This is a genomic window from Pseudomonas vranovensis DSM 16006, from assembly GCF_000425805.1.
GTDB lineage: Bacteria > Pseudomonadota > Gammaproteobacteria > Pseudomonadales > Pseudomonadaceae > Aquipseudomonas > Aquipseudomonas vranovensis.
On the sequence record NZ_AUED01000023.1, the window covers coordinates 54,967 to 110,312 of the forward strand.

Genomic DNA, 55,346 nt, shown 5'->3' on the forward strand with positions numbered 1-55,346 from the left:
TACGGCCCTCACCAAAGGTGCCTACGCCGGTGGTGCCGAGCTCCATTCGCTTGTCCATCCAAACCTCCCAAGCGCCAGCCTGCTTCTGCAGTGCTGGCGCTTTTGCTGTGGGTCTCTCAATGCGTGGGCTGCACCTTGCTCAAGGCCATTTCGACCAGGCTTCGGGCACGTTCGATTTCATGCATGGTCGCCAAGGTCATGACCTGGCCGGGCGGTTTGGTGTGCAGCAGGACGGTTTGCTGGGCGATGGTGAGGGCGCAGACCAGGTATTCGGAGGTCTGGATGAGGAGGTCTTCGAGGGATTGGTTGGGGTTGTGCGGTGGGTCTGGAACGATCTTTAACATGGTGTCTCCCGGTGAGTGGAGTCGCCACGAATCTGCTGTCAAACAAATAGGTGGCAACTGTACGCGGGTTGACAGACCGAACACCGGAGAACTCGGCGCACACGAAGGTGCCCCACGTACAGTCGCCATAACGGCTTGCACATGCTCACGGTCGATTCGGTCTGTCAAAACCGGTCGTTGCAATTGGCAACGACCGAGCGAGACTAGATTCCTTGAACGAGCACGGCAATGGCTTGAAAGCCAGATAAGTATGTTTGGGAAATGGACTACAGGGAATCAGGAAATTCTGATCGTTGTGGCTGGGAGTGCTGCGTGTAAGTCCCGACTAAAGGGGGGGCATCGCGGGCCAGGTTCAGGGGATGATCTACTGGCGGGAGGCGCCTGCCAGGCAAGCCTTGCTGCAGGCAGCGTTCGAACACTAATAAAAAAGAGCAACTGTACGCAGGTTGATAGACCGATCACCAGAGAACTCGGCGCACCCAGAGGTGCCCCACGTACAATTGCCAAAAATCGAGCGAGGCTAGTCGCCCGTCAGAACCCCTGCAATGGATCTTGACGAGGCTAAGTATCTTTGGGAAATGGACTGCATGAAATCAGGAAATTCCGAAATTCCCTGAGTAAAACTGCCACCCATCAGGTGACCCTGCCTACACCTGGGCCATCCTACTGGCTCTCCGAAACCTGACCTGCTCAGGTGCTGTGCTACATACGAAGGGCAATCGATGCCCTCATTTCTTTGCTGGGGCGATGGATGAAACAAGGGCGAGTGTGGGCGCTGATGCTGTTGTTGGTGCTGATATCGGGATGCGCCACGGCGCCACCGAGGGACCAGAACAACCTCTGCAATATCTTCCGCGAATACCCCGACTGGTATGAGGATTCGCTGGAGATGCAACAACAGTTCGGCACGCCGCAGCATGTGGCGATGGCGATCATGAAGCAGGAAAGCAGCTATGTTTCCGATGCGCTGCCGCCGCGTGACTACCTGCTGTGGGTGATTCCATGGGGGCGGGTGAGCTCGGCCTACGGCTATGCGCAGGCCCAGGACCCGGTCTGGGGCGAGTACAAGAGCGGCACCGGCAACGGCGGCTCGCGGGACAATTTCGACGACGCAATCATGTTCATCGGCTGGTACACGGCCGGTACGCAAAGCCAGTTGGGGATTTCCAAATGGGATGCCTATAACCAGTACCTGGCGTACCACGAGGGGCGCGGCGGCTTCAAGCGCGGCACCTATCGCAGCAAGCCCTGGCTGATGCAGGTGGCGCGCAAGGTAGAGCAGCAGTCGCGCACTTATGGCGCGCAGCTCAAGCAGTGCCGGGCAGAGCTTGAGGATGACCGGGGCTGGTGGTGATCTCCACCCGCCCTGTGCAAATCCGTAGCCGCTGCCGCAGGCTGCGATCGGCCGCGAAGCGGTCGTAAGCAACCCTTGGCGACTGCTGCGCAGTCGATCGCAGCCTGGCGGCAGCGACTACGGATCACGATGGCTCGCGCAGTCCAGCCATGATGCGCTGGGCATTTTCTTCGCAGTCGACGCTGTCCGGCTTGCTTTCGATACCCGCGATGATCTCCAGCAGCTTGGCGCGGTTCTGCGCCAGGCGCTGTTGCATGGCCTCGATCTCGACCACCTTGCGCCGCAGGCTTTCAAGCAACTGCTCGTGTTTGCTCTCGCCCTGGGCGGGGTCGGGCATCAGTTTGAGCATTTCATCCAGGGTAAAGCCTGCCTGCTGGCCGCAGCTGATGATTTCCAGGGTATGCAGGGTGTGTTCGCTGTAGTCGCGGTAGCCATTGCCCAGGCGCCGGGCGCTGATCAGGCCGCTGGCTTCGTAGAAGCGGATACGTGAGGTGGCCATGCCGCTGCGCCGGGCGAGTTCGCTGATTTTCATTTATTTCGGGCTCCGCTATTGACCTTAAAGTTGACTTTAACCTTAGGCTTTGCCGAGTTAAAGCCCCCGTCGTCGCACGGTGTTCAACATTTCGGAGAGTGCCCATGTCACCGTTCCAGTCTTTGTCGCTGCCCAATGGCGCCGTTATCCCCAACCGCATTGCCAAGGCGGCGATGGAAGAGAACCTCGCCAACCCCGACCAAACGCCCTCTGACGAATTGTTCCGCCTGTATCAGGCGTGGGCCGACGGCGGGGCGGGGTTGCTGCTGACCGGCAATGTGATGGTCGATGCCCGCGCCATGACCGGGCCCGGTGGGGTGGTGCTGGAGCAGGGGCAGTCGTTGCAGCGTTTTGAAGAATGGGCGCGCATCGGGCGCTCCCAGGGTGCGCAGTTCTGGATGCAGATCAACCACCCTGGCCGGCAGATGCAGGCCAATCTGGGCCAGCCCACCGTGGCACCGTCGGCGGTGGCGCTGGACATGGGCGGGCTGTCGAAGATGTTCCCGGTCCCCCAGCCATTGGACGAGGCGCAGATCGCCGAGCTTATCCAGCGCTTCGCCCGCACGGCGGCGTTGGCCGAGCAGGCAGGGTTCAGCGGGGTGCAGGTGCATGCCGCCCACGGTTATTTATTGAGCCAGTTTCTTTCGCCGCTGAGCAACCAGCGCACGGATCGCTGGGGCGGTGCGCTGGAGAACCGCGCGCGGTTGTTGCTGGGGGTGGTCAAGGCGGTGCGCGCACACGTGTCGCCAGGTTTTTGCGTGGCGGTGAAGCTGAACTCGGCTGACTTCCAGCGCGGCGGTTTCGAGCCCAGTGACGCCCGTCAGGTGGTGCTCTGGCTCAATGAACTGGAGGTCGATCTGGTGGAGCTGTCGGGTGGCAGTTACGAGGCACCCGCGATGCAGGGCAGTGCCCGTGATGGTCGCACCTTGGCGCGCGAGGCGTACTTTCTCGAGTTTGCCGAGGAGATTGCCGCTAGTGCACACATGCCGGTGATGGTCACCGGGGGCATTCGCCGCTTGCCGGTGGTGGAGCAGGTGCTGGCGGGTGGCGTGGCCATGGCCGGGATCGCTACGGCGCTGGCGGTCGATCCGGCGCTGCCGCGGCGCTGGCAGGCCGGGCAGGTACAGGCCAGCGCAGCGCTGGCGCCGATCGAGTGGAAGCGCAAGGCCTTTGCGGCGATGGCGTACATGGCGGTGGTCAAGGCGCATATGCGCAGGCTCGCAGAGGGCAAGCGACCGCCTGCCAGCGTTTCGCCGTTGTGGGCCTTGGTGCAGGAGCAGTGCGGGACGCTGCTTCGCGCCCGGCGCTATCGTCGGTTGATGAGTCGCCGGGCTGCGCTGGCAGGGCAATGAACGGGCGGGCATTCCATCCGGTGGGCATGTCTTGATCCACGACCGCTGCGGGGCCAGCGGCTACTCCGACAGTCTGTAGCCGCTGCCGGGGAACGAGGCTGCGATCGACTGCGCAGCGGTCGCCGGGTGGGAGCGGTGGGGCAACGTCTCGACTTGCCCCACAATCAGCGAACCCTCAATAACCGATCCACCGACCAGGCCCCGCCACCCCGCGCCACAAGCATCAACAACAACCCCGCCCACGACAGGTGCGTAGGCCAGGCATCCGGATAAACAAACACCTGGATCACCAGCGTCATGCCGAGCAATGCCGCCGCCGAAAGCCGGGTACACAGCCCGAGTACCAGCAGCAGCGGGAACAGGTGCTCGGCGTAGGTGGCCAGGTGCGCAGCCAGGTGCGGCGATACCAGCGGCAAGGCGTATTCCGTCTCGAACAGTTCATAGGTGCTCGGGGTAATGCCGAGCAGCCCTTCAACCTTGGTGCGCCCGGACAGGAAGAACACCGCAGCAATACCCATGCGTGCCACCAGGCACACCAACGACTCGCCAAGCAAACGCTGCAGGCCATCGGCCACGCGGTTCCAGTGCTCGCGCACGCTGTGCTTGGCAGTGGAGGGATGATAAAGGTCCATGGTGGGCTCCTTCAGGCGGGCAGGATGAGGGGGGCGAATACCTGGGCGGCCAGCAGGCGGCCGAGCAGGGTGTTGAAGTCCAGCTCGGCTTGCACATGCAGGGCATGATCCGAGGCGTGTTCCAGGTCCTGGCCCGCGGCGCAGGCATCGAGGAAGGCGCACTCGCCAATCTGCAGCGGTTGCCAGGCGACGCCGTCGGCATTCCCCACCAGCAAGGCGCCTTCACCGTGCCACGGCAATGGCTCGGGCAGCGCTTGTGCCTGGCGGTTGCAGTGCCACAGGCTGTAGATGGGTTGGCCGGCGAACCAGCGCCAGCGCACGTTTTCCCGGGGGCGCAGGCTGCAGCGGGCCAGGTCGGAGGCGGTCATGCCGGTCAGTTCATCCAGCCTCAGGCCCGGCTCGAGAGGCGCCGCGAAGGTTTCCAGCCACAACCGATCCAGGCGCGCCACGTCGGGCAGGTAGGTCAGTTGCCGGACGGGTTCGAAGGCTTCGAGAAAGTCGGCAAAATCGCCGCCGTAGAACATCATGCGCGCGTCGGTGGGCGGCGCATGGCAGGCGTAGATGGCGGCTACGGCGGCGAGCCAGTCGTGGCCGACCAGGCGTTCGACCGCAGGGAAGTTGTCGCAGATGGCATCCACGCAGCCCTTGAGCACTGTGTTGCGGTACACCTCGAAGCCGGGCTGTGCCACAAGCGATGCCAATTGCGGTGCCGGGCGCTGGTAGAGGGCGTCGGTGAAGGCGTCCTGGAACTGGGCAAGGGACATTTTCATGTGCGCACCTTCAGTAGATTGAGAAGGGACTGGGCGATCTCACGCTCACCCAGCAACGTGTCGAATGCCGGAACGTGGTCATCGCGCTCAATCAGTGTCGGGCGTGGGCCGATGCGCTGGATCAGACGCTGGTACAGGGCCCACACCGGCTCGGCAACGCTGGCATCGTGGGAGTCGATGAGCAGTTCGCCGCCAACATCGAGGCTGTGTCCGGCCAGATGGATTTGCGCAATCGCCGCGGCCGGAAAGCGGTCGATAAAGGCGCCTGCGTCGAACCCGAGGTTGTGGGCGCTGACGTGTACGTTGTTGACGTCGAGCAGCAGGGCACAGCCACTGCGCTGGGTGAGTTCGGTCAGGAAGTCGATTTCGTCCCAGTCGTGGCCCTCCAGGCGCAGGTAATGGCTGGGATTCTCGATGGCGATCTGTCGGCCAATGGCGTCCTGGCTGCGCTGGATGTTGTCGATGATGCGCGCCAGCGCCTCGTCGTTGCGCGGGAACGGCAGCAGGTCGGGTTGGTAGTGGCTGCGCCAGGTCGACCAGGCCAGATGTTCGGACACCAGCACCGGCTGCACCCGCTCGATCAGCGTGCGCAAGCGCTGCAGGTGCGCCGGGTCTGGCGGGGCGGCCGCTGCCAGGGACAACGACACCCCATGCAGCGACACCGGGTGGCGCGCCGCCACCCGTTCCAGCCAGGCGAGGCGGGCGCCGCCGACCATGTAGTTTTCCGGATGGACTTCAAACCACAGGCCATCGGCAGTGCAGGCCAGGGCCTGGGCGTAATGTTCGGCCTTCAGGCTCAGCCCTGCGCCAAGGTCAAGGGAAGTCGTCATGGTCGGCGGCCTTTGGTCAGGACTTGAGCGGGGTCAGCGAACCCATGCCGTTGGGCGTCTTGATCGAGGTGCAGGTGCCGGCCGGCACGTTCTTCCAGGCCATGGCGTCGTAGTCTTTCTTCGAGCTGCCGGCACAGGTGGTGCCAGCCCCGGCCTTGCAGTCGTTCTTGCCGGCCATGGCGACGCCGTAGCATTTCTCCAGGGTGGCGCCACTGGCTTTCATGTCGTCGGCCTGGGCAGTCCCGACGATGGAGGCCAGGGTAAGGGCAGCGGTAGCGAGTGCGAAGGTTTTCATGGTGTCTCTCCAAAAAGTGGGGTGGCCGCAGCGTCACACTGGCGGCTCGTGAAGTAGTTCGTTGGGTTTCAGCGTTCGGTTACAGCGCCGTGGATTTTTTTGAGATTTTTCTTACGGGGCCCTAGCCTGTTGAGGTAGGGTCGACGGCTTGACTGGCTGAAGGCGCGCTCGCGGCAGGGGCGGGACCCGAGAAAATTTCATCCGGGATGTAACCAAGGCGGGCGATGCAACGAACTACCTCTCAGGACATGTTGAGCACGCGTGAAGCGCTGTTGCAGGCGCTGTTGCTGCGCGGCATGGACGGTGATGCGGCGGCCTACCGTGAATTTCTCACGGCCCTTGGGACGCACCTGCGCAGCTACCTGCTCCGACGCCTGGCGCAGCGTCCCAGCGAGGTCGAGGACCTGTTGCAGGAGGTGTTGCTGGCGGTACACAACGCCCGTCACACCTACCGCGCCGACCAACCGCTGACCGCCTGGGTGCAGGCCATTGCGCGCTACAAGCTGGCCGATCATTTTCGCGCCTACGCCCGTCGCGAGGCGTTGCAGCAACCGCTGGAAGACGACGATGAACTGTTCGCCGCTGAAGACCACGAGCCGGGCCAGGCCGGGCGCGATCTCGCCCGTTTGTTGCAGCTGCTGCCCGAGCGGCAGCGCCTGCCGATTGTTCACGTGAAACTTGAGGGCATGTCGGTGGAAGAGACCGCGCAACTGACCGGGCTGTCGGCGTCGGCAGTAAAGGTGGGCATCCACCGTGGGCTCAAGGCCCTGGCGAGCATTATTCGAGGAAAGCGAAGCGATGAAGACCGATGAACTGATTTCGCTGCTGGCCAACGCCGAAACGGCGGTGGACCGGCATGCCCTGGCCCGGCGCTTTGCCGCGGCGTTGCTGGGCGGCGGGCTGGCTGGGCTGTTGCTGGTGATGGTGGTGTACGGCGTGCGCGCGGACCTTGCCGAAGTGGCCGCCACGCCGCTGTTCTGGGCCAAGCTGGCACTGCCGGGCAGCCTGGCGCCGCTGGCGCTGTGGCTGTCGACACGCTTGGCGCGGCCGGGGGTGGCCGGTGGGGCGGCCTGGGTGGCATTGGGCTTGCCGTTGCTGCTGGTGTGGCTGGGTGGCGCGCTGGCGCTGGTGGGCGTGCCGGTGGATGCCCGGGTCGACATGGTCCTTGGTCGCACCTGGCGCACCTGTGCGTTGAACATTGGCCTGTTGTCGATACCAACCTTTATCGGCGTGTTCTGGGCGGTGCGCGGGCTGGCCCCGACCCGCCTGCGCCAGGCGGGGGCCGCCGCAGGCCTGCTCGCAGGGGCGACAGCAACGGTTGCCTACTCGTTGCATTGCCCGGAAATGGAAGTGCCGTTCTGGGGGGTGTGGTACGTGCTGGGAATGCTGGTTCCAACCTTGCTGGGTGCAGCCCTGGGTCCGAAGCTACTGCGCTGGTGATACAGCCTCAAGCCCCGGCAACTGCGCCAGCAGCCCCGCCGCAATGTTGATGGCCATGAACTGCCCGACCTGCGCCGGGGTAAAGCCCAGCTGCGTGGCGAAGATCGGCGTGAGTCCATACAGACAGCCGTTCAACAACCCGCAGGCGTCATGGCTGAATACCCCGCAACAAGATGCCTTATCGCGCGGCCCCCTGTCTCGGAAACTTCCTAAATACGTCCCTGTCTAGCACTGTTACGATCGTGAACACCCTGATCAACACCCGGTGCCACTGTTCTAACGTATTGGCTGACGCGTTTATAGGTCGGCAGGCCGTTCGAGTAGGGCGTTGGCGGACTCAGGAGATTGCAGTTGCAGTTGCAGTTAACACTATTCAATGGGGCGTTCAGCGATGCATACAGTAGAAGACTTCATGGAGGCGACCAGTTTTGTCGAGCGACGGGGCAACCGCGAGCTGACACAAATTGACCAGTTACTCCTGAACTACCATCGAACATCCTACCGTTCGGTAAGAAAAGAAATTCAGAGCTTGATGGACATCGTCAACGCGTGCTTGGGGTTTTTATATAAAAAACCTCAAAACCATAAGGTGTCCGCGGTTATAGAGTTACATTATGAGGCGATCATCCGGGTAGAGCACCTTGTCAACCAACGCGTAACCTGGGACAGCCCGTATGCTACAAAGAGAGGTTGGGGGCGCGTCAAGGAGGCCATTCCCATCCTCTTCAAGGGCGCAAATAGTCAGACACGTACCCTGCGTCCCGACTATTGGCAGGAGGCGCTGATCAAGGATCATTTTGCCTTACGACGTGACCCGAGTGACCCCTTCGAGTGTTGGAAGAAGACCGATGCCGTCCAAGAGAATCATAACGACTGGGATTATATTGAATGGGTGCGTAACCACTACCTCCCCAAACTTATATCAGATGGCAAGACCCAGGAACTGTTCTTGCGCTTTTTCAATAATGTGAAATACCTCGATCGGCATAAAAGAGGCGAAAAGCAACTGCATATAAAAAACGGTGTCTTCTACAATTCGCTCGGCGAACTGTTTCATACCGGTACTATGCAAACAAATGCCGAGGGCCCTGGCTGGGGAATTTACGTTCGCGACCCCGCCAATAACATCTACGCTCATTCGCACAAAGTGCATGCCTTCCACCACTCTTCTTTTCTTTTTGGTGCGCCTGTCAACAGTGCCGGCGAAATCGCCATCCGCCTTGGACAACTCATCGGGGTCACTAACAAAAGCGGTCACTATCAGCCCGAGTTCTCTCATTTCTTAGGGATGCTGGACTACCTTCACTCGCAAGGCGTGGTGCTTAGTGGTGTCGCAGCCTGCGCCTCCCCCAGCCGCCATGATCAAGAATTTTATGACGCTGACGAGGTACGTCGCACAAGAGGGATTCTTGGTACCCGAAAACTGAAAAAGGTGAGAGCTCTCTAACAGTATGGCCCTGCGCTTTCCATGCTGATGCTGTCAGCTGGAGAGTCATTCAGGGCGTCCTGCTGCACTGTAAGTGATCCAGTAACGCGTTTCGCCCAACTTTCGCAGTGTCAGGCCCCGCCCCTGAAGCAGGACACCCCCCAGGCCGTCAACTTGAACGGCAGGTGATAATGCTGTGCCGTATCCCCCACCCCAAACCGGTACACCAGCTCATCCAGAAACGGCACGGCCGGCAGGGCCAAACCCTGAGCGCGATAAAACGCCGCTACCTGCAAGCTCGCTTCGTAGACGCCAGCCGAGCACTGCGCTTTACACGCATCAAGCCCCGGCAATAGTCCATTTCCCCCAACCCGGCCTTCACACACAAGCTCCCGCCGACTACCGTCCAGTCGCTCCAGGCGAACCTGCAACCCTTCGGCTACCCGCCCACTGGCTACATCCACCACATGGATGGAAATGCCGCCGTTCATGACCAGAACCCCTGGTGCGATTCAGCCGCCTCATTCTCCAGCATCGGCCCTTCCACGCTGACTTTGCGCTGGCCCTTGGCGAACACTTCGCGGCACGGCAACGAGAAGGTCGGGTTCTCCGGGTGATCCCCCGTCAGCCCCAGCAGCGCATGCTCCGACAACGCGTAGACCACGCGGCCAATGCCGGTCCAGTACACCGCCCCGGCGCACATGCAGCAAGGCTCGGCGCTGGTGTACAGGGTGCAGTCGGCCAAGGCCTCGGGCGACCGTTTTTTCGCCGCCATTGCCGCCGCTACCAATTCGGCGTGCTGGGTCGGATCACCCTCAGGCGGCATGGAGTTGTTGCCGGCCTCGGCGATGATATTGCCGTCACGATCGGCGACCAGCGCGGCAAACGGGTGGCGCCCCCGCTCCCGGGAGGCAGTGGACAGGGCAATGCTGCGGCGCAGCAACAGCAGGTCGAGCTCGGATACGCCGGCAGGGGTGAGTTGAGTGAATTGGGTCATGGGTAACTCCTGGGCAGTCAAAAGGGGGTACTTCACTCAGCCAGTTCGGCGGCGATGCCGTCGCTGGCGTTCTTTTCGTTATTGAGCAAAACGTTGAGCACGATGGCGGTGATCGCACCGAGGAAAATGCCGCTTTCAAGAATCAGCTTGAGCGCGCCATGGGCGTGTTCGAACAGGGCAGGGAACGACATCGGCAGCACGCCGACGCTGACCGACACTGCCACGATGATGCCGTTGCGGGTGCCCTCGAACTTCACCCGTGACAGCTCCTGGATACCGGCCACGGTGGTCATGCCGAACATCACGATGGCGCACCCGCCCAGCACCGGGGTGGGCACGGCGGCGATCAGGGCTCCGAGCTTGGGGAACAGGCCCATCAGCACCATGATCGCGCCCGCAGCAGCGACCACGAACCGGCTCCTCACGTTGGAAAGCGCGATCAGGCCGGTGTTCTGGGTAAAGGCGTTGTACGGGAAACTGTTGAACACACCGCCCAGCATGGTCGACAAACCATCGGCACGGAACGCATTGCCCAGGGTTTGCTGGGTGGTCGGTTTGCCGGTCAGCTTGCCGATGGCCAGGCAGTTGCCGGTGGTCTCGGCCATGATCACCAGCATCGCCAGGGTCATGATCATGATCGGCACCAGCGAGAACTCAGGCACACCAAAGGCCATTGGCGGGCTCAGTTCGAACCAGGCCGCATCGCCCACGCGGCTGAAGTTGGTCATGCCGAAGGCTGCGGCAATCAGGCTTCCTGCGAACAGGCCGATGAGCACGCTGAGGTTGCCGATAAAGCCCGAAAACTTGGCGTAGATCACCAGCGTCACGCTGACCGTCGCCAGCCCCAGCAGCAAGTTGGCGGGCTTGCCGAAGTCTTCGGCGCCCGGGTTACCGCCGCCCAGCCAGATGGCCGCCGCCGGCATCAGCGAGATGCCGATGATGGTAATCAGGCTGCCGATGACCACTGGGGGAAAGAAGCGCAGCAAGCGGCTGAACACCGGCGCCAGGGCAATGGTGATGGCGCCTGCCGCAATCACCGCACCAAATATCTGGCTGAGCCCGAACTCCTTGCCGATCATGATCATCGGCGCCAGGGCGATGAACGAGCAGCCCTGGATCAACGGCAAGCGGGCACCGAATTTCCAGAAGCCCAGGGTCTGGATCAACGTCGCTATACCCGAGGTCAGCAGGTTGGCGTTGATCAGGGTGACGATCTGGGCAGATGTCAGTCCCAACGCACTGCCCAGAATCAGCGGCACCGCCACGGCACCGGCGTACATCACCAGCACGTGCTGCAGGCCGAAGGTGAACAACTGTCGCAGGGGCAAAACCTCGTCCACCGGATGAACCCGTTTAGTGCTCATGTCGTGTGTCTCCTGAAGGTGCGGCTTTTTTGTTGTTGACAGGAACTGCTGACGTCGGGGCTATAGTTGAACGTCGTGAGCGATGAAACAAGTTAGTAACTATCGGCCTGGTCGATGGGTGGCGTACTTGCACATCGCTCCGATTGCGTTGCAGGATTCGCACCGAAGGGTTCACCCAAGGCTCAGGAGCAGGCACGTTGCGCTTTTCACTGGATCAATTGCTGATGTTCACCCAGGCAGTAAAAAGCGGCTCGTTCTCTGCGGCCGGGCGCAAGCTGGGCAAGACGCAATCAACGATCAGCGCGGCCATTGCCAACCTGGAGGCAGACCTTGGGGTCGAGTTGTTCGACCGCGCCAGCCGCAGCCCGACACTGACGGCCAGCGGGCAGAAGCTGCTGATCCAGGCCGAGGCGGTACTGGAGCGTTGCCTGGCCCTGGAGGCGCATGCCGATTGCCTGTCGGAAACGGTGGAGCCGAGCCTGACGCTTGCGATTGAAACGCCGTATGGCCCGGTCATGCCGGTGCTCAAGGATTTCGAACAGGCCTTCCCCTTTGTCGACCTGATCATCCGCCACCCGGTGCATGGCGATGTCAGCGAATTGGTGGCCCGAGGCGAGGCCGTGCTGGGCATTGCCTTCTCGCAGCCGGGGTACCCGAAGGAACTGGCGTTCCAGCAACTGGGCAAGTTGATCATGCTACACGTCTGCCACCCGGCGCACCCGCTGGCGCAGATGGCTACGGTGACCTTTGACGACTTGCACGTGCACCGGCGCCTGGCGTTCAGCGCCCATGCCAGCAAACTGCCCAGCAGCGAGTACCTGCGCTCGACCCAACTGTGGCAGGCGGAAAGTTACCTGGCGTTGCTTGAAATGGTCCGTGCCGGCCTTGGCTGGACAACCCTGCCGCGCCAATTGATACAGCGCGAGCTGGCGCGGGGTGAGTTGGTGGAGCTGCAACTGACGGCCTACCCATATACCGACTGGCACGTGGGTGTAGACATGCTCTGGGCCCGCCAGCGGCCGCTGGACAAGGCCCAGCGCTGGCTCAAGGAGCGCTTGCAGCACAACAAGGTGTTCGAACTCGACCGTAACGGCCAACCCACCACCCTCTGATTGATGGGGCCACGCTACAGCGCATCGCGGGGCAAGCTCGCGCCTACGGCCACCCAGCGGCTTTGCAGGGCAAACCACAAGGTGGCGACATCGCCCGTGTTGTCCATTGAGCGTCCACTGATCGCTTCGATGCGGCGTATGCGGTACACCAGGGTTTGTTTGTGTACATGCAGGCGCTTTGCAGCCTGCAGCCACGAGCGATTCTCTTCCAGGAACACTTGCAAGGTGTGCAGCAGTGAAGTGCCTTGTGCCTGGTCATAGGCATGGAGGGCACCCAGCACCGAGCGGAAAGCGCGAAGAGCTTCATCCGGGGTGCGGGGAAGCCAGGGCGTGTCGGTTTCAAGCTCTGCATAGCGGCATACCCTACGCTGCGCGTGGGTGTGGGCGCAGGCCAGCAGAGCTTCGCGCAACGCCTCGGCACTGCGCTGTACGGTGTGGAGGGGGGCGCTTGAACCAAGGCTCAGGTCAAGCTGTTCGACCAGTGTCGATTGCAGGCCATCGGCATGCAGCAGGATGAGTTCGTCACCCTGGCTGCGCGCCAGCAAGCGATCGTTGAGCAGCCGCAAGAGCGTTTCGGGACTGCTGCGCAACCCCGGCCCCCGGGCAATGCTGAATACCGCCTGCTCAAGGGCCAGGCCAGGTAGTTGATCCTGCAAGCGTTGGGTGACTTGTTCGAGACTCAGGCGCTGTTGCAGCAAGTCATCGATCAATTCCGACCCAAGGCGCAAGCGTCGTTCGCGCTCTGCCTGGCGCCGCTGAACTTCCAGGCCGAGCACCGCAGTCAGATGGTGCAGCAGCCCATAGTCGGGCAAACCCTCACCGGTCACCACCAGCAGGCAGTCCTGCTCGGTATGCAGTTCAATGGTCAGTGCCTCACCGTCTGGCAGGGTGTGGCGACGCAGCATGGGTTGTTGCTCCCCCTGCCTGCGTCGGCTGGCGAGCAGCGCTGTTCGCACCGTGTCGGGCAATGGGGCCAGTTGCTCATCCCAAGGCTGCAGCGTTACAGACAGCAGTACATGCAGACGGCATTGAATGTCCGATTCCAGGCGCTGTACCAATGCCGCCAGGCTCAGTCCGGAAATGCTCAGGCGGGCACTCTCGTACACCCGTGCCAGCGCGCTGCGGCGCTGGTATTCCTCTTTCTGATTGGCGTCGATGATGGCGCGCGTCACCGCCGCGAAGGGGACGCCGTATTCGGTGAGGATGACGGCGAAACCAAGCTGTTGTGCACGATCAGTGAGCGCATCGAGGTTGTCGGGTGCCTGCATATGCTCACCGATCATCATGCCGGCCAGGCCAGCGTCGGCAAGCCGCTGCACATACTCGCGCTGCGCCTGCGGGTCGGTGGGGACCCCCAGGCCGGTTGTCATCAGCACATCGCCCTCGCCCAGCCATTCGGTGGGGTCGGGCAGTTCGCACACATGCGCCCAGCGCACCTCACGTTCGAGACCATCGGTGCCGCTCAGCAAGTGTGAGCGAAGTTCGGGAAGAGCGATCAAGTCACGAATGTGCAGTGACATGCGCGGGCGACTCCATTGGGTCAGGCGGGTGTCCGGGCTCATCCTGGCCTGTTGTCGTGTCATCACCAACTGGCGGGTAGCATGCCCATGGCTGACAACACGGCGTATACGCCACTGGAGGCAAATATCAGGATGATGCCGATCTGGATCAATGGATGAGCATACCAGCCACAGGTGAACGCGGGCGTCTTGTCGCCGTGTTTGCGGGCCGCATTGAGTAGCAACACCGGGATGATGCCCATCAGCACGCCACCGAAGGTGCCGGCAAAATACAGTGCATTGACGAAGCCGCTGATGCCCGAGTACGCGAGAATGAACGGTGGTATCGCCACCACTGCCAATACCAGCAGACGCTTGCCGCGCTGGCTCTCATCACCGAGGCGGAAGTGGTCGAAGATATTGGTGAACAGGCATCCACCCAGGCCCCAGTACGACGTCAGCATGGCCAGCAGGGCGAAAGTGTTGGCTACATAGTAGGCCCATTGGCCCAGCGAACGTCCCCAACTGAGGGTGGCTACTTCGCTGAGGTTTTCGGTGCCCACCAGGGCAATTACCGAAGCCGGAATCGCAGCCACCAGCACGAAGGTCAACACCATGCCGCCGATGATCAGGCGCGGCAGGCGCTGGGGTGTATCAAGGTTGCCGCGCACCAGTTCCGGCACCAGGAACTGCGCACCAAACACGAAGACCGCCAGGTTGAACACCGGCACCACGTACTGCCACTGGCTCTGCCACAGGTGTACCAGTTGGGAGTCTTCATGGATGACCGTAGCGCCGATCAGCAGGCAGACGATCATCACCATTCCGGCACTGATCAGTTTTTCCGCCACACCCAGTGCCTTGAGGCCCAGGTACAGCACCAGCGCCGAGGGCACGAAGAAGATCAGGCTGCCCATCTGCCGGCTCAACCCGAACTGGCCGAAGAAATCGGTGAGGATGTTGCCGCTGCCGGTCATGTAGGCCACCAGCGCGCCATAGCTGTTGGCGGCTACGGCAATAAAGATCAGCCAGCCGCCGAAGGGCCCCAGGTATTTGCGCGACAGGCCGCTGAGCTGTTTGTTTTCACGGGTGCGCAGGCAGGTTTCGGCGACGTACAACATGGTGATGATGCAGAACAGGCATGTGATCGCCAGGCAGGCCAGCAGGGGGATGTAGCCCACTTTGCGCGCGGCGAAGGCCATGCTGAGCACACCGGCGCCAATGTTGGTGCCGATGATGATACCGATGGTTTCCATTCGCCCAAGTGCATGGGCCTTCAATCCCGAAGGCGCTTCTATTTGTTGTTGTATACCCACTGGTTGTTACCTCGTCTTGTTATGTGGGGGCAGTGGCCGGCTGGCGGCTCACTCGAGAATCACGTAGGTCTTGCGAACACTTTCCTGGAGGGTCCAGGTGCCGTGGGTATTGGCCGGAAAATACAGCGCATCGCCAGCGGCAAACGCCACCGGCTCACCGTTATCCGGCGTAAAGGTACCGGCGCCGCTGACGATGTAGCTGTATTCGGCCTGGGCGACCTGGCGACGAAAACTGCCAGGGCTGCATTCCCAGATACCGGTAGCGCCGCGTGCATCAGGCAGGGGTTGATGTGCCGCTGTGCGGGCCTTTGCCAGCGGTTCCTGTTGCGTATTACCGAGCGTGACGGCTTCACCAAAGGTGAGCGGGGCAGTGGCAGCGATATGAACGATCGACATGGCTGAACTCCTCAGGCTTTGTCTTCGAGACCGGCCGGCGCAAGGCGGGCCAGAAACAGATCCAGCGCCGCGGGTGCAGTGCCGGCTAACTCCGAGCGCTCTTTGCGCATCACGGCATTGCGTACCAGAGAGCCGCCCCAGTAGCGGAGAGGTTCGGGCGGGAAAGTGCGACAGGTGCGCTCCACCAACGGGCAGGTGCTCCAGGCGTCGTTGCGGCCCAGGGTCAAGCTGGCCAGGATGCGCCCGCCAAGCCGGCTTGGGCCGACCCCATTGCCGCTCCAGCCGATGCCGTAATGAATGTTGTCCTGGGCGCACAGCCGCCCGAACACGGGCAGGCTGTCGTAGGTGCGGTCGATGGGGCCGGACCACTGTGCGGCGATACGCGTGTTGCCGAGCATGGGGTAGGTTCGGCGCAGGTCCGCTTCGGTCAATGCCACGCTTGCAGCGTCTTCGCTGAAAACCGCACCGATCTTCGAGGCAAAACTCAAGGCGCCGGTCCCTTTGCCAAAGGCAATGCGACCGTCGTGGGTGGTGCGGTAGTAGTCCACCATCAACTGCGAATCAGTGATGGCTTCGCCGCCGATCCAGCCGATCTGGGCCAGGCGCTGCGGTATGGCATCGGTGGCCACGATCGAGCTGTTGACCGGCACGATCAGCTTCGCCAGCGCCGGCAGGGTTGCAGCCCAGGCATTGACGGCCAGTACAACCGAGCGCGCGCGCAGGCTTGCCTGGGCGGTTTTGACCTGCACCGGTTGCCCAGGCTCAATTGCACTCACACCAGTGCCTTCATGTATCTGCACGCCCATTTTCAGCGCTACGCGGCGCATGCCCTGCACCAGCAACGCGGGCTGCACAGTGGCATTGCTACGCTCGAATACGCCTGCCAGGTGTACGGCTGAACCGGTGCGTCGAGCCAACTCGCGAGGGTCGACACGCTCGAACGGCCGTACTCCCAGTCGCTCGCAGGCGGCCAGGGTACCGTTCCAGGTATCGATGTGCTGCGCGGTCGTGGCGGTCCACAGCCAGCCACTTTGGCGGAAATGGGCGTCGATGCCATGGCGCTGGCAGAACTCACCGAGTTCGGTGATGGCATGCTCGGCACTGTTGCCCAGGAACAAGGCTTGGTCTTCGTTGCAAAAGCCGCGCAGGGTGCCGATTTTGGGCCACCAGGACATGACAAAACCGCCGTTGCGTCCAGAGGCGCCGCCGCCGCACACGTGCTGTTCAAGCACCATGACGCGGGCATCCGGTTCAAGCTCCTTGACTGTCATGGCGGTCCATAGCCCGACAAAACCGCCACCAATGATGACTACATCAGCTTCGTGGTCGCCATTGAGCGGCACGGTCGGGTTATCGAGCAGATTGGTTGCCGTCATCCAGTGACTGGCTTTCAACGGAGGGGTAAGCGTTAGTTTCATTGTGAGCCCCTGGCAAGTGGATGCCGGCCAGTTTCAAGGGGCACAAGGGACGCGACAATTAGACGCCATTAAGAATGCGCGTGCAGTGCTCATACGATCGTATGAGCCTGCAACGACAGCCGTTTATCGAATGTCGGGAACGGCCGCGCAGCGGAGGGCTCTTCGTAGAAAGACCACTGCTTGGAGGGTGTGATGAACAATGCGAAGGAAAAGCCGCAGATCCCGGATGACCACGACAAGGCACCGGATCCGGATACAGACCCGGTGCTTGACGAAAACAACGAAAACCAGCGCTCACCGGGTGTGCCGGCAAGCGACCCCGAGTCGGGGGCCTGACCGATACCCGTAGCCGTGCCAGCGGCTACGGGACGCCCACCAGGGACGCCCCCATATCGCGTTTCTTCTCCCGGATAAAACACACCACCATTGCCGCCACACCAATGCTGAACACATACAGCGCCTGCGGGCCTGAATGCTCCATCATTGCCCCCGCAACCAGTGGACCGATGGTCGCGCCGATGCCAAAGGTCATCAGCAACACCCCGGCCACCGATACACGCAGTTCCGGCTCAAGGTTGTCGTTGGCATGGGCCACACCCAGTGGATACAAACAGAACTGCAAGAAGCCGATCGCAGCCCCCGCCAACATGACCCACAGCTGACCCGATGCCAGCCCGAAGGCCAGCGGCAGGTAGGCGATGCACAGCAATGCAGCGGTAGCGCGGATCAGGGTGATGCGAGAAAAATGATCCGACAGTTTGCCCAGCGGCAGTTGCGCCAGCAGCCCGGCGGCAATGCTGATGGCCATGAATTGCCCGACCTGCGGCGGGGTAAAGCCCAGTTGCGCGGCAAAGATCGGCGTCAGCCCGTACAGGCAACCGTTCAGCAAACCCGAGGCAAGAATCGTGAACAACGATTGAGGAAGCCTGCGCAGGTACAGCATCGGCTTGATTCGGGCCTGGCTGATGCTGTTCGGCTGGGTGCCGTTGTGCAGGGCCACGGGAATCAAGCCAATGGCAAAGGCAATGGCCACGCCCGTCAACGCCAGGGAGTGCAGCCCATCCCCGAGGCTGAGCATCAGTTGCCCGAGCATCATGCCGACATAGCTGGCCACCATGTACAGCGACATGGCGCCACCTCGCCGGCTGATCGGTGCGCAGTCGTTGAGCCAGCTCTCGATGACCATCAACTGGCACATCATTGCCGCACCCACGATGAACCGCAGGGCAAGCCACAGCGGCAAGCCATCACTGAGCTGGTGCGTGAGCACCGCGGTAACAATCACCCCGGCGCTCACCACAAAGGCCCGTGCATGGCCGACCAGGCCAATCAGCCAATAACCGGAGCGGGCTCCCAACACCATGCCCAGCGCGTTGGCGGCCATCAGCGCACCGCCCCACAGCTGCGCCACACCAGAGGCATCCAGGCGCAGGGCCAGGTAGGTCATCAGCAGGCTGGAACCCAGCTGCATCAACAAGGCAGCGACATAGATCGTGCCGAACCGTTTGGATAGTGCGAACAATTGGGTTCCCCAGACCAGTAGTGGTCGGTAGTCAGGCAAGGCCGTGGCGCTGTTTCCAGTCGCCCGGGTACACCACATAACCGAACAGCGCGTGGCCTGCATACACCAGCTCCGTGCCTTCGGGAATCCACAGCACCTGGCCTGGCGACACGCGATGCACCTCGCCGTTGGCCCGGAGTTCAAAGCACCCTTCAATCACAAAAATCACTTCGTCGTAGAGCACCGTCCAGGCCACTTCGGCGCCTTCCCAACGGGCAAAGCCGATGCCCAGGTTTGGCGACACTTCATTGCTGATGGCGCGCGCTACCGACGCGCCGCCAGGCGGGCCGCCCCGGTGGACAAAGTCCAGGTCCCGGTGATCGACCAGACGCACCGGGCCTTTGCCGCTGGGTACGCGGCTCATACTTCGCTCCTGCTGTTGAACGCCGCCCAGCGGATCCGGGTGCGCACACCCATGCCCAGGAACGGCTCAGGTGGATTGCGCGAGGGCATGCCGGTCACTGCGCGGATGTCGCTCAATTGCCTGGAGTCCGCACCCACCGCCATGTCGGCCAGCAGCGTGCCGGAAATGGTGCCCCAGGCCGCGCCCACGCCGTTGTCGCAGGCGGTGGCGTAAACACCGTCATCGAGCTGGCCGAAGTAGTTGGTGAAGTTGCGCGAGATCGCATAGACCCCGCCCCAGGTATGGGTGAACGGCACCTGGGCCAGTTGCGGATAGCGCGCCTCGAAGGCCTTGCGATGGTCCTCGCGAATCTTGTTGCGGCTAGCATCGGTGATGCTGCGACCGTAGCGAGGAACGTGCTTGTAGGTATTGCGGATGATCAGGCGCCGGTCCTGGGTCATGCGTACGGTGGTACCGGCGTGGTCGGCAGGGGTGAGGCCCCAGTCGGCCTGGGCGCCAACCGTCGCCATTTCTGCGTCGCTCAGTGGGCGCGTCCAACTGGCGAACGTCATCACCGGCAGGAGTCGGTTGCGCAGGTAGCCGAACTCCTGGGTGAAGATGCTGGTGCCCAGCAATACCTGCGGGCTCCGGATCAGACCGTTGTCGCCACGCAGCAGCCACTTGCCGCTGGGGTCTTTCTGGAGTGTGCGGATCGGCGATTCTTCAAGCACTTCGACGTTGCCAGGTAGCGACTCACCCAGGCCACGTACCAGTGCGGCGGGTTGCATCAGGAAGCAACCGGGCGTGTAGATGGCGCGGCTGTAGTAGCGGCTACCGAGTACGCCGGCCAGTTCGTCACGCCCGACCACGCGATAGGGCTCGCCCAGGTCGGCCATCAGTTTTTCGAAGTGATCCAGATAACCCTGGCCACGCTCTCCCACCGCGCCCTGGTATTTGCCCGCATGGGACCACTGGCATTCGATGCCGTGACGGCCGATCAACGTTTGCAGTTGGTCGATGGCTGAGCGGTTCAGGCCCAGCAGGCGCTGTTTGTGCTGTGGATCGGGATGTTCGAGGGCGAATTTGTGCGGCAGGTCGATGACAAAACCCGAGTTGCGCCCGGAAGCGCCGTAGGCTATTCGCTGGGCATCTACCAGAATGATGCGCGCCTGCGGCAGGTGCTCGGCCAGGCGCCGCGCGGCGGAAAGTCCGGCAAAGCCGGCGCCGATCACCACATAGTCGGCGTTCTGTTCGCCACTCAGGCGTTTGCTTGGCGCCGGTTCAGGCAGCGCGGCATACCAGCCGCAGCTGCGGTCATCGTGAGGCAGATTGACGATACTGTTCATGGTTTGGCCTCAGGCCACATTTTGTTGGGTGTCCTGGCAGCTTTGCAGCCAGGTATTTCGTTGCAGTTGTGCCTGACGACCGAGCAGCACGAACCCGCGCAGGGCACCGGCGTGGTCGTGGAACGCCGCACTCAAGCCATCGCTGGTTGCATCGCAGCGCCATTGGCCTTCGCAGCCACCCGGGGGGGGCAGCAGGCACAAGGGGGCGACCGGGGTTTTCACGGTCACCGGCGCCAGGGGGTAGTGGGCAGCGGTCGGTTGGCCCAGCAAGGTCTTGCCCAGGGCACGAATGCCTTCGTTGATCGGGGCCAGGTAGGGCAACAACTGGCCGTTGATCTCGACGCAGTCGCCCAGGGCGTAGATGCCCGGTTGCGAAGTCTGTAGTTGTGCATCGACCTTGATCCCGCGGCCGCAGTCCAGGCCGGCTTCCAGCGCCAGCTCAAGATTGGGACGCAGGCCCACTGCACTGAGCACCAGGTCAGCACCGACGACTTGACCGTCGGCCAGGGTCAATTGGTAGCCATCGCTGTTGCGCTCGATGCGCTGCAAGGTAGTGCGCAGGTTCCACTGCACGCCCACCCCCGACAGTGCCTGCTGCAAGTGCTGGCCGGCAGCCTCGGGCAGCAGGCGCTCCATGGGCCAGGCACCCAGGCCGATCACCCGCACCTGATAGCCATTGCTTGCCAGGTCGTTGGCGAACTCGCAGCCAATCAACCCGTCGCCAAGAATGGCCACGCTGCGTACACCTTCAAGGCGTTGGCGGAATGCCTGGTAATCCTGCAGGTTGTTGACGCTGAGCAGTGCCTCGGCGCAGCCCTCGATGGGCAACCGCACGGCAGAGGCACCACTGGCCAGCACCAGTTGGCCGTACTCCATTTCGCCGAGGCTGGTGTACAGGCGTCGCGCCTGGGCGTCGATACGTTCGACCCTGCAGCCGGTATAGATACGAATACCCAGTCGCTGCTCGATGGCCAGCGGGCTTTCGGTGGCCAGGGCGGCGGCAGTGCGCCCCTGTGCCAGGGCGATCGACAAGGCAGGCTTGGAGTAGATATGCCCCGATTCTTGGGTCAGTACGCGAATCTCCAACTGCGGGTCGGCCTTGCGCAGGGCTTGTGCCAGGCCGTAGCCGGCATGGCCGCTGCCGATGATGACTACCGGTTGTGCCGGGCGGGCTGCGGCCACAGGCTGGGCCTGAATGACCGGCGCCGCCGTCACGGCTGCAATCGGGGTGCTGAGTTCGATCATTTCAAAGTCGGCCTTGCCGACCTTGCACTCAGGGCACAGCCAGTCTTCGGGCACATCCTCCCAGCGGGTGCCGGGGGCAATGCCGTCGTCGGGCCAGCCTTTGGCCTCGTCGTAGATCAGGCCACAGATGATGCAGAGCCAGGTTTTCATCGCACTACCTCCTCACTCGCCCTTGATACGCACGGCCAGGTTTTTGGTCCTGACGTAGCTGTAGAGCGCCTCCTGGCCTTTTTCCCTTCCGAATCCCGAGAGCCCGACACCGCCAAACGGCGTTTCGATGCCACCGGCATACCATTCGTTGACGAACACTTGCCCTGCGCACAGGCGCCGTGCGCAGCGCAGGGCGCGATTGAGGTCCTGGGTGAACACACCGGCCACCAGTCCGAACACGGTGCCGTTGGCAATGGCAACGGCTTCGTCTTCGCTGTCGAACGGGATCACTGCCAGTACCGGGCCGAACACTTCGGTCTGGGCAATTTCCATGTCCGGGGTTACATCGCGCAGTACCGTCGGCGCCATGTAGTGCCCGCGCAAGCCAGAGATCGCCTCGCCGCCGGTCGCGACAACCGCGCCTTCCTGTTGGGCACGTCGGCACAGGGCCTCGATACCCTCGAGCTGGCCGGCGGAGATCACCGGTGTATGGTCCGGGTTGTCCTGGCCCAGGCCGACGCTCAACCCCTCAGCCATCGCCACGACATCAGCGACGACGTCGTCGTAGACCGAGCGATGCACCAGCAGGCGCGACATGGCTGAGCACACCTGGCCGGCGTTGAAGAAGATGCCGCTTTTCACGCTGTTGATCAGTTGCTCGCGATCGGCATCCGGGAACACCAGCGCGGCCGATTTGCCGCCCAGCTCCATCACACTTGGAATGGCGTGTTCGGCGGCAGTGCGCAGGATGCTCTGGCCGGTGCCGACGGAGCCGGTGAAGACAATTTGATCGACGTCGCGATGCCCGGCCAGGTAGGCACCCACTTCCCGGCCACGGCCGCAGATCAGGTTGACCGCACCCTGTGGCAGGCCGGCGCGCTCGATGGCCTGCATCAGCACGCAAAGCCCCAGTGGCGAGAGTTCCGGCGACTTGATCACTACCGCGTTGCCTGCCGCCAGGGCAGGGGCCAGGGAGCGGGCGCAGATCGACACCGGGAAGTTCCACGGCACGATCTGCAGCGACACGCCCATGGGGTCGTAGACGGTGAAGTCCATGTAGCCGTCGCCCAGGGGAATCGACTTGCCCTCGATCTTGTCGGCCATGCCGGCGTAGTACTCGAAGTAGCGCGCGGCCTCGACGAACTCGTCACGGGCATCGCGCAAGCTCTTGCCGTTTTCCTGGCACAGTACCCAGGCGCCTTCTTCGGTGAGCGCACGAATCTGCGCGGCAATTTCAAGCAACCAGGTCACCCGTTGCGCAGGACGAACACGGGTCAGCGCGCTGCTGTCGGCACAGCGCCGGGCGGCCTGCAGGGCGCGTTCGGCGTCGGTCACGCTGGCCTGGGCGATGGTCGCCACAGGGTCGGCGGTGCCAGGGTTGTGGATGGTCAGGTGCTGCTCGCTGTCGGTCCATTGGCCGTCGATGAAGTTCAGCCAGTGCGGGGATATCGAATGCATGGTGATCACCTCAGGCGCGCTGTGCGCAGTCGAGCAACTGACGGGCAGCCCACTTGTGGAAGTAGTGGGTTGGCAGGTCCATTTCGGGCGAGAACGCCCCACCGCTGTAGCCAGGGGACAGGCGGCCTTTCTGCATGCCTTCGACCGAAGCGATGTCTTCGGCGAACACCACGCGCCAGGACTCCATCACTGCTTTGCGCGAGGCGTCGTAGTGGCTGTCGAGCGCTTCATCACCCACATAAAACAGGCGCAGGTGCTCAATGGTTTTACCGGGCGCCACAGGCTCCAGCATCATGGCGAAGGCATGGTCGGCCTGGATGCCCAGCAGCACGTTGGGGAAGAATGCCACGTACTCGGCAGTGCGCAGGCGGTCTTGTGGCCAGGAGGGGAAGATTGGCAAATGGGTACCGGCAACGGCCGAGAGGTTGTAGGCGTGGCTGCCCTGGCCGGCAAATTCCTCGAACATGATGTTGTAGTGGTCTTCCAGGCGCGAGTAGCTGTTCAGGCTCGGATGTACCCATGGCAAGTGGTAGGCCTCGCAGTAGTTCTCGACCGCCAGTTTCCAATTGCAGTTGACCTCGATGCTCATGGCGCCGCTGTTGGCTTCACGGCGCAACAGGCTCATGCCATCGGTGCCCAGGAACTGGGTCCAGCGCTCTGTCAGCGGCTTGAGTTGCTCTTCAAGGGCTGGCGCGTCGCCCGACAGGTTGATGAACACCATGTCCATCCAGATCGTGGTGCGCAGTGCTTTCAGGCCATGTTTCTCGCAGGCAAAACGCTCGTCTTTGTGCTGATTGATTCCGCCGACGTGCGGTGTGCCTTTAAGGCCACCGTTCAAGTCGTAGGTCCAGGAGTGGTAGGGGCAGCGGATCACCCCCTGCACTTCACCCGCCTGTTGCACCAATTTCACGCCGCGGTGGCTGCAGACGTTATGGAACACCTGCACCAGACCTTCACGGTTGCGCATCATCAGCAGCGGCAGGCCCATGAAGTCCACAGGCTTTACGTAGCTGTTGGTTGGCAGGTCGCTGGCAAAACCGATACAGGCCCAGTTGCGCCCCAGTACTTCATCGCGCTCGAGCTGGAAATAGCGCTGGTCGGTATAGAACTCGTTGGTCAGGCCATGGGCTTCATGGATAGGCGCCAGAACGGTTTCCAGGGCGTGGACGGGAATAAGGCGGGAATCAGTCGATACGGTCATTTTTGTTTTCTCTTGTTAGATGCACGGCAGGCAATGCCTTGATGCCTGGCGCCAGTTTCAGCAAGAGAAGGAGGGCTCGACAAACGATTTATTTCAGTTCGATTTATCAGTTTTTATCATTAATGATTTATTCGAGGGTGACGGGAATGGCGGAGGAATAGTTGATGAATGGTCAATATCGAGACTTTTCAGATTAATGATTTTTGGTAATTAATTGATGACAAGAAATAGTTTGTCGAAGTGCCGGTAGTTCTCCCATTTTGTTAGGGCCCAAGGGAGCGTGCCGCGCCTTGGGCCTACGGGAAGACCGCCGCCATGGATCTGGCACCTGCCTGTGGCAGCGGTTCTACCCAGCCGTGAAATAAAACCCTTGAACAAAAACAATAGGGGATAACCAATGCGTGCCGAATCTGGCCTGCTCAAAGGCCTCAATCCCACCGTGACGATATGGTCGTTGCTGGCCGTAGTACTCTTCGTGCTGTTTTGCGCCCTGTTCGCAGAACACGCCGCCGCTGCCTTTCAACATGCCTCCGACTTCATCCTGCAGAACTTCAAATGGTTCTACCTGATCTCGGTCACCGGCGTGCTGGGGCTGCTGTTTTACCTCATGTGCAGCAAGTTCGGGCACATCAAGTTAGGGCGTGACGACGACAAGCCCGAGTTCAGCTTCGGCTCCTGGATCGCCATGTTGTTCAGTGGTGGCATGGGCATCGGGTTGATTTTCTGGTCGGTTGCAGAGCCCATGTGGCATTACGCGGGCAACCCCTTCGCCACGGGCCTCACCGACGAAGCGGCGACTACCGCCATGCGCATCACGTTGTTCCACTGGGGCCTTCATCCGTGGGCAATCTTTACCATCGTGGGGCTTGGCCTGGCGTATTTTGCCTACCGCAAGGGCCTGCCGCTGAGCATGCGCTCGATCCTCTACCCGCTGATCGGTGAGCGCATCTACGGGCCTATTGGTCATGTAGTCGACATCGTTGCAGTAGTGATCACCGCATTCGGTGTTTCCCAGTCGCTGGGCTTGGGTGTGGTGCAGATGAATACCGGATTGAGCCAGGTGTTCGACCTGCCTATCAGCCTGGGGGTGCAAATCACCCTGATCGTGCTCATTACTCTGGTGACCACCGTATCGGTGATGGCTGGTGTGTCGCGGGGCATGAAGCGCCTGTCGGAATGGAACATGCTGCTGTCGGTGGTGCTGGTGGTGTTGATCCTGCTGCTGGGGCCGACCCGCTACATTCTCAACCTGATGCTGGAAAGCACCGGTGACTATGCCCAGCACATCGTCGGTTTGAGCTTCTGGAGCGATACTCAGAAGGACAGCGGCTGGCAGAACTGGTGGACGGCCTTCTACTGGCCGTGGTGGATGACCTGGGGGCCGTTCGTGGGCCTGTTCATCGCCCGGATCTCCAAGGGCCGTACCATTCGCGAGCTGATTGCCGGCGCGCTATTGGTACCGACCCTGGTGACCATTATCTGGATGTCGGTGTTCGGTGGGGCTGCACTCAAGACCGAGCAGGTCGACCGCCAGCACCATGAACAACTGGTAGCCAGCGGTGAACTGCAGGGTGACAAGGCCAAGTTCGAAGGCGGTACGGTATTGCTGGCGACCAAACAGGAAACCACCGCTGCCATGTTCACCCTGCTGCACAAGATCGACGCAGGTACGTTGGGCAAGGTGTTGAGCGTGCTGGTCTGTATTCTGCTGGCGACGTACTTCATCACCTCGGCCGACTCCGGCACCCAGGTTCTGTGTACATTGAACTCCATGGGCAGTGCCAACCCGCCGCAAAGTATCCGTCTGCTCTGGTGCATCCTGGAGGGTGCCATCGCAACGGCCCTGCTGATGGCAGGCGGGCTCAAGGCGATTCAGATGGCGAGTATCGCGGCGGGCTTGCCGATTGCGGGGTTCATCCTGCTGATCAGTTACACACTGATGCGCAGCTTGCGCCAGGAGATGGCTGATGGGCTGCTTGATACACCGCCGGGTGGGCGCCTGCCTGTCCCCGGGATTCTTCCGCAAGGCATCACGCCGGTGGCTGGATCGCTGGCCGGCGGGGGGCTTGATATGGGGCTGACAGCGAAGAAAGCCAGCTGACTTCAACCTGGCCTGGAAAACACAAGACCGACAGCCTACAGCTGTCGGTCTTGTGTTTTGGGCGGACTATTTCTGTACCGAAGGCTGGGCCATCAACCAATCCCGGAACAGCCGCACGCTTTCACGAGGGCCACGTTCGGTGGGGGACTCCAGCAGGCAGAACTTGGCGTCAGTCTGCAGCACCACATCGTTGGGTTTGACCAGCGCCCCGGTGCTCAACGCATCGTCCACCAGGTTGCCCCAGGCCAGCGCCACGCCCTGCCCACTGATCGCCGACTGGATCAGCATGCTGTAGCTGTTGATGTTGACGCGATGCTTGGGCGTCATGGGCTCGTACCCCAGGCGCTTGAACCACTCGGGCCAACCTACCCAGTCGCGCTGGGAGTCTTCAAGCCACAGCCAGGTACAGCCAGACAACCCCTCGATGCTGCTCAGTTGCGGATGCCTGGCCAGATAGCCGGGGCTGCACACCAGGAAGATTTCTTCCGAGAACAGTGGCGTCACGGCCATGTCCTTGGGCGGAGGGTTGCAGTAATACAGCGCCAGATCACTGTCGAGCCTGGAATAATCCTTCACATGGTCGTGGGCGATGATCCGCAGATCGATGTCTTCATGGGCGTTCTGGAATTCCGACACCTTGGGCAGCAACCACAGCGAAGCCATGGCGGTACTGGTGGCCACGGTGACTTGCTGGTTGCCTTGCCACTGGCGTATCTCACCGGTGGCGCGGGCCAGGTGCAGCATGCATTCACGCACCGTTTCGTAGTACTGAGCGCCGGTGGGGGTGAGGGTCATGGTGCGGGTAGTGCGAGTGAACAAGGCCTTGCCCAGGTAGTCCTCCAGCAGGCGAACCTGACGGCTGATTGCACCCTGGGTGACGTTCAATTCCTTGGCAGCAAGGGTAAAGCTCAAGTGACGGGCTGCAGACTCAAACGCATGCAGGCTGTTGAGCGGCGGAAGAGGCTGGATTTTCACGGTTTTGGGGTCCACTCATTCTTATTATCAGCGGCTCTATAGTAATGATCTGGCCGGCCCATGGGGCGCTGACCGGATGAAATAATTCCGGCTCGCCCAATGGGAGTGGTGGTCTTGAACTACCAGGCTATTGCCAGGTGGGAGTAGCGCGCTTGTACAGATTCTGTGGGCGCGGGACTTGCCCGCGATCGGCCGCACGGCGGCCGTAGACCTGACCCTATCTGATTCGTGATTGATCGCGGGGCAAGCCCGTTCCTACCAGCCGAACAGCTCGCAGGCATTGCGCGTACTGATCTGCGCCAACTGCTCCACCTCGATCCCGATCACCTGCGCAAGCGCTTCGGCGATCTGTGGCAGATGCGCCGGGCTGTTACGTACGCCGGGGAACATCGCCGGGGCCATGTCGGGTGAATCGGTCTCCAGCACCAGGCTGTCCAGTGGCAACTGTGGCAATACCTTGTGCAGGCGCAGTGCCTGGGGCCAGGTCGCCGCGCCGCCCAGGCCAAGCTTGAAGCCAAGCTTGTGGTACTCGCGCGCCTCTTCGAAACTGCCGGCAAAGGCATGGATGATGCCGCCACGCGCCAGTTTGTAGCGCTTGAGGGTGGCAATGACCGCCGCATGGCTGCGCCGCACGTGCAGTAGGGCAGGCAGGTTGAAGTCCACCGCCAGTTGCAGTTGTGCTTCAAACAGCCGCTGCTGACGCTCGCGGTCGAGCTCGGGCAAGTAGTAGTCCAGGCCGAATTCGCCCACGGCGCACAGCTGGCGCTCACCGCGCAGGCGGCTCAGCCAGTCGCCCAGTTCACGCACGTGCGCCGGGCGATGCTGGTCGAGGTACACCGGGTGCAGGCCGAAGGCGGCGTGCAGGCTGGGATCGCTGCTCACCAGGTCCCATACCCGCTGCCAGTTGTCCTGATGCACCCCCAGCACCACCATTTTCTCGACACCTACTGCCCGAGCATTGGCCAGCAAGGCCGGGCGGTCGTGGTCGAAGTCTGGAAAGTCCAGATGGGTGTGAGTGTCGATCAGGCGCATGCTCAGCCCTTGGTGATCCGCTGCTTGAAGGTTCGACCGATGGCGTGAACGCCAGGTTCATAGCGTTTCTGCTCGACGGCGGCCAGGGCCAGTTCCAGGGCCGTTTCGGCAATCTGGCCATGTTGCTGGGCCATGGCGTTGACCGGCAGTGGCAGGAAGTCGAGCAACTGGTTGTCACCGAAGGTACCCAGGTGCAGGTGGCGCGAGCCGGCAGGACGGGCCTGCAACACGTCGAATACACCCTGCAGCAGTACGTAGGAGGTGGTCACCAGCGCGTCCGGCAGGCCGCCCAGTTCGGCGAGCAGTTCGTTCATCAGGCGCTGGCCGCATTCACGGCTGAACGCTTCGCCCTGATAGCGGCTGATCGTGCCGCCAAAGCCTTGCAGCGCTTCGTCAAAACCACCGGCTCGGGCCTGGCTGACACTCAGCTCCGGGCGAGCGCCGATCAGGGCAATGTGTTTGGGGGCGGTGTCGAGCAGGCTGCGGGTCAGTTGCAAGCTGGCATTGCGATCATCACTGACCACCGAGCAGAAATGCGCCGGGTCCAGGGCACGGTCGATGGCGATGATCGGCAAGCCCTTGGCTTGCAGTTGGCGATAGCTGTCGTCACCGGCCGGCAGGCAGCTGGCCACGAACAGCGCATCGCAACGGCGAGCACGGAACAGCTGCTGCAGCTGGCGTTCGCTCTCGGGCTGGTCGTCACTGCTGGCAATCAGCAGTTGATAACCCTTGGCCCGGGCGCCTTGTTCCAGTTGCTTGGCAATGCGCGCGTAGCTGGGGTTTTCCAGGTCCGGGAGAATGAATCCCAGGGTCTTGGTGTGCCGGCTGCGCAAGCCGGCGGCTTGTGGGTTGGGGGTAAAGCCATGGGCCTCGACCACCGCACGCACACGTTCCACCGTGCTGTTGCTGATGCGTTGCTGTTCGGCCTTGCCGTTGATGACGTAGCTGGCCGTGGTCACGGACACACCAGCCAGACGGGCGATATCGCTGAGTTTCACCGCATTTTCCTTGTTATTACCGCGACTGTTTGCACAGCCTGACCGGGAATTGTCGCCGATCCAGTGGTTTCGGCGCAGACGACCATTGTCGCAATTGTCCGACAAGATGGGGCTTCATTGATCGAAGATTATCGAGTAACGTGCTCACAATTACAGATTAATCGTTTCAGCAGGCGAATTTTCTGCCCAAGCTACGCCTGCGCAGGGCCCTGAGCAACTGGCCCTATGCTGAAAAATTCACAACAATACCTCAGCACCGGCCTGGTGCTGCAAAGGAGAAGGTCATGCTCGAGCTCACTGTAGAGCAGATATCCATCGCCCAGTCGGCTGTGGATAAGTCGGCGGCACTGCAGCTTCTGGCCGAGCGCCTGGTCAGTGACGGCCTGGTTGCCGAGGGCTACCTGGCCGGTCTGCAAGCGCGCGAGGCGCAGGGTTCGACCTTCCTCGGGCAAGGTATTGCAATCCCCCACGGCACCCCCGAAACCCGCGACCTGGTGTTCACTACCGGCGTGCGCCTGTTGCAGTTCCCCGACGGAGTGGACTGGGGCGATGGCCAGCGGGTGTACCTGGCCATCGGCATTGCCGCACGCTCCGATGAGCACTTGCGCTTGCTGCAACTGCTCACCCGCGCCCTGGGCGAAACTGACTTGGCCGAGGCGCTGCGCCGGGCAAGTTCGGCCGAAGCCTTGCTGAAACTGCTGCAAGGGGCGCCCCAGGAATTGGCGCTGGATGCGCAGATGATTGGCCTGGGTGTACCGGCTGAGGATTTTGACGAACTGGTGTGGCGCGCTGCCCGCCTGCTACACCGCGCCGAGTGCGTAAGCGGAGCATTTGCCGGGGTGCTGCAGCAGGTCGAGCCGCTGCCATTGGGCGAAGGCCTGTGGTGGCTGCACAGCGAGCGGGCGGTGCGGCAACCGGGCCTGGCCTTTGTTACCCCGCAGCAGCCGCTGCGTTATCGCGACCAACCGGTGCAGGGCCTGTTCTGCCTGGCCAGCCTGGGTGCGGCCCACCAGGCGTTGCTCGAGCGCTTGTGTGCGCTGTTGATCGAAGGCCGTGGCCAGGCGCTGTGTCGCGCCACCAGTAGCCGCGCAGTGCTTGAAGTGCTCGGTGGCGACGTGCCGGCCGACTGGCCCAGCGCACGCATTGGCCTGGCCAATGCCCATGGCTTGCATGCGCGCCCGGCCAAAGAGCTGGCGCAACTGGCCAAGGCGTTCGAGGGCGAGATTCGCTTGCGTCTGGTCGACAGCGGTGAGCCCGCTGTATCGGCCAAGAGCCTGAGCAAGCTGCTCAGCCTCGGTGCCCGCCGTGGGCAGGTGCTTGAGGTTATCGCTGAACCGAGTGTGGCCGCTGATGCGTTGCCCGCCTTGCTGGCGGCCATCGAAGCGGGCCTGGGTGAGGACGTCGAGCCGCTCGCCAAGGGGGTGTCGCAGGCCGCGCCCGAGCTGCTGCCCGAACCGGTGCTGCAGGCGCCTGAAACGGGCGCCGTCATCCAGGGTGTGGCCGCTGCCCCCGGGATCGCCAGTGGCCCGGCACATGTTCAGGTAGTGCGCGATTTCGACTACCCGTTGCGCGGTGAATCCCTGCCGGTCGAGCGCCAGCGCTTGCAGCAGGCACTGGCGACGGTCAATGCCGAGATCGAGGCGCTGATACAGCGCAGCCAGGCCAAGGCCATCGGCGAGATCTTCATCACCCATCAGGAAATGCTTGCCGACCCGGACCTGGGCGACGAAGTCGACCAGCGCCTGCGCCAGGGCGAAAGTGCCCCGGCGGCGTGGATGGCAGTGATCGACGCGGCAGCGCGCCAGCAGGAATCGTTGCACGACGCTTTGCTCGCCGAACGCGCCGCCGACCTGCGTGACATTGGCCGTCGGGTGCTGGCGCAATTGTGTGGCGAGGCCGACGTGGCCGCGCCCGAGCAACCCTATGTACTGGTGATGGAGGAGGTCGGCCCGTCGGATGTGGCACGCCTTGACCCGACCCGGGTCGCCGGCATCCTCACCGCGCGCGGTGGCGCCACTGCCCACAGCGCCATCGTCGCTCGTGCCCTGGGCATTCCGGCGGTCGTCGGGGCGGGCGATGCGGTGTTGCTGATTGCCTCGGGTACGCCGCTGCTGCTCGACGGGCAACGGGGCCGCCTGCAAGTGGCGCCACCTGCCGATGAGTTGCAGCGCGCCCTGGTCGAACGCGACCGCCGTGAGCAACGTTTGCACAGGGCCCGTGAGCGTCGCCTGGAACCAGCGGTTACCCGTGACGGCCACGCCATCGAAGTATTCGCCAACATCGGCGAAAGCAAAGGTATCGATACAGTGGTCGACCAGGGCGCCGAAGGCATCGGCCTGCTGCGCACCGAACTGATTTTCATGGCCCATCAGCAATTGCCCGACGAAGCCCAGCAGGAGGCCGAGTACCGCCGTGTGCTCGATGGCCTGGGCGGCCGTCCGCTGGTGGTGCGTACCCTGGATGTGGGCGGTGACAAGCCGCTGCCGTATTGGCCGATCGCCAAGGAAGAAAACCCGTTTCTCGGCGTGCGTGGCATTCGCTTGACCCTGCAGCGTCCGCAGGTGATGGAAAGCCAGCTGCGCGCCTTGCTGCGCGCTGCCGAGGATCGCCCGGTACGGATCATGTTCCCCATGGTTGGCCAGCTCGAAGAGTGGCAACAGGCGCGGGCCATGGTTGAGCGCCTGCGTGAAGACATCAGCGTCAGCGACCTGCAACTGGGGATCATGATCGAAGTGCCGTCGGCGGCCTTGCTGGCCCCGGTACTGGCCCGCGAAGTGGACTTTTTCAGTATCGGCACCAATGACCTCACGCAGTACACCCTGGCTATCGACCGTGGTCACCCGAGCCTTTCGGCCCAGGCCGACGGCCTGCATCCGGCGGTGCTGCAACTGATCGACATTACCGTGCGCGCCGCCCATGCCCATGGCAAATGGGTGGGCGTGTGCGGCGAGCTGGCCGCCGACCCGCAGGCGGTGGCCGTGTTGCTGGGCCTGGGCGTCGATGAGCTGAGCGTTGCGGCGCGCAGCATCCCCGAGGTCAAGGCGCAGGTGCGCGAATTGAATTTTGAACACACCCGGCAGTTGGCTCGGCAAGCCTTGCTGCAGGGCAGTGCCAGCGCCGTCCGTGCGCTGGTGGAGAGCAACTGAATGGCCAAGATCCTTACCCTGACCCTCAACCCGGCGCTGGACCTGACCGTCAGCCTCGATGCCCTGCAGTGCGGCGCCGTCAACCGCAGCCAGGCCCAGCACAGCCACCCTGCCGGCAAGGGTCTGAACGTGGCCCAGGTGCTGGCTGACCTCGGCCACAGCGTGACCGTCGGCGGCTTTCTGGGTGAAGACAACCTGCAGCCCTTCGAACAGCTGATCGCTCAGCGTGGCTTTGCCGATTGCTTCGTGCGGGTGCCGGGCGAGACCCGCTGCAACATCAAGCTGGTCGAGGCCGATGGCCGCGTCACCGACATCAATGGCCCCGGCCCGCAGGTGGAGGAACAGGCCCGTGAGCAACTGCTGGCCAGGCTTGCACAGATCGCTCCTGGCCATGAGGCGGTTGTGGTGGCTGGCAGCCTGCCACGGGGCGTCAGTGGGCAGTGGTTGCAGCAGTTGCTTGCCCAGCTCAAGGCCATGGGCCTGAAAGTTGCCCTGGACAGCAGCGGTGAAGCCCTGGGAGCAGGGCTCAAAAGCGCGCCCTGGTTGGTCAAGCCCAACACCGATGAGTTGGGTGAAGTGCTCGACAGCCCCGTACACAGCTTTGCCGAACAGCAGGCCGCTGCCCGCCTGTTGATCGCTCAGGGTGTCGAGCATGTGGTGGTGTCCCAGGGCGAGCAGGGGGTCAACTGGTTCAGCCGCGATTTCGCACTGGGCGCATCGCCGCCTGAGGTAAAGGTGGCGAGTACGGTGGGAGCGGGCGACTCGTTGTTGGCGGGGATGGTTCATGGGCTGCTGAATGGCGACACGTCGGCACAGACCTTGCGCCGGGCCACGGCGATCGCCGCCCAGGCGGTGACCCAGATTGGCTTTGGTATCAACGACCGGGCTCAGTTGGCGCAACTGGAACAGGGTGTTCAGCTGCGTGAAGAACAACAAGAGGGTTGCAGATGAATATTGCCATCGTCACCGCCTGCCCCAACGGCCAGGTCTCCAGTGTGCTCAGTGCGCGCCTGCTGGAAGCTGCCGCGCAGCGCCTGGGCTGGAGCACCAGCGTTGAAATTCATGATCCGCAGCGCCCCCAGGGACAACTGTCCGAGGCGGTGATTGCCGCGGCCGACTGGGTGCTGGTGGTCAACACCGGGCCGCTGGATCTACGCCGTTTTGCTGGCAAGCGTCTGCTGCAGAGCACCCCGGCCAAGGCCTTGGCCGATCCCCAGCAGTTTTTGCGCGAGGCGGCGCAAAAGGCCGAGGTCCATGAGCCGGTTGCCGAAGTACAGCCTGTCGCCCCGGCGGGTAGCGCCAGGATCGTAGCCATCACCGCCTGCCCGACAGGCGTCGCCCACACCTTCATGGCCGCCGAGGCCTTGCAGCAGGCGGCGCAGCAATTGGGCCATGAGTTGACGGTTGAAACCCAGGGTTCGGTGGGGGCGCGCAACCCGTTGTCAGCGGCGGCCATCGCCGAGGCCGACGTGGTGCTGCTGGCGGCCGACATCGAGGTGCCCACCGCACGCTTTGCCGGCAAGCGCATCTATCGCTGCGGCACGGGCGTAGCCCTCAAGCAGGCCCAGGCCACATTGAACAAGGCCTTGGCCGAAGGTCGCGAAGAATCATCGGTTCCGGGCGCTGCTGCCAGCCCGGCCAACGGCGACAAAACCGGGGTGTACAAACACCTGCTCACGGGCGTTTCGTTCATGCTGCCGATGGTGGTCGCGGGCGGCTTGCTGATTGCCTTGTCGTTCGTGTTCGGCATCGAAGCGTTCAAGGAACCCGGCACCTTGCCGGCTGCCCTCATGCAGATTGGTGGCGAAGCCGCCTTCAAACTCATGGTGCCGCTGTTGGCTGGTTACATCGCCTACTCGATTGCCGATCGGCCAGGGCTGGCGCCGGGCATGATCGGTGGCCTGCTGGCCAGCACCCTGGGTGCCGGTTTTATCGGTGGCATCGTTGCAGGTTTCCTGGCCGGCTACAGCGCCAAGGCCATCAGCCGCTGGGTACGCTTGCCCACGAGCCTCGATGCCCTCAAGCCGATCCTGATCATTCCCTTGCTGGCCAGCCTGTTCACCGGACTGGTGATGATCTATGTGGTGGGCAAACCCGTGGCCGGGATGCTCGAAGCACTGACCCACTTTCTCGACAGCATGGGCACCACCAATGCGATTCTGCTCGGCGTGTTGCTGGGCGGGATGATGTGCGTGGACCTGGGCGGGCCGATCAACAAGGCGGCCTATGCGTTTTCGGTGGGGCTGCTGGCATCCCAGAGCTACGCGCCGATGGCCGCGACCATGGCCGCGGGCATGGTACCGCCGATCGGCCTGGGCATTGCCAGCTTCATCGCCCGGCGCAAATTCGCCCAGAGCGAGCGCGAAGCGGGCAAGGCGGCGTTTGTGCTGGGCTTGTGTTTCATCTCCGAAGGCGCCATTCCCTTTGCTGCCAAGGATCCGCTGCGGGTGATACCGGCGAGTGTTGCCGGTGGTGCATTGACCGGGGCGTTGTCGATGTACTTTGGCTGCAAGCTGATGGCACCCCATGGGGGGCTGTTCGTCATGCTTATCCCCAACGCGATCAACCATGCCTTGCTGTACCTGTTGGCGATCCTGGCGGGCAGCCTGCTGACGGCGGTGGTATATGCCGTGCTCAAGCGCAGCGAAGGGGTGGAGCTGGCGGTGCAGCCGGTCAAGGCCTGATCTGACAGAGGGCCCAACGCTCCGTAGCCGCTGCCGCCAGGCTGCGATCGACTGCAACGCAGTCGCAATGCAGGCGCCGATCGCGGCCTGACGACAGCGGCTACGGTCAGGTTTTATCCCAGCATCAACCGGGCTGTCGACGGTCAGGTGATTACCTGCGGTGCTTCTTGCGCAGCGGCACCAGCAGTTCGCCCAGGCCGTTATGGTCGATCTCGTGCATCAAGGCCAGCAATCCCCCCAGTTCACCCTTGGGAAACCCCTGGCGGGCGAACCAGGCCAGGTAATGCCCTGGCAGGTCGGCAATCAGCCTGCCCTGGTATTTACCAAAGGGCATTTCGCGGGTCACCAGCAAAACGAGCAGTTCAGGATTCATCGAGCGGGGTTCTGAAAGGAAAGGGCCGACCATACATGCAATCTGCATGAAGGCCAAAGGACAGTTCATGCAGAACGCTTGGGCCTGGAACGTTCAATTAATCGCAAGCTATTGAAAGTAATGGAAATATTTTTTTATGAAGCGCTGGCACGAACACTGCTCCGTATCCCTGCATCTTTCTTCCATGCAAAGGAGTCGTGTCATGACCAGCCCCAACAAAGACGTTATCTCGGTGCTCAATGAACTGATCGAGTTCAGCAAGGATGGCGAGAAGGGTTTCAAAACCTCTGCTGAAGATGTGAAGAACCCCGAGCTCAGAACCTACTTCCTGCAGCGCGCCGGTGAATGCGGCACTGCAGCCTCCGAGCTTCAGCACCAGGTTCGCGCGCTGGGCGGTGATCCGGAAACGTCCACCAGCGTCAGCGGCGACCTGCACCGTGGCTGGGTCAACCTCAAGTCGATGCTGACCGGCAAGGATGAAGAAGCGGTGCTCAACGAGGTGGAGCGCGGCGAGGATCACGCCCTGAAGGCCTACAAGGATGCCCTGGAAAAACTCACCAAGCTGACCATGGCCCCGGGCAGTGAGGTGTATGCCCTGGTCGAACGTCAGTACCACGGTGTGCAGCGCAATCATGACCAGGTCAAGGCACTGCGCAATAGCGCCCGGGCGCGCTCTTAAGTCGCGGTCTCTACCCGGTTGCGGCCATTGCGCTTGGCGCAGTAGAGCGCATCGTCGGCACAGCCCAGCAAGGTCGCCAGATCTTGCTGGGCACCTGGCGTGTAGCAGCCGATACCGATGCTGACGGTCACCGGCACGCAGTCATCACCGAATGGCGGCAGCGTCTCGACAGTGCTGCGGATGCGCTCGGCCAGGGTCTGGGCACCATGGCGTTCGGTCTCAGGCAAGACCACCAGAAACTCCTCGCCACCATAGCGCGCAGCCAGGTCTGCCGGACGGCGGATGCTGCGGCCGATGGCGGCAGCCACTTCGCGCAAGGCTTCGTCACCGCCCGGGTGGCCATGACGCTCGTTGAACGCCTTGAAGTGATCGACATCCACCATCAACACCGCCAACGGGCGGTGATTGCGTTGGGCCCGTGCCCATTCGCGGCGCAGGACCTGATCGAGCTGGCGGCGGTTGGCAAGGCCGGTGAGGCTGTCGGTGGCGGCCAATTCGGCCAGGTCCTGTTCGGCGCTGTGACGACGGCGCAGCTCGCGGCCCAGCAGTAAGGTCAGCCAGAGAATGCCGATGCACAGCACGCCGGTGGCGCAACTGACCAGTAATGCAGTGCGCCGCCAGGAGGCAAAGATCTCGTCTGCCGAGCGTGCCACCACCACGATCAGGGGCAGCTCGGCCACCCGAGCGAAGGTGTAGAGCTTGGCCTTGCCACTGCTGCCGGAATGGCCTGCAAAGCTGCCTTTGCCATCGGCCAGCAGCCGTTTGAAGTTGGGGCGATCGGAGAAGTTGGCACCGATCAGCGGGTCGTCCGGGTTGCTCGATTGGCGGGCCAGCAGTACACCGTCGGTGTTCAGCAGGTTGATGCTGCTGTCGCGGCCGATGTCCAGGCGTGTGAACAGGTCGGTGAAGTACGACAGCCGCATGGCGCCGGCGGCCACACCGAGGAACTCGCCGTTGGCGCCGGAAATGCGTCGGCTGAAGCTGATGCACCAGTTCAAGCTGCCTAGCCGCGCTTTGAACGGCGGGCTGATTACCAGCCCCGTGTCGGGGCTCTGGCGATGGGCCTGGAACACGTTGCTGTCGGCGAATTTGGCCTGGCGTGGCACCACGCTGGTGGAGTCGGCGGCCACATTGCCCTGGGCGTCGAGCAACAGGATGTCGCCGCGTACCGGCGTGGTGAAGGCCTGGTTGAAGTAGACCTGCTGGCGCAGTTCGGCAGGGAGCGTTTGCAGGTGCGGCTGCTTCGCCGCCTGGATCAGGCCGAGCAATGACAGGTCGTAGAGTTCGACGTTGCGCACGATGTCGCTTTCGATCAACTGCACAATGTTGCTTGCCGAGCGTGCGGCGCTCAGTTCGATGTTGCTGCGCTCACGCATTACCAGGTAGCTGACAATGGCTACGATGGCGAGCACCGCAAGGCAACTGCCCAGGTTCAGGATCAGCTCCGGATGAGACTTGTACAGGGCAGATCGCTGGGATCGGTTGGGCAAAGTCATGGGCGCTGCAGCGGAAGACCGTCAGAGGAGTCGCGGCGTGGTTACGCGGCGGCGGTATTCTAGGTGCGGCTGGATTGCCGAACAAGAGCCTGATGGCTGCCAACCGACGGAACGGGCTGGCTTGTGCCAGCCCTTGCAGGAGGGAGATCAGAAGATATTCAGCGGGTAGTCGACGATCACCCGGTACTCGTCGACGTCGTTGTCGATCTGTGAGTAACCCTGGCTGCCCCGGTGGCTGGCCCAGCGCAGCAGCACCGACAGATCCTTCAGGCTGCCTTCCTGGAACACGTACTGCACATCGAAGTCACGTTCCCAGTGCTGGGCATTCTTGCCCTCGGGGTTGTACCAGTGCTCACCGTAGCCAACGCTGTTGGGATCGACCTTGGTCAAGTCCAGCTCGCCGCGCGAGTAGGAGATGACCGACGTCAGGCCGGGAATGCCCTGGCCTGCGAAGTCATAGGCGTACTTGAGTTTCCACGAGCGCTCGTTCGGGCCGTTGAAGTCCGAGTACATCTGCGAGTTGTCGAGGAAAACGCTGTCACCCTGGTTGATGTAGTCGAACGGGGTGTTGCCGTTGACCCGCTGGTACACCGCGGTGAGGCTGTTGTAGCCGACGTTGACGGTGAAGTGCAGGCTGTAGGTGTTGTTGTCGATATGGCCCAGCAAAGCCTGGCCGGTGTCCTGGGTGTGGTAGTAGTGCAGGCCAGGGTTCAGGCTCACCAGGTCGCTCAGCTGCCAGGTGTAGTCGAGGTCGAAGTAGTACTGGTTCCAGATGTCCTTGAGCTCGGCGGCATACAGGCTGGATGTCAGGTTCGGCACGCCGCTCCAGGCCATCCCGGCCCAGTTCAGGTGACGGCTTTCGCGGTCATCCGGCAGGGCGCCGTAGAAGGTGTCGATACGGCGATGGCCGCTCTGGTTGTACGGCTTGGTGAAACTGGCCTGGCCGGCTTCGAGCATCAGGCCATCGAAGCTGTTGTTGGTCAGGCTGACGCCGCGAAAGGTCTGCGGCAGCATGCGCGACTCACCGCCGGCGATCACCGGGTTGGTCAGGAACAGGTCGCCGGCCTTGAGCTCGGTGTCGAATGCCTTGAGCTTGACCGCAGCGCCTGCGGTGGAGAATGAATCAGGCGCCTTGCCGGGCTCGCCATCGCCCTGGGTGTTGATCGGCAGGATGCTGGAGCCGGAAGTGCCGGCACCGCCATCGAGCTTCAGGCCGAGCATGGCATGGGCGTCGAGGCCGAAACCGACCGTGCCCTGGGTGTAGCCGGACTCGAACTTGCCGAGAAAGCCCTGACCCCATTCCCGATTGTCATTCACGCCACGGTTCAACTGATTGCGGTTGAGGTAGTAGTTGCGTGCATGCACGTTCAGGCTCGACCCTTCGATGAAGCCTTCGGCCTGATCCTCATTGGCCTGGGCGTTGAAGGGGATCGTTGCAGTCAATGCAACGAACAGGGGGGTGAAGCGTAAAGCAGTGTTCACCGGTATGGACTCCTTGAGGTGAAGGTAAGGCAATTTTTATTGTGCGAAACACGATCTTCTTATGAATAAACGGGCCAGCTCACTGGCACTTTTCGACACGCCAAAAAAAAGCCGCTGCAAGGCAGCGGCTTTGAAAGACAACCGCACGGGCGCTCAAGTCACCTGTGCGGGCATCATGGGAATGGACGGATGAAACGAGGGGGCGATCAGCTGTCGGCAGCGTCACTCGAAGAAACCTTGGAAGCGGTCTGTTCTGCGGGCTTTGTCGACTGTCCCTGCTCGGCGGCGAAGGCCTGGCGAGCTTGATCGTGGACGGCGGCACGGGCAGCGTTTTGCGCAACGAACGCCTGGGATTCTTCGGCCATGGCCAGGGGCGACAATAACAGGGAAGACAGGGCGAATACGCTGGCAATACCCATACTGTTGGACATTTGCAACAACCTTCTTGCGGAGCAAGTGTTAAGTAGGTCCGAGTAAATTAGTCGGAAATGCCCGCGGGAAACAGTTACTTTTTCGAGAAGTACTATTGCGTCAAAGGTAATAGTTGTAGATCGAAAAAAGTAAGCAAAAAATCTCGCCTCACCAGGGGCTCTTCACTGCGCCCCGTGTCCCCTCACTGCGGTGTCGCTACGTGGCATTGCGAGCTACGCGTTGCAGGCAACGCTTTGCATCTTCGGCAGTCGTCGAAGGCGCTGCGCGCTAGCCCCTCCACGACACCTCCGTTCGGCCCTTCTGGTCAACAGGGCGGGTAGATCAAGATCAAGCGCACAATTGGCGACGCTCTTGCTGTGCGCGGCGCTTGTGGGAGCCGGGCTTGCCGGCGATCGACCGCGCAGCGGTCGTGGTTCAAGACAGTTGCTCCCACAAGTACGGTGTGAGGCAGTTCCCGGCGATGTTACAGCGGCAGCAGGATACCGAAAGTATTGGCCCCCGCCTGGCTGCGCACGAACACGCTGCCGCCATGCATCAGGGCAATGGCCTTGACGATGGCCAGTCCCAGGCCATGGTTGCCGCCACCGCTGGTACGGGCGGCGTCGACGCGGTAGAAGCGCTCGAACAGCATGGGCAAGTGCTCCTGGTCGATCGCAGGGCCCGGGTTGCTCACGGCAATGCTGATCTGCCCGTCCTGCTGTTCGATGCGCACCTGGATCACCTGCCCGGGCGAGGTGTGTTGCACGGCGTTGTTCAGCAGGTTGATCAGCGCCCGGCGCAAGTGGGCCTTCTCGACCGGGGCCTGGGCATCGCCGCTGACCTGGACCGTGACCTGGGCGTCTTCAAGGATGTAGTCCAGGTAGTCGAGGGTTGCCGCCACTTCTTCGGCCAGCGAGCTCATGGTCAAGGCAGTGGCCTTGCTGCCCTGGTCGGCGCTGGCCAGAAACAGCATGTCGTTGATGATGGTGCGCAGGCGTTCAAGTTCTTCCAGGTTCGATTGCAGCACTTCAAAGTAGTGCTCGGCACTGCGCCCGCGGGTGAGGGCAACCTGGGTCTGGCCGATCAGGTTGGTCAGCGGCGAGCGCAGCTCATGGGCGACGTCGGCATTGAACGCCTCAAGGCGCGTATAGGCCTGGTCGACGCGCTCCAGGGTCGAATTGAAGGCACTGGCAAATTGCGCCAGCTCCGGTGGCAGGTCCGCTTGCTGCAGTCGACCGCTCAGGCGTGGCGGTGCAAGTTTCTGCGCTTCGGCCGAGAGCGTGCGCAGTGGTTTGAGCCCCACTCGTGCCACCCAGTAGCCAAGCAACGAGGCCAGCAATACGCCGAACACCGACAAGCTGATGATCGCCACCAGCAGGGTGTGCTGGGTCTGCCAGAAGGCTTCGGTGTCGATGGCGATCAGAAAGCGCAGCGGTGGGCGATTGCCCATGCCCGGCAGTTCGCTGACCAGCACTTTGTACGGGTAGGGGATGCTGGCCAGGCGCAGGTCGCGCATGCCCACCGGACCTTCGGCGAAGGCACGCACGTGGGCATCGGGGTGACCGTACTCGAACGGGCTGTTGCCGCTGACCACCCAGAAGCGAATGCGCCGGTCTTCTTCGCTGAGCAGGTTGAGCTTGTTGGTGATCTTCACCCAGTGCTCGCGGGTGTCGTAGCGGGTCAAGGACGACTCCAGCACGCTGAAGCGGGCCTCCAGTTCCGCCGCCGGCAGCAGGTCGAGGCTGCGGTCTACCTGCTTGTACAGGGCGGTGCCAATCACCAGGAACACGCTCAGGGCCACCAGGGTGAACAAGGCGCTCAGGCGCAGGGCGACAGAGTTAGTCGGCACGGTTTTCCAGAACATAGCCCATGCCTCGGATGGTGTGCAGCAGCTTGGTTTCAAAGGGGCCGTCGAGCTTGGCCCGCAAACGCTTGATCGCGACTTCCACGACATTGGCGTCGCTGTCGAAATTGATATCCCAGACCAGCTCGGCAATCGCGGTCTTGGAGAGGATCTCGCCATGACGGCGGGCCAGCACGCTGAGCAGCGAGAACTCCTTGGCGGTCAGGTCCAGGCGTTGGCCGGCGCGACTGGCCTTGCGGCTGAGCAGGTCGACCCAGAGGTCGGCGACCTGGATCTGTACCGGCTCCTGGTTGCCGGTGCGGCGGGTCAGGGCCTGCAGGCGGGCAACCAGTTCAAGGAAGGAAAACGGCTTGCCCAGGTAGTCGTCGGCTCCTTCGCGCAGGCCGTGGATGCGGTCTTCCACCCGTTCGCGAGCGGTCAGCATGATCACCGGCGTCTGCTTGCGTGCCCGCAGGGCACGCAGCACGCCGTAACCGTCCAGGCCCGGGAGCATGACATCGAGCACGATTACTGCGTAGTCACCTTCAAGGGCCATGTGCAGGCCATCGATGCCGTCGCGGGCCAAGTCCACGGTAAAGCCTTGTTCGGTGAGACCGCGGTGCAGGTAGTCGGCGGTCTTTTCTTCGTCTTCGATAATCAGCACACGCATGATCGGTTCTCAACTGGCAGTGGGCTGCGCCTGGCCCTGGGGCGCCTGACGCCGATGGAACAGGCGCTCCAGGGTCAAGTATATGATCGGGGTGGTGAACAGCGTCAGTGCCTGGCTCACCAGCAGCCCGCCAACCACGGCGATACCCAGGGGCTGGCGCAGCTCGGCCCCGGCCCCGACGCCGAACATCAGCGGCACGGCGCCGAGCAAGGCGGCCAGGGTGGTCATCATGATCGGCCTGAAGCGCGTCAGGCACGCCTGGTGGATGGCCTGCTCTGGGCTCATGCCCAGGGTGCGCTGGGCGTCGAGGGCAAAGTCGATGAGCAGGATGCCGTTCTTCTTGACGATACCGATCAATAGCACGATGCCGATCAGGCCCATGATGCTGAAGTCCTGGCCGCTTAGCCACAGCAGTGCCAGGGCGCCGAGCCCGGCCGAGGGCAGGGTGGAGATGATGGTCAGCGGGTGGACGAAACTCTCGTAGAGCACACCGAGGATGATGTACACCGCCACCAGTGCGGCGAGGATCAGCCAGGGCTGGCTCGACAGCGAACTCTGGAACGCCTGGGCCGCGCCCTGGAAGTTGCCGATGATCGAATCGGGCATGCCCAGTTCGCGCTGGGTGCGTTCGAGGATCTGCACCGCATCGCCCAGGGCCACGCCCGGGGCCAGGTTGAACGACAGGTTGGCAGCCGGGAACAGGCCGTCATGGGCAATCGACAGCGGCCCGGTGCTGGGTGCTGCAACCTTGGCCAGCACCGACAGCGGGACCATCTCGCCGGTCAGCGGCGAGCGCAGGTAGAAGTAGTTGAGGCTCTCGGCCTTGCCGCGCTGGCGGGCATCGAGCTCGAGGATCACCTTGTATTGGTTGGTCTCGGTCTGGAACTCGCTGATCTGCCGCTGGCCGAAGGCATCGTAGAGCGCCTGGTCGACATCGGCTGTGGTCAGGCCGAAGCGCGCGGCGGCGCGGCGGTCGATGTCGATGCGGGTAACGCTGGCGCCCAGTTGCAGGTCGTTGGACAGGTCGCGGAATGCCGGATTGGCTTTCAGGTGTTCGGTCAGGCGCTGGGTCCACAGGTTGAGCGCCGCGCCGTCGTTGCTCTTGAGCACGTACTGGTATTGGCTGCGGCTGGGGCCAGAGCTCAGGTTGATGTCCTGGCCGGCACGCATGTACAGCACCACGCCAGGCACCTTGGCCAGTTGCGGGCGCAGGCGGTCGATGAACTCGCTGGCCGACACATCGCGGTCACCCCGGTCCTTGAGGGCAATCCAGAAACGGCCGTTGGCGATGGTCTGGTTGCTACCGGTCACGCCCACGGCATGGGAGAAGGCGCGCACCGCAGGGTCGGCCTCGATGACCTTGGCCAGGGCCTGGTGTTTCTTGATCATGTCCGGGTAGGAGATATCGGCTGCCGCTTCGCTGGTGCCGAGCACGAAGCCGGTGTCCTGGACCGGGAAGAAGCCCTTGGGAATCAGTACATAGCCGACCACGGCCAGGGCCAGGGTGATGCCGAAAATGCCCAGCATCAATCGCTGGTGCGCCAGGGCCTTGACCAGCCCGCGTTCGTACCAGGCCAGCAGGCGTTCGCCGAAGCCGACGTTGTGCTGCTCGCCATGCTCGGGGCGGCGCATGAACAGCGCGCAGAGCGTCGGCGCCAGGGTCAGCGAAACCACCACTGAAATCAGGATGGTCGAGGTAGCGGTGAGGGCGAATTCCTTGAACAGGCGGCCCACCACGCCGCCCATGAACAGCAGCGGAATGAACGCCGCCACCAGCGAGAAACTGATCGACACCACGGTGAAGCCGATTTCCCCGGAGCCCTTGATGGCAGCCTCGCGCATGCTGTCGCCGGCTTCTAGGTGCCGGTGAATGTTTTCCACCACCACGATCGCATCATCGACCACAAAGCCCACGGCGATCACAATGGCCACCAGGGTCAGGTTATTGAGACTGAAGCCGAACAGGTACATCAGGGCGAAGCTGGCTGTCAGCGACACTCCCAGCACGCTGGAAACGATCAGCGTCGCCGACCACTGGCGCAGGAACAGCGCCATCACCCCGATCACCAGGGCCACGGCGATCATCAAGGTGATCTCTACCTCGTGCAGCGAGGCGCGGATGGTCTGGGTGCGGTCGTTGAGCACCGACACCTGCACTGCCGCCGGGAGCATCTGTTCAAGGCCGGGCAGGGCGTCCATGACCCGGTCGACGGTATCGACGATATTCGCCCCGGGCTGGCGGAACACCACCAGGTTCAGGCCCTGCTGCTCGCCGGACCAGGCCTTGACATAGGCGTTTTCGGCGCCATCGATGACCTTGGCGACATCCCTCAGGTGTACGGGAGCGCCGTCGCGGTACGCGACGATCAGCTGGGCGTATTCCTCGGGGTGGAACAGTTGGTCGTTGGTGGCGATGGTGGAGACGCTGTTGTCGCCATACAGCGCACCCTTGGCCAGGTTCAGGCTGGTTTGCTGGATGGCCTGGCGCAGGTCGGCCAGGGTCAGGCCAAGGGCGGCGAGTTTTTCCGGTTGGGCCTGCACGCGGATCGCCGGACGCAATTGGCCGGTGATGTTGATCAGGCCGACCCCGTCGATCTGGCTCAACTGGCGGGCCAGCAGGGTTTCGGCGTAGTCGCTCAGTTCATTGGCCGGCATCTGTGCGGAACTGACGGTGAGGATCAGCACCGGGCTGTCGGCCGGGTTGACCTTGCGCCAGGTCGGCGGGCTGGGCATGTCCTGGGGCAGGCGGGCGGTGGCGGTGTTGATCGCTGCCTGAACTTCCTGGGCGGCGGTGTCGATGCTTTTTTCCAGGCTGAACTGCAGGATCAGGTTGGTCGAGCCCAGGGCACTGCTGGAGGTCATCTGGGTCATGCCCGGAATGGCGCTGAATTGCACTTCAAGGGGTGTGGCCACCGAGGAGGCCATGGTTTCCGGGCTGGCGCCGGGCAGTTGCGCGGTTACCTGGATGGTCGGGAAGTCGGCCTCGGGCAGGGGCGCGACCGGCAGGCGCGGAAAGGCGATGACCCCGAGCAGGACCAGGGCGAAGGTCAACAGCAGGGTGGCGACCGGGCGGTCGATGCACCAGGCCGAAATCGAGCCCCGGGCCTTCATGGCTGCACCTGGCGTTCGGCAACGTCTTGGGGGGGCGGTGCCTCGGCGGCGACTTCGACCGTGGCACCGGGCTTGAGCCGCGACTGGCCGTCGGAGACCAGTTTGTCGCCACTGCTGACCCCAGCGATGATGTTGAGTGTGCTGTCCTGATACAGCACCTTGACCGGCACGCTTTCGACCTTGTCGCCCACTATGCGGTACACGTAGTGCCCGTCGATACCGCGCTGCACTACCTGGGGAGGGACCACCAGGGCTTTCTGGTCCAGGGCTGTCTGCAGCTTCAGGGTGACCAGTTGGCCCGGCCAGAGGCGGGCATCGGCGTTGTCGAACTCGGCCTTGACCCGAATGGTGCCGGTGTTGGCTGCCACCTGGTTGTCGATCAGAGTCAGTCGACCTTCACCGAGTAGGGTGCCACCGCTGTCGCCATCGCCTTCCAGGTAGGCCTGCACGGCGGCGGGCGATTGCGCCTTGAGCAGCCCTTGCAGGGTCGGCAGCATGTGTTGGGGCAGCGAGAACTCGACCCCGATGGGGTCGATCTGGGTGACACTGAACAGCCCCTGGGCATCGGCCACCCGCAGGAAGTTGCCTTCATCGACGTTGCGAATACCGACTCTGCCGGTGACCGGCGAACGGATCTGGGTATACGACAATTGCACCTGCGCGGCGGCAATCGCCGCCTGATTGCCCAGCACCGTGGCTTGCAGTTGATTGAACAGGGCTTGCTGCTGGTCGAGGGTCTGGCGCGACACGCCGTTGTCGGTACTGAGCAGTTTGTAGCGCTTGAGGTCGACCCCCGCCACTTGCAGTTGGGCCTGGCTCTGGCCCAGTTGCGCCTTGGCTTGTTCAAGGCTGGCGCGGATACCGCGGTCATCGATGGTGGCCAGCAGATCGCCTTGTTTGACCCATTGCCCTTCCTTGACCAGCAGGCGAGTCAGCACCCCTTCGACCTGAGGGCGGATCACCACGCTGTGCAGCGAAAGCACCGAGCCAATACCGCTGACGTAGCGCGGCACGTCCTGCTGCTTGACGGCGACCACGCGCACGGGAACGGTGGTGCTGTGGGCGATTTTTTCCTCGCCCGAGCGGCCGTACCACCACAGGGCGGCGCCTGCCAGCGCGAACATAACGGCACAGATCACAACGGAGCGGGAGTGGATGCGCATAGGTGAAATCTCAGGGCGATGCCTAGTTTATAGCCGCCGGATAGGGTCAGCAGCGTGACCGCCAACTGACAGCGCTGTCAGCTTGCCCTGCAGGGTAATGGCCAATTGCCAATATCCTGAGCTGGATCAAGGAATCCGGCAAATTTGCCTCTAGAGTCGTACGCCCTGCCGATTCTCCAAACTACAACGAGTGCCTCCGATGAAGAGCAATTTGCCTGTGACCGGTCGCAATGTGGATTATCCCGGTGACGCCAATATTCTTTCCACCACTGACCTCTCCAGTAGCATCACCTACGCCAATGACGACTTCGTCAGCATCAGCGGTTTCAGCCGCGAGGAACTGATGGGCAGCGCGCATCACATCGTGCGCCATCCGGACATGCCGCCCCAGGCCTTCGAGCAGATGTGGCAGACACTCAAGCGTGGTCGCTCGTGGATGGGGCTGGTGAAAAACCGCTGCAAAAACGGTGACCATTATTGGGTCAGCGCCTTCGTTTCACCCATCGCCAGTCAAGGCCAAACGGTGGAATACCAATCGGTACGGACCAAGCCCAGCGCCGCCCAGGTCGAGGCCGCGGAACGCTGTTACGCGCACCTGCGCAACGGCCGCCAACCCTGGTGGCAGCGCTTGCCGGTGGTGGGCCTGGGCTGGCAGTTGTGGGCGGGGGTTACCTTGGGGCTGGTGCTGGTATCGGTTTTCAGTCGCTTGATACTGCCGGTGTTGCCCTGGCAAGGCGCAGTGGAGGTGTTGCTGGCCAGCGGCCTGAGTGCGCTGGTCATTCTCGCATTGCTCAAGCCGTTCCAGCGCCTGTGCAGCGAAGCCCGCAGTATCGCCGACAACCCCTTGAGCCAGCAGTTGTACACTGGGCGGCGGGATGAGATCGGCCAGATCGACTTTGCCCTGCGCATGCTCAAGGGCCAGTTGGGGGCGGTGGTCGGACGCATCGGTGACACGTCCCGACGCCTGGCCGGGCACAGCGGATCACTGGCGCAATCGCTGCAATGCAGCCACAGCAACAGCCTGGAGCAGCAGAGCGAGGCCGACCAAGTGGCCACGGCCGTCAACCAGATGGCCGCCAGCGTCGCCGAGGTGGCCAGCAACGCCCAGCAGGCGTCGGTCGCAGCCGACCATGCCGAAGGCGAGACCCGGGCCGGGCATCAACTGGTGGAGCTGAATCGCAGTGCCATCCAGGCGCTGGCCAACTCACTGGATGCCGCCACCGAGGTTATCCACAACCTGGAAAGCCACAGCAGTGATATCAGCGGGGTACTGGAGGTGATTCGCGGGATCGCCGAGCAAACCAACTTACTGGCACTCAATGCCGCCATCGAGGCCGCCCGGGCAGGCGACCAGGGGCGAGGGTTCGCCGTGGTCGCCGATGAAGTTCGCGGTCTGGCCCAGCGCACGGCGCAATCGACCCACGAGATTCAGCGCATGATCAGCGCCTTGCAGAACCGAGCGCGCGAGGCCGTGCAGGTGATGCAGCAGAGCAGCGAGCACGCCGGGCACAGTGTGGAGCAGGCCCGCCGCGCCGCCGGTGCGCTGGATGGTATCAGCCTGCGGGTCAACCAGATCAGCGAGATGAGCCTGCAGATTGCCGCGGCGGTGGAACAGCAGAGCCAGGTCAGCGAGAGCATCAACCGCAACATCATCAGCATTCGCCAGGCCAGCGAATCAACGGTGCAGGTCGGCCAGCAAAGCCACGTGAGCGCCACCGATGTGGCCGGCCTTGCCGAAGACCTGCGCCGCCTGGCCGACGAGTTCTGGCGGCGCTGCCACTGAGTGGGTCAGAAGCCGATGAAACTGTAGTAGTCGGCGCCTTCGCTGCGTACCTGGGCCCCGCTCGCGGTCAGTTGTTCACACAGCTCGGGATCGACCACATGCAGGGTCCAGGCTGCGATTTCAGCGGTGGCGTTTACTTGTCGCAGCGCCTGATCCAGCGCCTGGGTATTGGGCAGGTAGGCGGTAAAGCCATTGCCCTTGAGGGCACTGGTGTCGATACCCAGGGCCTGGCAGATGGCAACCTTGCCACGGATGTCGTCGCGGTCGGCCTGGCGTGATTGCTCGATCAATTGCGCCAGCCGATGGTCGACCAGCTGCGTGCCGTGGATCAGTACCGGCCCGCTTTGCCAGGCGTCGGCGGGGCAGTCCTTGGCGTCGGGGCGCAGCGGGATATGGGGGTTGATCTCCATCGGATAGATGCGGCACACCAGCGGGCGGAGCTCGTAGATGGTGCAGCGGTCGTCCGCGTCCAGGTTGCGGCAACGCTCCGGGTTGAAGGCGGCGAAAGTGATCGCCACATGTGCCTCGGTGCTGCCGCAAGGGACGGGCCAGGAACGGCGCAGGGCATGCTCGCGCTGATCGGCCGGCAAGCCCAGCCCATCGGCCATGAAGGCTTCGACCAGGACAATTACCTGGCCACCGGCGCCGGTCCACTGACGGGCTTCGCTCAGGGTCAGGGGCACGTGATGGCCGGTGCAGCATTTGCCGCAACCGGTGCAGTCGAAATGGATATCGCGGGTTTGAGCAGTATTCACGGTGTGCCGGGCGTCCATTCGGTGACAAAGGCAGTCTTGTCCTGCTTGTTGAACAGGCACAATTCGCTGCCCTTGCGGTTGTTCATGTGCTTTTGCGGGTAGCGGCCTTCGAGCAGCAGGGCGCTGTAGCCGACACGGTCGTCGAATTCGGCGGGCTTGCCCACGGCCTTGGCGTCTTTCAGGCCGCTGGCGGCGATGCAGCGTTGGCTCATCTGCGTGTTGTGATCGCTCCAGGCCTGATCGCTGGAGGCCTGGGCGGCGGTGCTGAGCAGCGCACAGCCGAGCAGGGTAAAGAGAAGGGCTTTCATGGCGGAACCTCGGTCGACAATGGGCTCGATTGTGCCTGAGGTTCAGGCACATTCAAGCGCAGTGAGTGCCGAGGGCTTATCAATGCTCGGCGAAGGCAACCGCCCGCGCCGCGACGATCAGGCAGTCGGTAAGCTCGGGCGAGGAAAACTTGGTCAACACCGCGTTGGCGCCGGCGTCCCTGGCTTTTTCGCTGTTCATCGCGCTGTCGAGCGAGGTGTGCAGCAGCACATACAGGTGCTTGAAGTCCGGGGTTTCACGCAGGGTACGGGTGAAGGCAAAGCCGTCCATCTCGGACATTTCGATGTCCGAGACCACCACGTTGATTTCCTGATCGGTGCCTTGCAGCTCCAGCAGGGTGTTGATTGCATCCTTGGCACTGCGCGCGGTATGGCATTCGATCCCCAGGCTGCGCAGGGTGTGTACCGACTGCTGCAGGGCGACCTGGCTGTCATCGACCACCAGGATATTGGTGGCGGCGAGCACGGCGGCGTCTTCACTGCTGAGCTCGCTGCCGAGCACATCGTGGGTGGGCGGGGCGATGCCGTGGATGACTTTCTCGATGTCCAGCACCTGTACCAGTGTGTTGTCGACCCGAGTCACGCCGGTGATGAACGACTTGCTCCCCGAGCCGTAGGGTGGCGGCTTGATGTCGGTGCTCAGGCAATGGACGATCTTGCTCACCGCCTGCACGTGCAGGCCCTGCTTGGAGCGGCTGATGTCGGTGACGATCAGGCAGCCGCCGGCGGGGTCTTCCAGCGGGCGCTCGCCGATGGCCCGCGACAGGTCGATCACCGACAGCGAGTTGCCGCGCAAGGTGGCCACGCCTTTGACGTGGGGGTGCGACTCCGGCAGCCGGGTCAGCGACGGGCAGGGGATGATTTCACTGACCTTGAGCAGGTTGATCGCCATGAGCTTGCCACTGCGCAGGGTGAACAGCAGCAACGACAGCGAGTCCGCGCGAGCGTTTTGCGTGGCCATAGGCACCTTCAGGACAGATTGAATGGGGAGATGCCGGGTTATCGACCCGCCAGCCCATGGCTTTAATCCTTCAGCTCAAATCAGCGCAGCCCCAGACGCTTGGCCAGGCGACTCAGGTTGGCCCGGTCCAGCCCAAGTTCACGGGCGCTGCTGGCCCAGTTGTGCTGATGTCGCTCAAGGCTCGCCTGGATCAACTGGCGCTGGTAGTCGTCCATGGCCTGACGCAGGTCGCCGCCGGGTAGCGGCGCATCAACAACGTGCGGCACTTGGGCGGTGAGGGCGGAGGGCTCGACCGGGCGCAGGTCCAGATCGGTGGCGTCGAGGGTGAGGATCTTCGGTCGTTGACGATGCTGGCCCAGGGCCTTGAGCGCCGAGCGGCCGATCAGGTGCTCAAGCTCGCGCACGTTGCCCGGCCAGTCGTAACCCAGCAGGGCGGCCTGGGCCTCGGCGCTCAGGCGCAGGCTGCCCAGGCCCATGCGCGAACGGTTCTGTTCAAGGAAGTAGCCGCTGAGCAGCAGCACATCGCGGCCACGGTCACGCAGCGGCGGCACCAGCAGCGGGTACACACTCAAACGGTGATAGAAATCGGCACGGTAGCGGCCGGCGCGCACTTCTTCGGCCAGGTCGCGGTTGGTGGCGGCGATCAGGCGTACGTCGACCCGATGCTCCTGGTCCGAACCCAGGCGCTGCAGTTGCCCGCTTTGCAGCACCCGCAGCAGCTTGGCCTGCACGGTCAGCGACAACTCGCCCACTTCATCGAGGAACAGGGTGCCGCCATTGGCCAACTCGAACTTGCCGCGGCGCTCGCCGACCGCGCCGGTGAACGCGCCACGCACATGGCCGAACAGTTCGCTCTCGACCAGGGTGTCGGGCAGGGCGGCGCAGTTGAGGCTGATCATGGGTTTGTCGGCCCGCCCCGACTGCTGGTGAATGGCCTGGGCCACCAACTCCTTGCCCACGCCGGTTTCGCCGGTGATCAGCACCGTCAGGTCGCTGCCGGCCACCAACTGGATTTCTTCGAGCAGGCGCTTGTGCGCCTTGCTCTGGCCAATCAACTCCTTGTGCTGCTGGCCGCTGGCCTGGCGATAGACCTCGGCGCGTTCATGTTCATCTTCGACGCGCAAGGCCAGGCGCTCGATGCGTTCGGCAACATTCACCGTCGCCGCCGCGAGGCTGGCAAAGGCCTGCAAGGCATCGAGTTCGACCTGCTGGAACTGTTCCGGGTCCAGCGCATCCAGGGTTATCAGGCCCCAGGGTTGCTCGTCGACGAACAGCGGACAGCCCATGCAGTCGTGGACTTCCAGGTGGTGATGCAGGCCTTCGACCAGGCCGTCGTAGGGGTCGGGCAGGTCACTGTCGCTGGCAAAGCGGGTAGGCTCGTTGCGGCTGAGAATGGTAGCAAAGCGTGGGTGCTCGCTGACCTTGAAGCGCCGGCCAAGGGTGTCGGTACTCAGGCCATCCACCGCCAGTGGCACCAGCCATTCGCCGTCCAGGCGCAGCAGCGCGGCGGCGTCGCATGGCAGCAGGCTGCGCATGGCTTCGAGCAGGCGCCGGTAGCGCTCGCACTCGGGCAAGTCACGGGACAGGTCGCTGACCAGGGGCAGCAGGGCGGTGAGCAGGGATTTTGCTGTCATAAAGACTCCTGTGGGTCTAAATGACTATATATCAGTAGTAGTCTTTTTGACTTAAAAATTTATATCTTATTGATTTATAAGTATTTTAAAGTTGGCACGGAACCTGAAATAGCTAACGCATTCATCAAGAAGCCACAGGCTCAGGAGTCATTCAATGCTCAATGCCCAGGATCGTGCGATCGTCAAAGCCACCGTTCCCCTGCTTGAAAGCGGTGGTGAGGCGCTGACCACCCATTTCTACAAGCTGATGCTCAGCGAATACCCCGAAGTGCGTCCGCTGTTCAACCAGGCCCACCAGGCCAGCGGCGACCAGCCACGTGCCCTGGCCAACGGCGTGCTGATGTACGCTCGGCACATCGACCAACTGGAGCAACTGGGCGGCTTGGTCGGCCAGATCATCAACAAGCATGTGGCCTTGCAGATCCTCCCGGAGCATTACCCGATCGTTGGTAGCTGCCTGCTGCGCGCCATCGAAGAAGTGCTTGGCAAAGAGATCGCTACCCCTGAAGTCATCGCCGCCTGGGGCGCGGCCTACCAGCAACTGGCCGATATTCTCATCGGTGCCGAAGCCGATATGTACACCCAGAAGGCCGAAGCGCCAGGCGGCTGGCGCGGGGCGCGGGACTTCAAACTGGTCGGGCGCGTCGAAGAGAGCAGCGAAATCGTCTCGTTCTACTTCGCACCGGCCGATGGCGGGGCGATCCTCAAGGCCGAGCCGGGCCAGTACATCGGCTTGCAGTTGTTCATCGACGGTGAAGAACAGCGCCGCAACTATTCACTGTCGGCCCTGAGCGATGCCGGCCAGTACCGCATCAGCGTCAAGCACGAAGTCGGTGGCAAGGTTTCCAACTACCTGCACGAGCAATTGGCGGTGGGCGATACGCTGAAACTGTTCCCGCCCTCGGGCGAGTTCACCCTCAGCGCCAGTCACAAACCTCTAGTGCTGATCAGCGGCGGCGTGGGTATTACCCCGACGTTGCCGATGCTTGAGGCTGCACTGGAAAGCGGCCGCCTGGTGCATTTCATCCACTGCGCGCGCAACGGCGCGGTGCATGCCTTCCGTGACTGGGTCGATGAACTGGCGGCGCGTCATCCACAGGTCAAGCGCTTCTACTGCTACGCCGAGGACGACGGTGTCAGCGAACCTGCCGATGCGGTAGGCCTGCTCAGTGCCGATCAACTGGCGGAGTGGTTGCCACAGGAGCGCGACCTGGACGCCTACTTCCTCGGCCCCAAAGGCTTCATGGCCACCATCAAGCGCCACCTCAAGGGCCTGGGCGTGCCAGAGCAGCAGAGCCGTTACGAATTCTTCGGCCCGGCCTCTGCCCTGGAATGATGGGATTTTCCTGATACACGGTTGAACGGACAAGGCACAGCCAGCGATGGCTGTGCCTTGCGGCATTTGGTCGCCTTCTCAAGCAGGGTGCCTGGCCTTTTTACTGCATGCAGACAAAGCGTCATGCGCATGCCGCATCATCCTTCCAGCCGTATCGAGGAATCCAAAATCGTGAACATCAAATGGGCTGACAAACTGCGCAAAGGCCTGCATGGCTCGGCAGACTCGCTGGGCAACTTGTGCGTCGAGGCGTTCCATTACCTGGCCCTGTTCGGCATTGGTGCAATCACCGCCTACGCGGCGGTAGCCACCTTCATCGATATGCTCCACAAGGGCGGCATCAGTGTCGATGACATCCTGCTGTTGTTCATCTACCTCGAGCTCGGGGCGATGGTGGGGATCTACTTCAAGACCAACCATATGCCCATCCGCTTCCTCTTGTATGTGGCGATCACCGCGCTCACCCGCTTGCTGATCGGCGACGTGTCACACCACAAGGCGCCGGATGTGGGCCTGCTGTATGTGTGCGGCGGCATCCTCCTGCTGGCATTCGCGATCCTGGTGGTGCGCTATGCCTCGTATCGCTATCCGTCGACCAAAACCATCGATGCTAATGGAAAGGAGATCGAGGAAGGCAAATGACCTTCCCGGCCTGGCGGCGGCTGGCGACGTGGGCAAGAACGGGCTGGACGTGCTCGACAGCGAGGCTGGACTGCACGCTGTCGATCACCCGCTGCAAGCGTTTGGGGTCGTTGCGCTGGGCGGGGTTGATCAAACGCTTGGCGACCACGCCCTGATCGGTGGAAAGGGTCAGCATGATACTGCCGTCGAGCCGCTCGATACTCAGGTTGACCCGGTAGCGCGAGGCGAAGGCCTCATTGATCTGTTCGAAAGGGTTGAACATGGTGCTTCACCTGGTGAATTCATGCAGAGATTGACCGGGTGATTGCAAATTTGGTTCAGCCAGCCCGCTGAATGGAGCAGGTATTTTGAAAATATCGTAGGAGGTTTCTCTATCGCTTCAGCCTGGGTAGAAGGTTGAATTTGCCGTGCTAGGTTCCGGGCGTCATTTGCCCAAGGAATCTTTCCATGACGGTCCATCGCATGAACATCAATGGCCGCGGCGCCAGGCAGCATGGCGACCAGACCACCAGCGGCGCCACCTGCTTGAGCAGCCAGTCTCATTCCACCCAGAGTGGCGTTCCCCATTTGCGCCTGGGGATGCCACCACGCCGTGCCCGTTATGCGGCGTGTCCGGGAAAATCGCTGAAGGCGAAACGGGCTGGACGATCGATGGCCGACCCATGGCGGTGGATGACGTGTTGATCCAGTGCGGTTGCCCGTCCGGCAGCAACCGCCTGGTTGCACCGTGTTGCCAGTGCCCCGGCCCCAGCCAAGGTCGCCGAGCAGGTGGGGCACATCCGTACCGCGTCGCCCTCGGGGCCAGCCTCGGGTTTTGCACCTGCAAGCCGCTCCATGCCCGTCATGACCGCCGCCCCCGGCACGCTGGAGCCGGGCTTCTACATCGTCCCCCGCAGCATGTCCGGCCCGCAGGTACTGGCGCAGTTGGGCAACCCCCACCTGCCAGCTCGCCTGCAACGGCTCACCCCGACCTTCGCCCAGGGCTTCAAGGCGGGTGAACTGTTCATCCTCGGCGACCCGGACAACGGAACGGCGTGTACCCGCGAAGAAGCCCAGCTGATGGACGCCGCTGCCCAGGTGCGCGATGCGCTGGCAGAGCTTAGCGAGGAAGAGGCCAACTTCATGGCCGATTACCCAGGCGAGATTGCCGGGTTGCTGGGGAGCGCGAGCCTGTCGATGGGGGTCAGCACGGTGATGCTGGGTCAAGGACTGAGGCAGGTGGAAGGTACCTTGCGTGCGCTGGAGGAATTGCATCAACGCTCGTTCAGTCTCCACGGTCATTTGAACAGCCGGGATTTCTTTGCGGCGCGTCGTGAGTTGTACAAGACCCTTGATGCCCAGTTGAAGAGTGCCTTTCTCAACAA

Annotated in this window: 51 protein-coding genes and 4 pseudogenes (1 of these 55 running past the window's edge); 17 read left to right on the top strand and 38 right to left on the bottom strand. The window is 62.7% G+C overall.

Annotation, left to right across the window (positions count from 1 at the left end; translation table 11 throughout):
• Together H621_RS0117455 and H621_RS0117460 are read right to left on the bottom strand one after the other, a co-directional pair.
• Nucleotides 1–58, bottom strand: partial view of a DUF3077 domain-containing protein gene (locus H621_RS0117455; protein WP_028944635.1) — the 5' end (the start) only. It extends 227 nt beyond the left edge of the window; the window shows 58 of its 285 coding nt (coding positions 1–58); the start codon lies at nt 56–58; its stop codon lies off the left edge, out of view.
• Nucleotides 59–116: 58 nt separating this feature from the next.
• On the bottom strand, nt 117–344 hold the full coding sequence (locus H621_RS0117460) for a hypothetical protein (protein WP_028944636.1): 228 nt from the start codon (nt 342–344) through the stop codon (nt 117–119).
• Nucleotides 345–1,095: 751 nt separating this feature from the next.
• Between H621_RS0117460 and H621_RS0117465 the strand changes: the two genes are divergently transcribed.
• Complete coding sequence (locus tag H621_RS0117465; protein WP_028944637.1) at nt 1,096–1,698, top strand: transglycosylase SLT domain-containing protein; 603 nt, start codon at nt 1,096–1,098, stop codon at nt 1,696–1,698.
• A 124-nt stretch (nt 1,699–1,822) separates the two neighbouring features.
• Here H621_RS0117465 and H621_RS0117470 read toward each other — a convergent pair whose 3' ends face one another.
• Nucleotides 1,823–2,230 carry a MerR family transcriptional regulator gene (locus tag H621_RS0117470; RefSeq protein WP_028944638.1) on the bottom strand — a complete coding sequence of 136 codons (408 nt, stop codon included), beginning with the start codon at nt 2,228–2,230 and terminating at the stop codon, nt 1,823–1,825.
• Between the two features lie 104 nt (nt 2,231–2,334).
• Here H621_RS0117470 and H621_RS0117475 point away from each other — a divergent pair, with 104 nt between their 5' ends.
• Complete coding sequence (locus H621_RS0117475) at nt 2,335–3,582, top strand: NADH:flavin oxidoreductase/NADH oxidase family protein (RefSeq protein ID WP_028944639.1); 1,248 nt, start codon at nt 2,335–2,337, stop codon at nt 3,580–3,582.
• A gap of 164 nt (nt 3,583–3,746) precedes the next feature.
• Here H621_RS0117475 and H621_RS0117480 read toward each other — a convergent pair whose 3' ends face one another.
• The 4 genes from H621_RS0117480 to H621_RS0117495 are packed head-to-tail and all read right to left on the bottom strand — an operon-like array spanning nt 3,747 to nt 6,109.
• Complete coding sequence (locus H621_RS0117480) at nt 3,747–4,214, bottom strand: DoxX family protein (RefSeq protein WP_028944640.1); 468 nt, start codon at nt 4,212–4,214, stop codon at nt 3,747–3,749.
• 11 nt (nt 4,215–4,225) lie between these two features.
• Nucleotides 4,226–4,984 carry an HvfC/BufC N-terminal domain-containing protein gene (locus H621_RS0117485; protein ID WP_028944641.1) on the bottom strand — a complete coding sequence of 253 codons (759 nt, stop codon included), beginning with the start codon at nt 4,982–4,984 and terminating at the stop codon, nt 4,226–4,228.
• Nucleotides 4,981–5,814 (bottom strand): MNIO family bufferin maturase, encoded by an 834-nt coding sequence (gene bufB / locus H621_RS0117490; protein WP_028944642.1) that lies wholly within the window; start codon nt 5,812–5,814, stop codon nt 4,981–4,983. The genes H621_RS0117485 and bufB overlap by 4 nt, the downstream gene beginning before the upstream one ends.
• Nucleotides 5,815–5,830: 16 nt before the next feature.
• A complete protein-coding gene (locus H621_RS0117495; RefSeq protein ID WP_028944643.1) occupies nt 5,831–6,109 on the bottom strand; it encodes a BufA1 family periplasmic bufferin-type metallophore in 279 nt (92 codons plus the stop codon).
• A 224-nt stretch (nt 6,110–6,333) separates the two neighbouring features.
• Between H621_RS0117495 and H621_RS0117500 the strand changes: the two genes are divergently transcribed.
• Entirely contained in the window at nt 6,334–6,921 is a 588-nt protein-coding gene (locus H621_RS0117500) for a sigma-70 family RNA polymerase sigma factor (RefSeq protein WP_028944644.1), read from the top strand.
• The gene (locus H621_RS0117505) at nt 6,908–7,549 is read left to right on the top strand and encodes a DUF1109 domain-containing protein (RefSeq protein WP_028944645.1); all 642 of its coding nucleotides are present in this window, start codon (nt 6,908–6,910) and stop codon (nt 7,547–7,549) included. The genes H621_RS0117500 and H621_RS0117505 overlap by 14 nt, the downstream gene beginning before the upstream one ends.
• Before the next feature lie 15 nt (nt 7,550–7,564).
• Here the strand turns inward: H621_RS0117505 and H621_RS28500 are convergent.
• A pseudogene (locus H621_RS28500) lies at nt 7,565–7,699 on the bottom strand (MFS transporter); the annotation flags it as partial.
• A gap of 241 nt (nt 7,700–7,940) precedes the next feature.
• On the opposite strand from H621_RS28500, the gene H621_RS27765 reads away from it, so the two are divergent.
• Nucleotides 7,941–8,996, top strand: a complete 1,056-nt coding sequence (locus H621_RS27765; RefSeq protein ID WP_146117352.1) for a hypothetical protein — start codon at nt 7,941–7,943, stop codon at nt 8,994–8,996.
• A gap of 110 nt (nt 8,997–9,106) precedes the next feature.
• On the opposite strand, the gene H621_RS0117520 is transcribed toward H621_RS27765, so the two are convergent.
• The 3 genes from H621_RS0117520 to H621_RS0117530 are packed head-to-tail and all read right to left on the bottom strand — an operon-like array spanning nt 9,107 to nt 11,336.
• Entirely contained in the window at nt 9,107–9,466 is a 360-nt protein-coding gene (locus H621_RS0117520) for a hydroxyisourate hydrolase (protein ID WP_028944647.1), read from the bottom strand.
• On the bottom strand, nt 9,463–9,972 hold the full coding sequence (locus tag H621_RS0117525; RefSeq protein WP_028944648.1) for a nucleoside deaminase: 510 nt from the start codon (nt 9,970–9,972) through the stop codon (nt 9,463–9,465). The genes H621_RS0117520 and H621_RS0117525 overlap by 4 nt, the downstream gene beginning before the upstream one ends.
• A gap of 32 nt (nt 9,973–10,004) precedes the next feature.
• Entirely contained in the window at nt 10,005–11,336 is a 1,332-nt protein-coding gene (locus tag H621_RS0117530) for a nucleobase:cation symporter-2 family protein (RefSeq protein WP_028944649.1), read from the bottom strand.
• Between the two features lie 197 nt (nt 11,337–11,533).
• Here H621_RS0117530 and H621_RS0117535 point away from each other — a divergent pair, with 197 nt between their 5' ends.
• Complete coding sequence (locus H621_RS0117535) at nt 11,534–12,448, top strand: LysR family transcriptional regulator (RefSeq protein ID WP_028944650.1); 915 nt, start codon at nt 11,534–11,536, stop codon at nt 12,446–12,448.
• A gap of 14 nt (nt 12,449–12,462) precedes the next feature.
• Here H621_RS0117535 and H621_RS0117540 read toward each other — a convergent pair whose 3' ends face one another.
• The 4 genes from H621_RS0117540 to H621_RS0117555 form a co-directional block, all read right to left on the bottom strand.
• A complete protein-coding gene (locus tag H621_RS0117540; protein WP_028944651.1) occupies nt 12,463–13,968 on the bottom strand; it encodes a PucR family transcriptional regulator in 1,506 nt (501 codons plus the stop codon).
• A gap of 62 nt (nt 13,969–14,030) precedes the next feature.
• Entirely contained in the window at nt 14,031–15,203 is a 1,173-nt protein-coding gene (locus H621_RS0117545; protein WP_371919761.1) for an aromatic amino acid transport family protein, read from the bottom strand.
• Nucleotides 15,204–15,311: 108 nt separating this feature from the next.
• Nucleotides 15,312–15,659 (bottom strand): cupin domain-containing protein, encoded by a 348-nt coding sequence (locus H621_RS0117550; protein WP_028944653.1) that lies wholly within the window; start codon nt 15,657–15,659, stop codon nt 15,312–15,314.
• An 11-nt stretch (nt 15,660–15,670) separates the two neighbouring features.
• Nucleotides 15,671–17,077 carry an NAD(P)/FAD-dependent oxidoreductase gene (locus tag H621_RS0117555; RefSeq protein WP_028944654.1) on the bottom strand — a complete coding sequence of 469 codons (1,407 nt, stop codon included), beginning with the start codon at nt 17,075–17,077 and terminating at the stop codon, nt 15,671–15,673.
• Between the two features lie 192 nt (nt 17,078–17,269).
• Here H621_RS0117555 and H621_RS28765 point away from each other — a divergent pair, with 192 nt between their 5' ends.
• Nucleotides 17,270–17,413 carry a hypothetical protein gene (locus tag H621_RS28765; protein WP_167332124.1) on the top strand — a complete coding sequence of 48 codons (144 nt, stop codon included), beginning with the start codon at nt 17,270–17,272 and terminating at the stop codon, nt 17,411–17,413.
• Nucleotides 17,414–17,438: 25 nt separating this feature from the next.
• Here the strand turns inward: H621_RS28765 and H621_RS0117565 are convergent, their stop codons facing one another.
• The 7 genes and pseudogenes from H621_RS0117565 to H621_RS0117590 all read right to left on the bottom strand — a co-directional run bounded on the left by H621_RS0117565 (nt 17,439) and on the right by H621_RS0117590 (nt 24,381).
• Nucleotides 17,439–18,599, bottom strand: a complete 1,161-nt coding sequence (locus H621_RS0117565; RefSeq protein WP_028944655.1) for an MFS transporter — start codon at nt 18,597–18,599, stop codon at nt 17,439–17,441.
• Between the two features lie 31 nt (nt 18,600–18,630).
• Nucleotides 18,631–19,002, bottom strand: a complete 372-nt coding sequence (locus H621_RS0117570) for an ethanolamine utilization protein EutQ (RefSeq protein WP_028944656.1) — start codon at nt 19,000–19,002, stop codon at nt 18,631–18,633.
• Entirely contained in the window at nt 18,999–20,327 is a 1,329-nt protein-coding gene (locus H621_RS0117575) for an NAD(P)/FAD-dependent oxidoreductase (protein WP_028944657.1), read from the bottom strand. The genes H621_RS0117570 and H621_RS0117575 overlap by 4 nt, the downstream gene beginning before the upstream one ends.
• A gap of 9 nt (nt 20,328–20,336) precedes the next feature.
• Nucleotides 20,337–21,572 carry an FAD-dependent oxidoreductase gene (locus tag H621_RS0117580; RefSeq protein ID WP_245219091.1) on the bottom strand — a complete coding sequence of 412 codons (1,236 nt, stop codon included), beginning with the start codon at nt 21,570–21,572 and terminating at the stop codon, nt 20,337–20,339.
• Nucleotides 21,561–21,722, bottom strand: a pseudogene (locus tag H621_RS28980) (rubredoxin); the annotation flags it as partial. The gene H621_RS0117580 and the pseudogene H621_RS28980, both read right to left, overlap by 12 nt.
• A gap of 12 nt (nt 21,723–21,734) precedes the next feature.
• Nucleotides 21,735–23,180, bottom strand: coding sequence for an aldehyde dehydrogenase family protein (locus H621_RS0117585; RefSeq protein WP_028944659.1), 1,446 nt, complete (start codon nt 23,178–23,180; stop codon nt 21,735–21,737).
• 10 nt (nt 23,181–23,190) lie between these two features.
• Nucleotides 23,191–24,381 carry an aromatic ring-hydroxylating oxygenase subunit alpha gene (locus H621_RS0117590; RefSeq protein WP_028944660.1) on the bottom strand — a complete coding sequence of 397 codons (1,191 nt, stop codon included), beginning with the start codon at nt 24,379–24,381 and terminating at the stop codon, nt 23,191–23,193.
• 397 nt (nt 24,382–24,778) lie between these two features.
• Here H621_RS0117590 and H621_RS0117595 point away from each other — a divergent pair, with 397 nt between their 5' ends.
• On the top strand, nt 24,779–26,482 hold the full coding sequence (locus H621_RS0117595) for a BCCT family transporter (protein WP_028944661.1): 1,704 nt from the start codon (nt 24,779–24,781) through the stop codon (nt 26,480–26,482).
• A gap of 66 nt (nt 26,483–26,548) precedes the next feature.
• Here H621_RS0117595 and H621_RS0117600 read toward each other — a convergent pair whose 3' ends face one another.
• From H621_RS0117600 to cra, 3 genes are all read right to left on the bottom strand, one after another.
• Complete coding sequence (locus H621_RS0117600) at nt 26,549–27,457, bottom strand: LysR substrate-binding domain-containing protein (RefSeq protein ID WP_028944662.1); 909 nt, start codon at nt 27,455–27,457, stop codon at nt 26,549–26,551.
• A gap of 255 nt (nt 27,458–27,712) precedes the next feature.
• The gene (locus tag H621_RS0117605) at nt 27,713–28,489 is read right to left on the bottom strand and encodes a TatD family hydrolase (RefSeq protein ID WP_028944663.1); all 777 of its coding nucleotides are present in this window, start codon (nt 28,487–28,489) and stop codon (nt 27,713–27,715) included.
• 2 nt (nt 28,490–28,491) lie between these two features.
• Entirely contained in the window at nt 28,492–29,487 is a 996-nt protein-coding gene (gene cra, locus H621_RS0117610; protein ID WP_028944664.1) for a catabolite repressor/activator, read from the bottom strand.
• A 284-nt stretch (nt 29,488–29,771) separates the two neighbouring features.
• Here cra and ptsP point away from each other — a divergent pair, with 284 nt between their 5' ends.
• From ptsP to H621_RS0117625, 3 genes are read left to right on the top strand one after another with little or no spacing between them, the layout of a single operon-like run.
• Nucleotides 29,772–32,633 carry a phosphoenolpyruvate--protein phosphotransferase gene (ptsP, locus tag H621_RS0117615; protein WP_028944665.1) on the top strand — a complete coding sequence of 954 codons (2,862 nt, stop codon included), beginning with the start codon at nt 29,772–29,774 and terminating at the stop codon, nt 32,631–32,633.
• On the top strand, nt 32,634–33,584 hold the full coding sequence (gene pfkB / locus H621_RS0117620) for a 1-phosphofructokinase (RefSeq protein ID WP_028944666.1): 951 nt from the start codon (nt 32,634–32,636) through the stop codon (nt 33,582–33,584). It begins immediately after the preceding gene.
• Nucleotides 33,581–35,317: a PTS fructose-like transporter subunit IIB gene (locus H621_RS0117625; protein ID WP_028944667.1), complete on the top strand. Its 1,737-nt coding sequence runs from the start codon at nt 33,581–33,583 to the stop codon at nt 35,315–35,317. Before pfkB ends, H621_RS0117625 begins: the two co-directional genes overlap by 4 nt.
• Before the next feature lie 151 nt (nt 35,318–35,468).
• Here the strand turns inward: H621_RS0117625 and H621_RS0117630 are convergent, their stop codons facing one another.
• Nucleotides 35,469–35,690 carry a DUF3820 family protein gene (locus tag H621_RS0117630; RefSeq protein ID WP_028944668.1) on the bottom strand — a complete coding sequence of 74 codons (222 nt, stop codon included), beginning with the start codon at nt 35,688–35,690 and terminating at the stop codon, nt 35,469–35,471.
• A 202-nt stretch (nt 35,691–35,892) separates the two neighbouring features.
• On the opposite strand from H621_RS0117630, the gene H621_RS0117635 reads away from it, so the two are divergent.
• Complete coding sequence (locus H621_RS0117635; protein ID WP_028944669.1) at nt 35,893–36,369, top strand: PA2169 family four-helix-bundle protein; 477 nt, start codon at nt 35,893–35,895, stop codon at nt 36,367–36,369.
• On the opposite strand, the gene H621_RS0117640 is transcribed toward H621_RS0117635, so the two are convergent.
• The 7 genes from H621_RS0117640 to H621_RS0117670 all read right to left on the bottom strand — a co-directional run bounded on the left by H621_RS0117640 (nt 36,366) and on the right by H621_RS0117670 (nt 46,545).
• Entirely contained in the window at nt 36,366–37,859 is a 1,494-nt protein-coding gene (locus H621_RS0117640) for a sensor domain-containing diguanylate cyclase (RefSeq protein WP_028944670.1), read from the bottom strand. The genes H621_RS0117635 and H621_RS0117640 overlap by 4 nt on opposite strands.
• A gap of 153 nt (nt 37,860–38,012) precedes the next feature.
• The gene (locus H621_RS0117645; RefSeq protein WP_028944671.1) at nt 38,013–39,347 is read right to left on the bottom strand and encodes an OprD family porin; all 1,335 of its coding nucleotides are present in this window, start codon (nt 39,345–39,347) and stop codon (nt 38,013–38,015) included.
• 206 nt (nt 39,348–39,553) lie between these two features.
• A complete protein-coding gene (locus tag H621_RS0117650; RefSeq protein ID WP_028944672.1) occupies nt 39,554–39,778 on the bottom strand; it encodes a hypothetical protein in 225 nt (74 codons plus the stop codon).
• A 464-nt stretch (nt 39,779–40,242) separates the two neighbouring features.
• Entirely contained in the window at nt 40,243–41,622 is a 1,380-nt protein-coding gene (locus H621_RS0117655) for a heavy metal sensor histidine kinase (protein WP_028944673.1), read from the bottom strand.
• Nucleotides 41,597–42,271 (bottom strand): heavy metal response regulator transcription factor, encoded by a 675-nt coding sequence (locus H621_RS0117660; RefSeq protein WP_028944674.1) that lies wholly within the window; start codon nt 42,269–42,271, stop codon nt 41,597–41,599. Before H621_RS0117660 ends, H621_RS0117655 begins: the two co-directional genes overlap by 26 nt.
• 9 nt (nt 42,272–42,280) lie before the next feature.
• On the bottom strand, nt 42,281–45,382 hold the full coding sequence (locus H621_RS0117665) for a multidrug efflux RND transporter permease subunit (protein ID WP_028944675.1): 3,102 nt from the start codon (nt 45,380–45,382) through the stop codon (nt 42,281–42,283).
• Nucleotides 45,379–46,545: an efflux RND transporter periplasmic adaptor subunit gene (locus tag H621_RS0117670; RefSeq protein WP_028944676.1), complete on the bottom strand. Its 1,167-nt coding sequence runs from the start codon at nt 46,543–46,545 to the stop codon at nt 45,379–45,381. Before H621_RS0117670 ends, H621_RS0117665 begins: the two co-directional genes overlap by 4 nt.
• Before the next feature lie 199 nt (nt 46,546–46,744).
• Between H621_RS0117670 and H621_RS29290 the strand changes: the two are divergent.
• Nucleotides 46,745–47,026: pseudogene (locus H621_RS29290) on the top strand (PAS domain-containing protein); the annotation flags it as partial.
• Nucleotides 47,027–47,284: 258 nt separating this feature from the next.
• Entirely contained in the window at nt 47,285–48,328 is a 1,044-nt protein-coding gene (locus H621_RS0117675; RefSeq protein ID WP_371919762.1) for a methyl-accepting chemotaxis protein, read from the top strand.
• A gap of 5 nt (nt 48,329–48,333) precedes the next feature.
• On the opposite strand, the gene H621_RS0117680 is transcribed toward H621_RS0117675, so the two are convergent.
• The 4 genes from H621_RS0117680 to norR all read right to left on the bottom strand — a co-directional run bounded on the left by H621_RS0117680 (nt 48,334) and on the right by norR (nt 52,004).
• Nucleotides 48,334–49,101 (bottom strand): YkgJ family cysteine cluster protein, encoded by a 768-nt coding sequence (locus H621_RS0117680; RefSeq protein ID WP_051270581.1) that lies wholly within the window; start codon nt 49,099–49,101, stop codon nt 48,334–48,336.
• Nucleotides 49,080–49,391 carry a hypothetical protein gene (locus H621_RS0117685; RefSeq protein ID WP_028944679.1) on the bottom strand — a complete coding sequence of 104 codons (312 nt, stop codon included), beginning with the start codon at nt 49,389–49,391 and terminating at the stop codon, nt 49,080–49,082. Before H621_RS0117685 ends, H621_RS0117680 begins: the two co-directional genes overlap by 22 nt.
• Before the next feature lie 79 nt (nt 49,392–49,470).
• Entirely contained in the window at nt 49,471–50,370 is a 900-nt protein-coding gene (locus tag H621_RS0117690; protein WP_028944680.1) for a chemotaxis protein, read from the bottom strand.
• A gap of 80 nt (nt 50,371–50,450) precedes the next feature.
• The gene (gene norR, locus H621_RS0117695) at nt 50,451–52,004 is read right to left on the bottom strand and encodes a nitric oxide reductase transcriptional regulator NorR (RefSeq protein WP_028944681.1); all 1,554 of its coding nucleotides are present in this window, start codon (nt 52,002–52,004) and stop codon (nt 50,451–50,453) included.
• Between the two features lie 154 nt (nt 52,005–52,158).
• On the opposite strand from norR, the gene hmpA reads away from it, so the two are divergent.
• Both hmpA and H621_RS0117705 read left to right on the top strand, forming a co-directional pair.
• Nucleotides 52,159–53,340 (top strand): NO-inducible flavohemoprotein, encoded by a 1,182-nt coding sequence (gene hmpA, locus H621_RS0117700; protein WP_028944682.1) that lies wholly within the window; start codon nt 52,159–52,161, stop codon nt 53,338–53,340.
• Between the two features lie 171 nt (nt 53,341–53,511).
• Nucleotides 53,512–53,982, top strand: a complete 471-nt coding sequence (locus H621_RS0117705; RefSeq protein ID WP_028944683.1) for a phosphate-starvation-inducible protein PsiE — start codon at nt 53,512–53,514, stop codon at nt 53,980–53,982.
• On the opposite strand, the gene H621_RS27205 is transcribed toward H621_RS0117705, so the two are convergent.
• Entirely contained in the window at nt 53,951–54,244 is a 294-nt protein-coding gene (locus H621_RS27205) for a DUF3509 domain-containing protein (RefSeq protein ID WP_051270583.1), read from the bottom strand. The two genes, H621_RS0117705 and H621_RS27205, sit on opposite strands and share 32 nt — an antisense overlap.
• 458 nt (nt 54,245–54,702) lie before the next feature.
• Between H621_RS27205 and H621_RS0117715 the strand changes: the two are divergent.
• Nucleotides 54,703–55,346: pseudogene (locus H621_RS0117715) on the top strand (PAAR domain-containing protein); the annotation flags it as partial.

Excerpts from the sequence above, each read along its gene's own strand:
- H621_RS0117460 (WP_028944636.1), bottom strand. The coding sequence starts at position 344 with ATGTTAAAGATCGTTCCAGACCCACCGCACAACCCCAACCAATCCCTC.
- H621_RS0117465 (WP_028944637.1), top strand. The coding sequence starts at position 1,096 with ATGAAACAAGGGCGAGTGTGGGCGCTGATGCTGTTGTTGGTGCTGATA.
- H621_RS0117470 (WP_028944638.1), bottom strand. The coding sequence starts at position 2,230 with ATGAAAATCAGCGAACTCGCCCGGCGCAGCGGCATGGCCACCTCACGT.
- H621_RS0117475 (WP_028944639.1), top strand. The coding sequence starts at position 2,335 with ATGTCACCGTTCCAGTCTTTGTCGCTGCCCAATGGCGCCGTTATCCCC.
- H621_RS0117480 (WP_028944640.1), bottom strand. The coding sequence starts at position 4,214 with ATGGACCTTTATCATCCCTCCACTGCCAAGCACAGCGTGCGCGAGCAC.
- H621_RS0117485 (WP_028944641.1), bottom strand. The coding sequence starts at position 4,984 with ATGAAAATGTCCCTTGCCCAGTTCCAGGACGCCTTCACCGACGCCCTC.
- bufB (WP_028944642.1), bottom strand. The coding sequence starts at position 5,814 with ATGACGACTTCCCTTGACCTTGGCGCAGGGCTGAGCCTGAAGGCCGAA.
- H621_RS0117495 (WP_028944643.1), bottom strand. The coding sequence starts at position 6,109 with ATGAAAACCTTCGCACTCGCTACCGCTGCCCTTACCCTGGCCTCCATC.
- H621_RS0117500 (WP_028944644.1), top strand. The coding sequence starts at position 6,334 with ATGCAACGAACTACCTCTCAGGACATGTTGAGCACGCGTGAAGCGCTG.
- H621_RS0117505 (WP_028944645.1), top strand. The coding sequence starts at position 6,908 with ATGAAGACCGATGAACTGATTTCGCTGCTGGCCAACGCCGAAACGGCG.
- H621_RS27765 (WP_146117352.1), top strand. The coding sequence starts at position 7,941 with ATGCATACAGTAGAAGACTTCATGGAGGCGACCAGTTTTGTCGAGCGA.
- H621_RS0117520 (WP_028944647.1), bottom strand. The coding sequence starts at position 9,466 with ATGAACGGCGGCATTTCCATCCATGTGGTGGATGTAGCCAGTGGGCGG.
- H621_RS0117525 (WP_028944648.1), bottom strand. The coding sequence starts at position 9,972 with ATGACCCAATTCACTCAACTCACCCCTGCCGGCGTATCCGAGCTCGAC.
- H621_RS0117530 (WP_028944649.1), bottom strand. The coding sequence starts at position 11,336 with ATGAGCACTAAACGGGTTCATCCGGTGGACGAGGTTTTGCCCCTGCGA.
- H621_RS0117540 (WP_028944651.1), bottom strand. The coding sequence starts at position 13,968 with ATGTCACTGCACATTCGTGACTTGATCGCTCTTCCCGAACTTCGCTCA.
- H621_RS0117545 (WP_371919761.1), bottom strand. The coding sequence starts at position 15,203 with ATGGAAACCATCGGTATCATCATCGGCACCAACATTGGCGCCGGTGTG.
- H621_RS0117550 (WP_028944653.1), bottom strand. The coding sequence starts at position 15,659 with ATGTCGATCGTTCATATCGCTGCCACTGCCCCGCTCACCTTTGGTGAA.
- H621_RS0117555 (WP_028944654.1), bottom strand. The coding sequence starts at position 17,077 with ATGAAACTAACGCTTACCCCTCCGTTGAAAGCCAGTCACTGGATGACG.
- H621_RS28765 (WP_167332124.1), top strand. The coding sequence starts at position 17,270 with ATGAACAATGCGAAGGAAAAGCCGCAGATCCCGGATGACCACGACAAG.
- H621_RS0117570 (WP_028944656.1), bottom strand. The coding sequence starts at position 19,002 with ATGAGCCGCGTACCCAGCGGCAAAGGCCCGGTGCGTCTGGTCGATCAC.
- H621_RS0117575 (WP_028944657.1), bottom strand. The coding sequence starts at position 20,327 with ATGAACAGTATCGTCAATCTGCCTCACGATGACCGCAGCTGCGGCTGG.
- H621_RS0117580 (WP_245219091.1), bottom strand. The coding sequence starts at position 21,572 with ATGATCGAACTCAGCACCCCGATTGCAGCCGTGACGGCGGCGCCGGTC.
- H621_RS0117585 (WP_028944659.1), bottom strand. The coding sequence starts at position 23,180 with ATGCATTCGATATCCCCGCACTGGCTGAACTTCATCGACGGCCAATGG.
- H621_RS0117590 (WP_028944660.1), bottom strand. The coding sequence starts at position 24,381 with ATGACCGTATCGACTGATTCCCGCCTTATTCCCGTCCACGCCCTGGAA.
- H621_RS0117595 (WP_028944661.1), top strand. The coding sequence starts at position 24,779 with ATGCGTGCCGAATCTGGCCTGCTCAAAGGCCTCAATCCCACCGTGACG.
- H621_RS0117605 (WP_028944663.1), bottom strand. The coding sequence starts at position 28,489 with ATGCGCCTGATCGACACTCACACCCATCTGGACTTTCCAGACTTCGAC.
- ptsP (WP_028944665.1), top strand. The coding sequence starts at position 29,772 with ATGCTCGAGCTCACTGTAGAGCAGATATCCATCGCCCAGTCGGCTGTG.
- pfkB (WP_028944666.1), top strand. The coding sequence starts at position 32,634 with ATGGCCAAGATCCTTACCCTGACCCTCAACCCGGCGCTGGACCTGACC.
- H621_RS0117625 (WP_028944667.1), top strand. The coding sequence starts at position 33,581 with ATGAATATTGCCATCGTCACCGCCTGCCCCAACGGCCAGGTCTCCAGT.
- H621_RS0117630 (WP_028944668.1), bottom strand. The coding sequence starts at position 35,690 with ATGAATCCTGAACTGCTCGTTTTGCTGGTGACCCGCGAAATGCCCTTT.
- H621_RS0117635 (WP_028944669.1), top strand. The coding sequence starts at position 35,893 with ATGACCAGCCCCAACAAAGACGTTATCTCGGTGCTCAATGAACTGATC.
- H621_RS0117650 (WP_028944672.1), bottom strand. The coding sequence starts at position 39,778 with ATGTCCAACAGTATGGGTATTGCCAGCGTATTCGCCCTGTCTTCCCTG.
- H621_RS0117655 (WP_028944673.1), bottom strand. The coding sequence starts at position 41,622 with ATGTTCTGGAAAACCGTGCCGACTAACTCTGTCGCCCTGCGCCTGAGC.
- H621_RS0117660 (WP_028944674.1), bottom strand. The coding sequence starts at position 42,271 with ATGCGTGTGCTGATTATCGAAGACGAAGAAAAGACCGCCGACTACCTG.
- H621_RS0117665 (WP_028944675.1), bottom strand. The coding sequence starts at position 45,382 with ATGAAGGCCCGGGGCTCGATTTCGGCCTGGTGCATCGACCGCCCGGTC.
- H621_RS0117670 (WP_028944676.1), bottom strand. The coding sequence starts at position 46,545 with ATGCGCATCCACTCCCGCTCCGTTGTGATCTGTGCCGTTATGTTCGCG.
- H621_RS0117680 (WP_051270581.1), bottom strand. The coding sequence starts at position 49,101 with ATGGACGCCCGGCACACCGTGAATACTGCTCAAACCCGCGATATCCAT.
- H621_RS0117685 (WP_028944679.1), bottom strand. The coding sequence starts at position 49,391 with ATGAAAGCCCTTCTCTTTACCCTGCTCGGCTGTGCGCTGCTCAGCACC.
- H621_RS0117690 (WP_028944680.1), bottom strand. The coding sequence starts at position 50,370 with ATGGCCACGCAAAACGCTCGCGCGGACTCGCTGTCGTTGCTGCTGTTC.
- norR (WP_028944681.1), bottom strand. The coding sequence starts at position 52,004 with ATGACAGCAAAATCCCTGCTCACCGCCCTGCTGCCCCTGGTCAGCGAC.
- hmpA (WP_028944682.1), top strand. The coding sequence starts at position 52,159 with ATGCTCAATGCCCAGGATCGTGCGATCGTCAAAGCCACCGTTCCCCTG.
- H621_RS27205 (WP_051270583.1), bottom strand. The coding sequence starts at position 54,244 with ATGTTCAACCCTTTCGAACAGATCAATGAGGCCTTCGCCTCGCGCTAC.